50 protein-coding genes, 4 tRNA genes and 2 pseudogenes (1 of these 56 only partly in view) are annotated in these 57,189 nt (G+C 65.8%); 38 read left to right on the top strand and 18 right to left on the bottom strand.

All coding sequences use genetic code 11. The features are described 5' to 3' along the window. The 3 genes in view from folE to B2747_RS18020 are tightly spaced (at most 17 nt apart) and all read left to right on the top strand, a layout consistent with a single transcriptional unit that may run on beyond the window. Positions 1-132: the 3' end of a GTP cyclohydrolase I FolE gene (gene folE, locus B2747_RS18030; RefSeq protein WP_291164241.1), read on the top strand. Its footprint begins 534 nt before the window's first position; 132 of the gene's 666 nt are visible here — the last part of the coding sequence; the start codon falls outside the window, past its left edge; the stop codon is at positions 130-132. Positions 133-149: 17 nt separating this feature from the next. After that, positions 150-887, top strand: a complete 738-nt coding sequence (locus tag B2747_RS18025; protein ID WP_291164239.1) for an SDR family oxidoreductase — start codon at positions 150-152, stop codon at positions 885-887. 6 nt (positions 888-893) lie between these two features. Further along, positions 894-1,556: a hypothetical protein gene (locus B2747_RS18020; RefSeq protein WP_291164236.1), complete on the top strand. Its 663-nt coding sequence runs from the start codon at positions 894-896 to the stop codon at positions 1,554-1,556. On the opposite strand, the gene B2747_RS18015 is transcribed toward B2747_RS18020, so the two are convergent. The 4 genes from B2747_RS18015 to B2747_RS18000 form a co-directional block, all read right to left on the bottom strand. Further along, the gene (locus B2747_RS18015; protein ID WP_291164299.1) at positions 1,532-3,418 is read right to left on the bottom strand and encodes a long-chain fatty acid--CoA ligase; all 1,887 of its coding nucleotides are present in this window, start codon (positions 3,416-3,418) and stop codon (positions 1,532-1,534) included. The two genes, B2747_RS18020 and B2747_RS18015, sit on opposite strands and share 25 nt — an antisense overlap. A 155-nt stretch (positions 3,419-3,573) precedes the next feature. After that, positions 3,574-4,413, bottom strand: a complete 840-nt coding sequence (locus tag B2747_RS18010) for a hypothetical protein (protein ID WP_291164234.1) — start codon at positions 4,411-4,413, stop codon at positions 3,574-3,576. After that, positions 4,413-5,180 carry a ParA family protein gene (locus B2747_RS18005; RefSeq protein ID WP_291164231.1) on the bottom strand — a complete coding sequence of 256 codons (768 nt, stop codon included), beginning with the start codon at positions 5,178-5,180 and terminating at the stop codon, positions 4,413-4,415. Before B2747_RS18005 ends, B2747_RS18010 begins: the two co-directional genes overlap by 1 nt. A 1-nt stretch (position 5,181) precedes the next feature. Beyond that, positions 5,182-5,754, bottom strand: coding sequence for a tetratricopeptide repeat protein (locus tag B2747_RS18000; protein WP_291164228.1), 573 nt, complete (start codon positions 5,752-5,754; stop codon positions 5,182-5,184). 130 nt (positions 5,755-5,884) lie between these two features. On the opposite strand from B2747_RS18000, the gene B2747_RS17995 reads away from it, so the two are divergent. Next, a complete protein-coding gene (locus B2747_RS17995) occupies positions 5,885-6,418 on the top strand; it encodes a phosphoribosyltransferase (protein ID WP_291164225.1) in 534 nt (177 codons plus the stop codon). A gap of 3 nt (positions 6,419-6,421) precedes the next feature. On the opposite strand, the gene B2747_RS17990 is transcribed toward B2747_RS17995, so the two are convergent. Together B2747_RS17990 and ligA are read right to left on the bottom strand one after the other, a co-directional pair. Further along, positions 6,422-6,982, bottom strand: a complete 561-nt coding sequence (locus B2747_RS17990; RefSeq protein ID WP_291164222.1) for a hypothetical protein — start codon at positions 6,980-6,982, stop codon at positions 6,422-6,424. Positions 6,983-7,070: 88 nt separating this feature from the next. Beyond that, positions 7,071-9,095 (bottom strand): NAD-dependent DNA ligase LigA, encoded by a 2,025-nt coding sequence (gene ligA, locus B2747_RS17985; protein ID WP_291164219.1) that lies wholly within the window; start codon positions 9,093-9,095, stop codon positions 7,071-7,073. 104 nt (positions 9,096-9,199) lie between these two features. On the opposite strand from ligA, the gene B2747_RS17980 reads away from it, so the two are divergent. Further along, complete coding sequence (locus tag B2747_RS17980; RefSeq protein ID WP_291164216.1) at positions 9,200-9,541, top strand: YtxH domain-containing protein; 342 nt, start codon at positions 9,200-9,202, stop codon at positions 9,539-9,541. 18 nt (positions 9,542-9,559) lie between these two features. On the opposite strand, the gene B2747_RS17975 is transcribed toward B2747_RS17980, so the two are convergent. Next, positions 9,560-10,414 carry a hypothetical protein gene (locus B2747_RS17975; RefSeq protein ID WP_291164213.1) on the bottom strand — a complete coding sequence of 285 codons (855 nt, stop codon included), beginning with the start codon at positions 10,412-10,414 and terminating at the stop codon, positions 9,560-9,562. 5 nt (positions 10,415-10,419) lie between these two features. Here B2747_RS17975 and B2747_RS17970 point away from each other — a divergent pair, with 5 nt between their 5' ends. The 3 genes from B2747_RS17970 (at position 10,420) to B2747_RS17960 (ending at position 14,282) form a co-directional block, all read left to right on the top strand. Then, a complete protein-coding gene (locus tag B2747_RS17970) occupies positions 10,420-11,754 on the top strand; it encodes a thymidine phosphorylase (protein ID WP_291164210.1) in 1,335 nt (444 codons plus the stop codon). Between the two features lie 109 nt (positions 11,755-11,863). Beyond that, positions 11,864-12,109: a hypothetical protein gene (locus B2747_RS17965; RefSeq protein WP_291164207.1), complete on the top strand. Its 246-nt coding sequence runs from the start codon at positions 11,864-11,866 to the stop codon at positions 12,107-12,109. Between the two features lie 88 nt (positions 12,110-12,197). Next, on the top strand, positions 12,198-14,282 hold the full coding sequence (locus B2747_RS17960) for a cation:proton antiporter (protein WP_291164204.1): 2,085 nt from the start codon (positions 12,198-12,200) through the stop codon (positions 14,280-14,282). 207 nt (positions 14,283-14,489) lie between these two features. On the opposite strand, the gene gyrB is transcribed toward B2747_RS17960, so the two are convergent. The 4 genes from gyrB to B2747_RS17940 all read right to left on the bottom strand — a co-directional run bounded on the left by gyrB (position 14,490) and on the right by B2747_RS17940 (position 19,026). Then, positions 14,490-16,454, bottom strand: coding sequence for a DNA topoisomerase (ATP-hydrolyzing) subunit B (gene gyrB / locus B2747_RS17955; protein ID WP_291164201.1), 1,965 nt, complete (start codon positions 16,452-16,454; stop codon positions 14,490-14,492). 152 nt (positions 16,455-16,606) lie between these two features. Next, positions 16,607-16,918, bottom strand: coding sequence for a DUF721 domain-containing protein (locus B2747_RS17950; protein ID WP_291164198.1), 312 nt, complete (start codon positions 16,916-16,918; stop codon positions 16,607-16,609). 137 nt (positions 16,919-17,055) lie between these two features. Beyond that, on the bottom strand, positions 17,056-18,180 hold the full coding sequence (gene recF, locus B2747_RS17945; protein WP_291164195.1) for a DNA replication/repair protein RecF: 1,125 nt from the start codon (positions 18,178-18,180) through the stop codon (positions 17,056-17,058). A gap of 66 nt (positions 18,181-18,246) precedes the next feature. Then, a complete protein-coding gene (locus tag B2747_RS17940; RefSeq protein ID WP_291164192.1) occupies positions 18,247-19,026 on the bottom strand; it encodes an enoyl-CoA hydratase-related protein in 780 nt (259 codons plus the stop codon). Between the two features lie 107 nt (positions 19,027-19,133). Here B2747_RS17940 and mtnA point away from each other — a divergent pair, with 107 nt between their 5' ends. The 6 genes from mtnA (at position 19,134) to B2747_RS17910 (ending at position 25,558) form a co-directional block, all read left to right on the top strand. Continuing rightward, positions 19,134-20,147, top strand: a complete 1,014-nt coding sequence (mtnA, locus tag B2747_RS17935) for an S-methyl-5-thioribose-1-phosphate isomerase (protein WP_291164190.1) — start codon at positions 19,134-19,136, stop codon at positions 20,145-20,147. A gap of 63 nt (positions 20,148-20,210) precedes the next feature. Next, positions 20,211-21,692 carry a glycerol kinase GlpK gene (gene glpK, locus B2747_RS17930; protein ID WP_291164187.1) on the top strand — a complete coding sequence of 494 codons (1,482 nt, stop codon included), beginning with the start codon at positions 20,211-20,213 and terminating at the stop codon, positions 21,690-21,692. Between the two features lie 91 nt (positions 21,693-21,783). Continuing rightward, positions 21,784-22,239 (top strand): cytochrome c maturation protein CcmE, encoded by a 456-nt coding sequence (locus tag B2747_RS17925; protein ID WP_291164184.1) that lies wholly within the window; start codon positions 21,784-21,786, stop codon positions 22,237-22,239. A gap of 42 nt (positions 22,240-22,281) precedes the next feature. Next, entirely contained in the window at positions 22,282-24,318 is a 2,037-nt protein-coding gene (locus B2747_RS17920) for a heme lyase CcmF/NrfE family subunit (RefSeq protein WP_291164181.1), read from the top strand. Then, entirely contained in the window at positions 24,315-24,998 is a 684-nt protein-coding gene (locus tag B2747_RS17915; protein WP_291164178.1) for a cytochrome c-type biogenesis protein, read from the top strand. Before B2747_RS17920 ends, B2747_RS17915 begins: the two co-directional genes overlap by 4 nt. Then, on the top strand, positions 24,998-25,558 hold the full coding sequence (locus B2747_RS17910) for a zinc ribbon domain-containing protein (RefSeq protein ID WP_291164175.1): 561 nt from the start codon (positions 24,998-25,000) through the stop codon (positions 25,556-25,558). The genes B2747_RS17915 and B2747_RS17910 overlap by 1 nt, the downstream gene beginning before the upstream one ends. On the opposite strand, the gene B2747_RS17905 is transcribed toward B2747_RS17910, so the two are convergent. From B2747_RS17905 to cutA, 4 genes are all read right to left on the bottom strand, one after another. Then, complete coding sequence (locus B2747_RS17905; RefSeq protein WP_291164172.1) at positions 25,538-26,311, bottom strand: hypothetical protein; 774 nt, start codon at positions 26,309-26,311, stop codon at positions 25,538-25,540. The two genes, B2747_RS17910 and B2747_RS17905, sit on opposite strands and share 21 nt — an antisense overlap. A 32-nt stretch (positions 26,312-26,343) precedes the next feature. Further along, positions 26,344-28,038 (bottom strand): putative ABC transporter permease subunit, encoded by a 1,695-nt coding sequence (locus B2747_RS17900; protein WP_291164169.1) that lies wholly within the window; start codon positions 28,036-28,038, stop codon positions 26,344-26,346. After that, positions 28,031-28,786 carry an ABC transporter ATP-binding protein gene (locus B2747_RS17895; RefSeq protein WP_291164166.1) on the bottom strand — a complete coding sequence of 252 codons (756 nt, stop codon included), beginning with the start codon at positions 28,784-28,786 and terminating at the stop codon, positions 28,031-28,033. Before B2747_RS17895 ends, B2747_RS17900 begins: the two co-directional genes overlap by 8 nt. Positions 28,787-28,883: 97 nt before the next feature. Next, a complete protein-coding gene (gene cutA / locus B2747_RS17890; RefSeq protein WP_291164163.1) occupies positions 28,884-29,219 on the bottom strand; it encodes a divalent-cation tolerance protein CutA in 336 nt (111 codons plus the stop codon). A 79-nt stretch (positions 29,220-29,298) separates the two neighbouring features. On the opposite strand from cutA, the gene uvrA reads away from it, so the two are divergent. The 14 genes from uvrA (at position 29,299) to B2747_RS17820 (ending at position 41,415) form a co-directional block, all read left to right on the top strand. Next, positions 29,299-32,253: an excinuclease ABC subunit UvrA gene (gene uvrA, locus B2747_RS17885; protein ID WP_291164160.1), complete on the top strand. Its 2,955-nt coding sequence runs from the start codon at positions 29,299-29,301 to the stop codon at positions 32,251-32,253. 54 nt (positions 32,254-32,307) lie between these two features. Further along, entirely contained in the window at positions 32,308-32,976 is a 669-nt protein-coding gene (sdaAB, locus tag B2747_RS17880; RefSeq protein ID WP_291164157.1) for an L-serine ammonia-lyase, iron-sulfur-dependent subunit beta, read from the top strand. Further along, on the top strand, positions 32,976-33,860 hold the full coding sequence (gene sdaAA, locus B2747_RS17875) for an L-serine ammonia-lyase, iron-sulfur-dependent, subunit alpha (protein ID WP_291164154.1): 885 nt from the start codon (positions 32,976-32,978) through the stop codon (positions 33,858-33,860). Before sdaAB ends, sdaAA begins: the two co-directional genes overlap by 1 nt. A 62-nt stretch (positions 33,861-33,922) precedes the next feature. Then, positions 33,923-34,843 carry a hypothetical protein gene (locus B2747_RS17870; RefSeq protein WP_291164151.1) on the top strand — a complete coding sequence of 307 codons (921 nt, stop codon included), beginning with the start codon at positions 33,923-33,925 and terminating at the stop codon, positions 34,841-34,843. Between the two features lie 83 nt (positions 34,844-34,926). After that, a complete protein-coding gene (locus tag B2747_RS17865; protein WP_291164149.1) occupies positions 34,927-35,331 on the top strand; it encodes a YbjN domain-containing protein in 405 nt (134 codons plus the stop codon). A gap of 3 nt (positions 35,332-35,334) precedes the next feature. Further along, positions 35,335-36,195, top strand: a complete 861-nt coding sequence (locus B2747_RS17860; protein WP_291164147.1) for a PspA/IM30 family protein — start codon at positions 35,335-35,337, stop codon at positions 36,193-36,195. Between the two features lie 58 nt (positions 36,196-36,253). After that, positions 36,254-36,988, top strand: a complete 735-nt coding sequence (locus B2747_RS17855; RefSeq protein ID WP_291164145.1) for a hypothetical protein — start codon at positions 36,254-36,256, stop codon at positions 36,986-36,988. A 12-nt stretch (positions 36,989-37,000) separates the two neighbouring features. Continuing rightward, complete coding sequence (gene cysS, locus B2747_RS17850; RefSeq protein WP_291164143.1) at positions 37,001-38,446, top strand: cysteine--tRNA ligase; 1,446 nt, start codon at positions 37,001-37,003, stop codon at positions 38,444-38,446. Between the two features lie 91 nt (positions 38,447-38,537). Continuing rightward, positions 38,538-38,610: transfer RNA gene (locus B2747_RS17845), tRNA-Thr, on the top strand. A 69-nt stretch (positions 38,611-38,679) separates the two neighbouring features. Then, positions 38,680-38,762 (top strand) — tRNA-Tyr (locus B2747_RS17840). A 41-nt stretch (positions 38,763-38,803) separates the two neighbouring features. Beyond that, positions 38,804-38,876: transfer RNA gene (locus B2747_RS17835), tRNA-Gly, on the top strand. Positions 38,877-39,015: 139 nt separating this feature from the next. Next, positions 39,016-40,107: a GGDEF domain-containing protein gene (locus B2747_RS17830; protein ID WP_291164141.1), complete on the top strand. Its 1,092-nt coding sequence runs from the start codon at positions 39,016-39,018 to the stop codon at positions 40,105-40,107. Positions 40,108-40,166: 59 nt separating this feature from the next. Beyond that, positions 40,167-40,239 (top strand) — tRNA-Thr (locus tag B2747_RS17825). Between the two features lie 81 nt (positions 40,240-40,320). Then, on the top strand, positions 40,321-41,415 hold the full coding sequence (locus B2747_RS17820) for an NAD(P)-binding domain-containing protein (RefSeq protein ID WP_291164137.1): 1,095 nt from the start codon (positions 40,321-40,323) through the stop codon (positions 41,413-41,415). On the opposite strand, the gene B2747_RS17815 is transcribed toward B2747_RS17820, so the two are convergent. Beyond that, positions 41,412-42,536: an LLM class flavin-dependent oxidoreductase gene (locus B2747_RS17815; protein WP_291164134.1), complete on the bottom strand. Its 1,125-nt coding sequence runs from the start codon at positions 42,534-42,536 to the stop codon at positions 41,412-41,414. The genes B2747_RS17820 and B2747_RS17815 overlap by 4 nt on opposite strands. A 41-nt stretch (positions 42,537-42,577) precedes the next feature. Further along, positions 42,578-43,897 carry a chloride channel protein gene (locus tag B2747_RS17810; protein WP_291164132.1) on the bottom strand — a complete coding sequence of 440 codons (1,320 nt, stop codon included), beginning with the start codon at positions 43,895-43,897 and terminating at the stop codon, positions 42,578-42,580. A 336-nt stretch (positions 43,898-44,233) separates the two neighbouring features. On the opposite strand from B2747_RS17810, the gene rpmG reads away from it, so the two are divergent. The 10 genes and pseudogenes from rpmG (at position 44,234) to rpoC (ending at position 56,462) form a co-directional block, all read left to right on the top strand. Further along, a complete protein-coding gene (rpmG, locus tag B2747_RS17805) occupies positions 44,234-44,386 on the top strand; it encodes a 50S ribosomal protein L33 (RefSeq protein ID WP_291164129.1) in 153 nt (50 codons plus the stop codon). A 3-nt stretch (positions 44,387-44,389) separates the two neighbouring features. After that, positions 44,390-44,620 (top strand): preprotein translocase subunit SecE, encoded by a 231-nt coding sequence (gene secE / locus B2747_RS17800; RefSeq protein WP_291164127.1) that lies wholly within the window; start codon positions 44,390-44,392, stop codon positions 44,618-44,620. Between the two features lie 7 nt (positions 44,621-44,627). Continuing rightward, positions 44,628-45,185, top strand: coding sequence for a transcription termination/antitermination protein NusG (nusG, locus tag B2747_RS17795; RefSeq protein WP_291164124.1), 558 nt, complete (start codon positions 44,628-44,630; stop codon positions 45,183-45,185). A 94-nt stretch (positions 45,186-45,279) separates the two neighbouring features. After that, complete coding sequence (gene rplK, locus B2747_RS17790) at positions 45,280-45,702, top strand: 50S ribosomal protein L11 (protein WP_291164121.1); 423 nt, start codon at positions 45,280-45,282, stop codon at positions 45,700-45,702. A 5-nt stretch (positions 45,703-45,707) separates the two neighbouring features. Continuing rightward, on the top strand, positions 45,708-46,397 hold the full coding sequence (gene rplA / locus B2747_RS17785) for a 50S ribosomal protein L1 (protein WP_291164118.1): 690 nt from the start codon (positions 45,708-45,710) through the stop codon (positions 46,395-46,397). A 15-nt stretch (positions 46,398-46,412) separates the two neighbouring features. Next, on the top strand, positions 46,413-46,916 hold the full coding sequence (rplJ, locus tag B2747_RS17780) for a 50S ribosomal protein L10 (RefSeq protein WP_291164116.1): 504 nt from the start codon (positions 46,413-46,415) through the stop codon (positions 46,914-46,916). Positions 46,917-46,995: 79 nt separating this feature from the next. Then, positions 46,996-47,379, top strand: coding sequence for a 50S ribosomal protein L7/L12 (gene rplL / locus B2747_RS17775; RefSeq protein WP_291164114.1), 384 nt, complete (start codon positions 46,996-46,998; stop codon positions 47,377-47,379). 143 nt (positions 47,380-47,522) lie between these two features. Next, positions 47,523-51,170 (top strand): annotated as a pseudogene (gene rpoB, locus B2747_RS17770) (DNA-directed RNA polymerase subunit beta); the annotation flags it as partial. Between the two features lie 513 nt (positions 51,171-51,683). Next, positions 51,684-52,145 (top strand): annotated as a pseudogene (locus B2747_RS20290) (hypothetical protein); the annotation flags it as partial. Between the two features lie 3 nt (positions 52,146-52,148). Then, a complete protein-coding gene (gene rpoC, locus B2747_RS17765; protein ID WP_291164108.1) occupies positions 52,149-56,462 on the top strand; it encodes a DNA-directed RNA polymerase subunit beta' in 4,314 nt (1,437 codons plus the stop codon). Positions 56,463-56,646: 184 nt separating this feature from the next. On the opposite strand, the gene B2747_RS17760 is transcribed toward rpoC, so the two are convergent. Beyond that, positions 56,647-57,087, bottom strand: coding sequence for a four helix bundle protein (locus B2747_RS17760; protein WP_291164105.1), 441 nt, complete (start codon positions 57,085-57,087; stop codon positions 56,647-56,649). Between the last annotated feature and the right edge of the window lie 102 nt (positions 57,088-57,189).

The following is a 57,189-nucleotide window of genomic DNA, read 5'->3' as shown; positions in this document are numbered from 1 at the left end:
TGCATGATGATGCGTGGTGTCGAAAAGCAGAACTCGCGCACCATCACCTCGTCGCTGCGCGGTCTCTTCCGCGACGATCCCAAGACACGCAGTGAGTTCCTGCGCCTTGCGCATTCACCCACGTCTGTCTGACACGTAGTGCCGAGCGCATGAATCCGCTGTCAGGCACTCAGGCCCTGGTCACCGGCGCGTCCCGAGGCATCGGGCGCGCCGTGGCGCGTGCGCTCGCCGTGGCCGGGGCTGAGGTGTATGCCGTGGCGCGCGGGTTGGCCGGGCTCGAAAGCCTGGTGGCCGAGGTGCAGGCCCTTGCCCCGGGCGCGGAGGCCCGGGTGCATGCACTGGCGTGTGACCTCCGGCAGGCGCAGGACGTGCAGCGACTTCTCGTGCCGGTTCTCGAGACCGTGGCGCAGCGGCCCACGCTGCTCATCAACAATGCCGGCGTGTTTCCGCTCGCGCCCATCGTCGATACCACGCCCGAGGTGTTCGCCGACACAATAGACAGCAACCTCGTGGCGCCGTTCCGGGTGCTGCACACGCTGCTGCGGCCCATGCGTGAGTCGGGACGCGGCCACGTAGTCACGATCGGCTCGGTGGCCGATCGCCGCACATTCGGTGGCAACTCCGCGTACGCGGCCAGCAAGTTTGGCGCACGGGCCCTGCACGAGGTGCTGCGCGAGGAGCTCGTGGGGACCGGGGTGCGGGCCACACTCGTCGCGCCCTCGGCCACCGACACACCCATCTGGGATCCCATCGACCCGGACAACACACCGGGCCTGCCGCCACGCGCGGCCATGCTCCGGCCCGATGACGTGGCGGACGCCGTGCTCTGGGCGGTTACGCGACCGGCGCACCTGAACATCGACGAGGTGCGGCTGAGCCGCGCCTGACGGGTCATGCATCGCGACCTGCTCGACGCGCTGCGCTGCCCGATGGATCACGAGGAGTCCTGGCTCGTGGCCATGGTGCACCGCGCCAGTGGTGCGCAGCTGCTCGACGTCGACCTGGCCTGCCCGGTGTGCCAGCGGGAGTTTGCCGTGCGAGAGGGGGTGGCCGACTTTCGGCTCGGCGCTCCGTACGATTCGCGCGCCACGGCCGCTACAGCGCCGGACCCGCTGCGTCTTGCCGCACTGCTCGGTCTGTCACCCGATGCGGGGCCGATGTCTCGCCCGGTGTTGCTCGCGGGTGCGCACGCCGCAGCCTCAGGCGCCTTGCAGATGCTGGTCGAGTTTCCGCAGGTGCTGGCGAACCCGGAAGTGACATCCGCTGACGACGTGCGGGTGCCGTTGTCCGTGTTGCGTGTCGGCAATCGCCTGCCGCTTGGTGTGGCCACGCTGCACGCGGCGGCGCTCGACGCCGCACACGGGCAGCCGGAATTCGTGACCAGTGTGGTGCGTGCCGTTCGGGCCGGCGGGCGACTGCTTGCCCCGCCCAGCCTCCAGGTGCCGGATGGCGTGCGTGAAATCGCGCGCGACGAGCACGAGTGGGTTGGCGAGGTCGTGGCCCAGGGCCACGGCCTCGTGGAACTGCGTCGTCAGTCGGCGCCCTCGTACAACTGATCGATGACGGCCTTGTAGGACTTCTCCACCACGCGGCGCTTGACGCTCATCTTGGGCGTCAGTTCACCACGTTCGATGGAGAAGTCGTGCTCCAGCAGCCCGACCTTCTTCGGCGTTTCGAAGCTGGCCAGCCCCTTGAGCGTTTCCTTGATTTCCTTCTCCATCTTCGACTGGATGGTGGGCATCGCCAGCAGATCGGCACGTGCGGTCCAGACGATTTGCTGACGTGCCGCCCATTTCTCGAGCTGGTCCCAGTTGGGGACGATGAGCACAATGGGGAACTTGCGCTTGTCGCCCAGCATCACGGCCTGTGAGACGTACTTGTTGGTCTTGAGCAGATTCTCGATGGGCTGCGGCGCGATGTTCTTGCCGCCCGCCGTGACGATGATGTCCTTCTTGCGATCGGTGATGCGAAGGAATCCGTCCTCCAGACTGCCGATGTCGCCCGTGTGGAACCAGCCGTCGGCATCGATGGTCTCGCGAGTCGCGTCCGGATTGTTGTAGTAGCCCTGCATGATGTGCGGGCCGCGCGAAAGAATCTCGCCGTCGGGCGCGATGCGCACCTCCACACCGGCTATGGGGCGCCCCACGGTACCCAGTCGATAGGCATCGAGCGTGTTGGCGCAAATGACCGGTGACGTTTCCGTGAGGCCGTAGCCCTCGAGGATGACGAGACCTGCCGAATAGAAGAACTTGGCGATTTCGGGCGAGAGCGGTGCGCCGCCCGAAATGAAGAAGCGCACGTTGCCGCCGGTGCGTTCGCGCAACTTGGAGAACACCAGCTTCTGCGCGAGCCCATACTGCAGTCCCAGCAGACCGCCGCCATCGCGTCCGGCAAGCCGCTCGTCGGCCCAACGCTCTCCCACGGCCTTGGCCCAGAAAAAGATGCGCTTCTTGAGCCCGCCCGAACTCACGGCGTTCTCCAGCACACGCGCATAGATCTTTTCGTACAGACGCGGTACCGACAGCATGAGTGTGGGCTTGATCTCACTCATGTTGACCGGCACCGTGTCCACCGACTCCGCGTACGCGATGCGCACGCCGCTCGCGAACAGGAAGTACGCGCCCGTTCGCTCGAAGATGTGGCTGAGTGGCAGGAAGCTCAGCGCCGTGTCGGTGACCGACGACTGAAACACCTGCTGACAGGCGATCACGTTCGAGTGCACGTTGTCCTGCGTCAGCATCACACCCTTGGGATTCCCCGTGGTGCCCGAGGTGTAGATGAGCGTGAGCAGGGCGTCGGGTGTGACCTGCAGGGCGCGCTCCTTGAACGCCGTGGCCCGCTCGGCACTGTCGAGTGCCGCCCCGCGCGCCATGACCTCGGCCAGGGTCATGTCACAACCGTCAGTCGTGCTGGCGGCCATGCCGATGATCCACTGCAATCCCGGTGTTTGTGCGCGCACACTGCTCAGCTTTCGCGCCTGCTCCGGCGTGGATACCACGATGGCCCGCGCCCCGGAGTCGTTGATCAGATAGGGGATCTGCTCGGCGGGCAACGTGGCGTAGATGGGCACGTTGGCAATGCCGCTGCACATGCAGGCGTAGTCGGTGAGCAACCACTCGGGACGATTCTCCGAAAGGATGCCCACACGGTCCTGCGCCGTGATGCCGAGATCCTCGAGTCCGAACGCGAGGTGGCGTACCTGCTCGAGGATGCGCCGATGACTCGTGGGCTGCCAGACACCATTCACCTTGTACAACAGGGCGTCCGGCCGGTCGTAGCGCTCGACGGCATCGAAGAAGAGACGACACAGCGTCCCGGGCGCCGGACGTGGTCCACCGGCGGCTGCGACGCTCGGCGAGGGAATGCCAGACAGGGTGTTGTGCAGCGAGGGTACGGCAGAGGCCGCCAGTGATGTCATCACGCGCGCTCCAGCGAAAGGCCGAAGGAGGGAGTCGGCCGGAGAATTCAGGGGGACCCGGAAATTGGCGACGGGTGCGCCCGGGCGCCACAGTCCTGGCGGCGGCGCCAGGACTCGTGCGGGTGTGCTACGTCAGGCGGTCAGCGCCGACCGTGTCAGCGCCGGACCGTGTCGGCGACGATGGCCCGCAGGCGCAGGGGCGCGCCCTTCAGCGGACGACCGCGATAGAAAGCCTGCATCTCGACCACGACACTGTCCACCGTGCCGGCTGCTGGAAACGCTCCGGCGCGAACTCGCACAAAGCGATCCACTTCACCCTGAGAGCCTGTCGTGTCCACCGTGGTCGGCCGGCTCTGCTCGTTCACCAGCCAGGCCGCCTGCGTGGTGTCGTTGTTCGGATTGGCCGGTGACACCAGGCGATATCGCACCACCCAGGCATTTACCGGCCGCTTCGTGGTCGTTTCCGTGTTCTGCAGCACCGCGCGAAACGCCGCCGTGCGATTGGCGGTGGTGTCGAAGGGCAGCATGTTCAGCGTCTGCGTAGGCGACGTGCCCTCCATGGTGTCCGGCCGAATCGTCACCACGAGAGAGCGGATCACCTGAAGCGTGGATCCCACTCGTGCCGCGAGACGTGGCTCGCCGTTTGGCGTCTTGGCCGCCACCACGATGCCCGACGCGGAGTCGACCAGCAGCGCCGAGTCGCGATTGAAGTCGGCGTAGAGATAGCGAACCGGTGCATCGGCAATGACGTCGCCCGACACATTCCGCACAATTGCACGCATGGGCGATACCACGCCCTCGAACGTGCGCAGCGTGTCGCCGGCAACGATGGACGGTGACGGGAACGGTTCGAGTTCGATGGCCGCTGGGCGATCGGGACCGGTGCCAATTTCGGCGCAGGCCGCCGCAAGGCCGACCACGGCGAGTGGAACGAGCACCAGAGTCCCGAGCACACGACGTGCCCGGTTGAACACCTGGTTGAACGGGACGTGCATTACGCGAAACGCTCCGCGAGGCGCGTGGCGATGTTGATATAGGCCTGACTGGCCGGATCGGCCGGCGCACGCAACACGACGGGCTGCCCGGCCGAGAAGGCATCGGCCGTAGCCGGCGTCCGCGGGATGGGCGTGTCGAACACGAGGTGCTGCGGCAGGTGCTCTCGCACGTAGCGTACCACGCGCTCGGTGGCGGGGTTCCCTTCCTCGAACATCGTCAGCAGGATGCCTTCAAGCGTCAACTCGTCGTTTTCGCTGATGACGTCCTGAATGGCGCGCAGAATTTGCGGCGTGGTCTGCAGTGCCAGCGGCTCGCATTGCAGTGGTACCACCACATGCTGACTGGCTGCGAGCACGCGCCGCGTGATGGCGCCAAGGCCCGGCGGGGTGTCCACCACCACGACGTGACAGCGCTCACGCGCCATGGCGAGCAATTCCCCGAGCACGGTCGTCTCGCCAACTGACCGCTGGAACGCCGTGTGGTCGGCGGAGTCGGACACGGTGCCGGCGAGAATCACGCGCAACCAGGGCAGCGCGGTGGGAAGAATGACTTCACGCAGACTGCGCTCGCCGCGGAGGTAGTCATCGAAGCCCACCGTGGGGTGACCACGCCGGAGGCCCACGCCGTACCGCACGGCACCCTGCGGATCCGCGTCCACGAGCAGGGTCTTGAGTCCGCGGCGTGCAAACGCCACCGCCAGATTCACGGCCGTGGTGGTCTTGCCCACTCCGCCCTTCTGACTGACAATCGAGAGTACGCGTCCCACGTCAGCCCTCACGCGCGCGGTCGTCCGTCCAGCCATCGGCGACGGACTCATCACCAGGCGCCTCGTGCATGCCGTCCTCTGACGTCGCGTCGGCCTGTTCGGAGAATCCGTTGCCCTGGAGCTGCGTCAGGGTGCGCTCCGCATGCGCGCGAAACTTCGCCGACCCGGCGTCGTCGGCGCGCGTCACACGCAGGAAGGCCTCGAGATGCATGCCCGCATGCGCCGTGTCGCCACGCTTGAGCAGCAGGAAGGCCAGGCCGTAGTGCGCGCCAGGCAGGTCGGCGTCGAGTTGCAGTGCGCGCCGATAGGTGCGGATGGCCTCCTCCGGTTGACCGGTCTTGGAGAAGGCGATGGCGATGTTCTGCAGCACGCGCAGATCGTCCGGATGCTCGCGCAGCGCGAGCCGGTACGATGTGAGGGCGTTCGCGTAATCGCCGCGCGATTCGAGATCGAGCGCTTCAGAGAGGAAATCCGGTTGGCGCGGATCGCGCCCGGACGAGCCGCCCACGAGACGGCGCCACCAGGTCATGGGCTCGCGGAGTGTCGTGAGGGAAAAGAAGAAGAGACTCGGCACGCCGAATCGTGCTGAGCTAACCTATCGGCGCGTCCGCGTGGCTACAAGCTCACAGCGAGCCACCTGTCACGCTGCGTTGCCGGTGACCCCATCCGGGGCTAGACTCCCCCATCCCCCTCCGGAGCTGACGATGTCAGGACCCATGCCGTACGCCCCCGATCCCAACAAAGGGGTTCTCATCGTCGACTGGCCGCTGTTCGGTGAGCTCTCGCGCGCCCTGGCCCTGCGCGTGGCGCGCGAATGGATGCCCGATCTGGTCGTGGGCGTCGCCACTGCGGGGGTCGTGCCCGGTGCGGCCGTCGCCGCCATACTCGACCTGCCGTTTCACTCCATCCTGATTTCGCGGCGTTACAGCGCAGCGCAGGTGCGGGAAACGCCCGCTGTGTTTGGGGCCGCGCCAGCCGACGTGCGCAACAAGCGCGTGCTGCTCGTGGACGAGACCTGCGACTCGGGGCAGACGCTGCGACTGGCAGTGGGTGCCATCGTCAATGCCGGTGCACGCGAAGTCCGCACCGCAGTCAGCTTTCGCACTGGCAGCTACGCCCCTGACTATCATGCGCTTGCCACGCAGGCCATGATCGTCCTGCCCTGGGACCGCGAAGTGCTCGTGGACGGGGAGCTGCGCCCCAATCCCAAGTATGCCGGGGTCCTGACGGACCCCTGAGCGTCAGGCGCTGGCGGCGGCCCGGTCGTAGGGAATGCCGCGCTGCATGGCTTCCCACACGTAGTCCATCACGTCCACGGAGCCGAGCAGGAATCGGCCACGGCCGGCTTCGCCCTCCGGGCTGACTTCGAGCACGGCAATGGGCGCTTCGGCCAGTCGGCCAAAGAATCCGGCAAACACCCCGACGCTCACGGGGCAGCCGCCGCCCGACTCGCCAGCCTCGCTCCACTCACTGGCCTCGAGCGACATGACGGCCTCGCTGAGTGGCACCAGTTCGACGCGGCCCCAGCCCAGGTCGTGAAAGAAGGCCTGCAGCAACCAGGGAAAGCGGTCGTCCGCGAGGTGGGCGGGCGCGGTCTCACCCTGCTCGTCCAGCCAGGCGGCAAACTGGTCGTACAGCGCCTGGCCGGTCACGAAGCCGGCGTCGCGTATGGCGTCGGGCACGGAGGCAGCCGCGAGACGCAGCCCGTCGAAGAGTTCGGCGGGCACGCTCACGCGGCGCAGGGCGGTCGGAGGCAGGGCAGGGCTCATGTCAGCGTGACGCTCGCCAATGGAGGCGGTCACGTCAAGCGTCCGGGGCTGTGACGAGCCGTGCCGTTGCTGTTCGGCCAGTCGGCCCGAGCAGCGGCTGGACGCGCCCACGCGGGCGAACTCACGCCGAGGCCCGCCGCCGCAGCTCGGCCTCGTCGATCACCTCGACACCAAGCTCCCTGGCCTTGTCCAGCTTGCTGCCCGCCTCTTCGCCAGCCACTACGAAGGTGGTCTTACGGGACACGCTGCTCGTCACCCGGCCGCCCGCCTGCTCCACGAGCGCCGTGGCCTCACCGCGCGACAGGGTGGGCAGGGTGCCGGTAATGACCACGGTGGCGCCGGTGAGCGGCCCATCGGCCTGTACCGCGTTGGGCTCGTCGAAGCGCAGTCCACGGGCCCGCATACGCTCCACCAGATCCCGCACACTGGGATTGGCGAAGTACTCGCCGACTGATTGGGCGATGATATCCCCGATGCCACGCACCGCCGCCAGTTGCTCGGGCGTCGCGGACATGAGCGCGTCCATGCTGCCGAACTGCCGCGCCAGCAATTGCGCCGCCTGTGCGCCCACGTGGCGAATGCCGAGCGCGAAGAGCAGACGCGAAAGGGGCTGCTGCTTGGCGGTCTGCATGGCCTGCACCAGATTCTCAGCGCTCTTCTGGCCGAAGCGCTCGAGGGTCACGAGCTGCGCCACGGTCACGTCGAACAGATCGGCACAATCGTGTACGAGATCGGCATCAAGCAGCTGTTGCAGACGTGCATAGGACAGGCCGTCGATGTCCATGGCGTCCTTGCTCGCAAAGTGCACGAGCCCTTCAAGCTGCCGCCCTGGACACGCCACGTTGGGGCAGTAGGTGGCCACGTCCTCGCCTTCGCGCACAACGGCCGTCTGACAGCGCGGGCAGTGTGTGGGCATCTGCCAGGGCTGTTCACTGCCTGTGCGGCGCTCCGGCACCGGCCCCAGCACGTAGGGAATCACGTCGCCGGCCCGCACCACCTGCACCATGTCGCCTTCGCGCAGATCCTTGGCCGCGATCTGATCCGCGTTGTGCAGCGAGGCAAACGTGACCGTGGCACCGCCCACTTCCACCGGATCGAGCACGGCAAAGGGTGTCAGCACACCCGTGCGGCCCACATTCACATCGATCCGCTCGAGACGTGTGACGGCCATGTCCGGAGCGAACTTGCGCGCGACGGCCCAGCGCGGCGTGCGATCGTTGCGCACACCCAACTCATCCTGCAGCGCCACGTCATTGAGCTTCACCACGCCACCGTCGATGGCAAATCCCAACTGCGCGCGCGTTTCGTGTTCCACCGTGTGCGCCCACGCTGCGACTTCGGCCATGGTGTCGCAGCGCGCGCGGTGCGGTGCCACCGGAATGCCCCAGGCACTCAACTGCTCGAGCAGATCCCATTGCGTGCGCGCGGGAACGCGCCCATCGGGCAACACGGCCGCGTAGCCGAAGAATCGCAGCGGGCGCTGCGCCGTGATGGAGGGATCGAGCTGACGCAGTGATCCGGCGGCCGCGTTGCGCGGGTTCACGTACACCGGTTCGCCCGCCGCCACGCGCGCGTCGTTCATGCGCTCGAAGCCGGCGAATGGCAGATAGATCTCGCCACGAATCTCCATCAGTGGTGGATGCCCGTCGCCCAGCAGACGCAGCGGCACACCGCCGATGGTGCGCACGTTCGCCGTCACATCTTCGCCTTCGGTTCCGTCGCCGCGTGTCGCAGCCGTCACCAACACGCCGTCGCGATACGTGAGGGCCACCGCCGCGCCGTCGATTTTGAGTTCGACGGTGTATCCGGATTTGTGCACGGCATCACCAACGACCCGCTCGATCGATTTCTCGAAGTCGCGCAACTCGTCGTCGTTGAACGCATTGTCGAGCGACATCATGCGCACGAGGTGGCGATGCGTGGCCAGTGACGCCTGCACCGGCGCACCGACTCGCTGGGTCGGTGAATCTTCTGTACGCAGTGTGGGGTATTGGTGCTCCAGGTCCTGCAGTTCGCGGAACAAACGGTCGTATTCCGCATCTGAGAGGACGGGGGCGTCGAGCACGTAGTACTCGTACTGCGCACGGCTGAGTTGCAGTCGCAGTGATTCGGCGCGCTGGGCGATGGACGGGGGCACGGCAGTCATGCCGGGAATCTACCGCCGCCGTGCGATTCGTCACCCTGATGGTCCGTCGCTTCGCGGGCCATATTTCCATTCCACATCATCGCGCAGCACGCGCAGGAGGCAGCATGTTCGGACGCGACACACACGACGAGCACGATTCGGAACACGAGCAGGGTGGCCGGCTCGACCCGAGAGCCCTTGGCGTGGGCGTACTGATCGGGTTGGCCCTGGGCGCAGGTGCGGCGCTCCTGCTCGCGCCGGCCAGCGGCGCGGACACACGGCGCCAACTGCGGCGCGGCGCGCGTCGCCTCTACGATCGCAGCACCGATGCCGTGGAGGAGCTGCGGGACGAAACCACCCGCTCGGCGCGACGTCTGGCGCGGCGCGGCATGAAGCGCGGTCGTGCATTGGTGGACGGCGCCCGCGAAACCGTGCGCGACACGGTCCGAAACGGCGGGCGCTGGTAGCACCCGCGAGACGGGGACCTACCGCGGCAGGCGCCGGAGCTCGGCTTCGGCGCTCTGCCGGTAGTACTCGTCGTTGGCGTCAATGAGCGGCGACCGCAGAGCCGCTTCATACGAGGCACGTGCATCGGCCCGGCGGCCCATGTCGCGGTATATGCGCGCCAGGTCAAGTCGGTGTACCAGCCGTGTGGGCTCGATGCGCACGGATTCTTCCAGGTGACGCACGGCTTCGGCCCAACTGGCCGATTCAAACACCTTGCCGCCCAGAAACGTGCGCGCCATGGCGCGCGTGAAGCCATTGAGCCGCATCACTTCGGCGTGCCACACCCCCAGCACGTGCAGCGCACCGGCATGGCGCGCGTCCAGTCGCAAGGCTTCGAGTGCATGATCGCGCACTTCGGTGGCGAACTTCACGCGGTCCCGTGGACCGAGTGTCAGGGCAGTACGCCCGACCGCGCGCGCCAGCTGAAACCGGGCCTCCGCCTCGGTGGGCGCGACCTCCACCGCCCGGCGCGCATGCGTCACCGCGCGGGCGTACAGCGCGCTGCGCTTTTGTGTGTCGCCCTCGACCTCGCCAAGGTCCACCGCCTCACGTGCCGCGCGCCAGAGCGCCGGCGCATGACGCCCGTCGACCGCCACCGCGCGTTCAAACAAGGCCAGGGCCGCCGCAGAGCGACGCGCGGCGCTCTCACGGTCGCCCTGCGCCACAAGGGCCTCCACCCCGGCGCCGCCAAGGGTGGATGACGCTGCACCCGCTCCGCTCGGTGCCACTGCACTCCCCTGGGCCCTGACCAGGCCCGGCCACAGTGTGGCCGACCCCAGCAGCAGCAGCCCGGTGCAGAGTGCACGCGGCGAAATGTAGGTGTAGCTTGGCATGACGTATGGAAGCGCGTGCACTGATCGAACGGAAGCGTGATGGCGGACGCATTGCGCCCGCCGAGTGGCGGCTGCTCATGCAGCAGTACGCTGCGGGAGCGGTGCCTGACTACCAGATGGCGGCCCTCGCCATGGCCATATTCTTCGTTGGTCTCGACCGCGAAGAACTTGGGGGCCTGACCGACGCCATGCTGCAAAGCGGTGCCACGCTCGACCTCGACCACCTGCGTGGCGGCCGCGTGGACAAGCACTCCACCGGTGGTGTGGGGGACAAAGTATCCCTCGTCCTGGCCCCCCTCGTGGCCGCCTGTGGTGTGAACGTGCCCATGATGTCCGGGCGCGGGCTCGGTCACACAGGAGGTACCCTCGACAAGCTCGAGTCGATCCCCGGTTTTCGCACCGACCTGACGCTGGCGGCCGCCACCCGTCAGCTCGAGACCCTCGGCTGCGCTCTGATTGGACAAACGCGCGAGATCGCACCGGCCGACCGCAAGCTCTATGCGCTGCGCGACGCCACCAGCACCGTCGAGAGCATTCCCCTCATTGCCGCCAGCATCATGTCCAAGAAGCTGGCCGAGGGCCTGACCGGCCTGGTGCTCGACGTGAAGCGCGGCTCGGGTGCCTTTCTTCCGGAGCTTGATCGCGGACTCGAGCTCGCGCAGACCATGGTCTCGCTTGGGGCCGATCACGGCTGCCCGGTGGTGGCGCTCCTCACGGCCATGGACCGCCCGTTGGGCCGCGCCTGTGGCAATGCGCTCGAGGTGGAGGAGTCCATCATGGCGCTGCGCGGAGAAGGCCCGCCGGATCTGATGGCGGTGACCTATGCCCTGGGCGCTGAAATGCTGCTGCTGGGTGGCGCCGCCGCCGATCGTGATGAGGCCCGTCGCCGCATGGAGGTGGCCATTTCCAGCGGCAAGGCCGCTGAGCGCTTTCAGCAGATCATCGAGGCACAGGGTGGCAACCCGGCCGTGGTGGACGACCCGTCCATTCTGCCGCAGGCGGCCGAAGTGGAGCTGTTCGTGGCCACCCGTGCCGGTGTGGTGGCACAGGTCGAACCGCGCGCGGTGGGGCGGGGCATCACCGCCTTGGGCGGCGGCCGGACGCGGGTGGAAGACCAGGTCGACGCTTCCGTGGGCTTTGTCATCACGGCCCGGCCAGGGGACGTGGTGCGGGCGGGCGAGCCACTGGCCACGATCTTTGCGGCCGACGCGACAGGCATCCAGCGGGGGCGCGAGGCGCTTGCCGGCGCCATTCGGGTGGCCGACGACGCGGAGCCGCCTCTGCCGCTCATTTCCCACCGCGTCACTGAGGCCGGCGTGCAGCTCTGGGAACTGGACTAGCTACCGGCAGCCGGCCTCACCCCTTACCTTTGGCAGGTCAGCGATTGCCAGCAGTCCGGCACGTCGCGAGTTCTTCACTGGCGCTCTCAGCGCCCATGCCTGTCGCGCGATGCTCTCTCCGTCCACGAATCGCCTGCTCAGCCTGGTGGCGGCCGCTGCCGTGCTGCCGTTGCTCGGTCTGTACGGTCTGGTCATGTACATCGCCACGCCGAGCCCCACGGGCGGCATGGAGCCCACGGTCACCACGGTGTGCTACATCGCCTTCACGGTGCTGTTTGCCGCGCTCATCACGGTCGCGCTCAATTTCTCGCGCCAGCTGAGTCGCCAGGCCAAGGGTGAGTATCAGACGCCCTGAGTGTCGCGGCGGTGGGTGATTGATCCTGACCCGGTCGTCGTGCTGACGACCGGGTCTTTGTTTTTCTTGACGGACTTCCCGAGGGGCCATGCCCGACGCGCACGCGTTTCTCACCAACCTCGCGCTCATTCTGTGCGTGGCGGCGGTTACCACGTTCGTGTTCCAGCGCATCCGGCAGCCGGTCGTCTTCGGCTACCTCCTGGCTGGCATGATTGTCGGACCGCATCTGCCCATCCCCTTGAACGTGGATGTGCAAATGGTGAGCGCGCTGTCCGAACTGGGCGTCATCCTGCTCATGTTCGGTCTCGGGCTCGAATTCAGTCTGCGCCGACTCGCCCAGGTAGGGGCCACGTCTGGGTTTGTCGCCCTCATCGACTGCAGTGCCATGGCGCTGTTCGGTTTTGGTGCGGCACAACTCCTCGGCTGGACTCTGCTTGAAAGCATCTATGCCGGCGCCATCGTGGCCATTTCGTCCACGACCATCATTGTGAAGGCTTTTGCCGAGCAGGGTGTAAAGGGGCGGTTTGTCGATCTCGTCTTCGGCATTCTCATCTTTGAAGACCTCATTTGCATTCTGCTGATTGCCGCGCTCACCACGATGTCGGCCAGTGGCGGCGTGAGTGCGGGGTCGCTGTTGGTCACCGCCGGGAGGCTTGGCGCGTTCCTGGTGGGCCTGGTGGGTGTTGGTCTGCTGGTGGTGCCGAGACTGGTGCGACATGTCATCAAGCTTGATCGCGCGGAAACGACGCTGGTGGTGAGCCTGGGCATCTGCTTTGCCGCCGCGTTGTTGGCTCTCAACTTCGGCTACTCGGTGGCGCTGGGCGCGTTCATCGCGGGCTCGCTGGTTGCCGAGTCGGGTGAATCGCACAAGGTGGAGCATGCGATCGCCGGTGTGCGTGACATGTTCGCGGCGGTGTTCTTCGTGTCGGTGGGCATGATGATCGATCCGCGTCTCATCGCGGAGAACTGGGTGGCCGTGGTGCTGTTCACGGTGGTGGTCATGAGCGGCAAGCTGCTGGCCGTGACCGTAGGGGCATTTCTCAGCGGCAATGATGCGCGCACGGCCACCAAGGCCGGCATGAGCCTCACACAGATCGGCGAGTTTTCGTTCATCATCGCCGGTGTGGGGTTGGCCAACGGCGCGACGCGGGATTTTGTGTATCCGGTTGCGGTGGCCGTGTCGGCGATCACCACGCTCACCACGCCGCTGTTCATTCGCGCGGCTGACCCCGTGTCGGCGTGGGTGGACCGGCACCTGCCGCGTCCGCTGCAGACGTTCGTGAGCCTCTATGGTACCTGGATCGAGCGGCTTCGTCGCACGCCGGTCGAGCGCAATACGCAGTTGCTCGTCAAGCGCAAAGTGCGCTGGCTCGTACTCGATGCGGCGCTGCTGGCTGGTGTGATCATCGGTACCGCTGTGGAGCGGGAGGTGCTGTCTGTCCGCCTGGTCAGCGGAGTAGGTCTTACGCCAACCGCTGCTGATGTGGTGGTCCTGGCGGGTGCCGCACTGGTGGCGGTGCCGTTGTTTGTGGGCATCGTGCGCATGGCGCGCACGCTCGGCATGCTGTTGGCCGCGCGCGCCCTCCCGCGCGAAGACGAAAAGCGACTCGACTACGCAGCCGCGCCGCGGCGTGCATTGGTCGCGACCCTGCAATTGGCCATCGTCTCGCTGGTGGGTGTGCCGTTGCTGGCCGTCACGGCACCGTTCGTGCCCTTTGGTCGAGCACCGCTGCTGCTGGGCCTCGTGCTGACCTGGTTCATTGTGGCCTTCTGGCGCAGCACCACCGAACTGCAGGGACACACGCAGGCGGGTGCGCAAATCATTCTGGCGGCACTGGGTCGGCAGATGGCGCCGGATACGACTCCCGCCGTGGAATCCCCACCACCACTCGACCGTCTGTACAAAGTGGTGCCCGGCCTTGGCGATCCAGTGCCCGTACGGGTTCCAATGGACAGCCCCGCGGCCGGTCGCTCACTCGCGGACTTGCAGTTGCGTTCGTCCACTGGCGCGGTGGTGCTCGCCATCACCCGCGGTGGCGACCAGGTGCTGCTCCCTGTTGGCCGTGACGTGCTGCAGGTCGGGGATATTCTGGCGCTGGCGGGGACCAGTGAGGCCATCGCGGAGGCGAGGCGTTTGCTGCAGGTGGGGGAAGAGTCTCGCCCACTGTCCTAGATCACAGAGCCAGGACGTTCACGCCGCGCTTGAATCAGCGCATGCGACCCACGCGGTCTTTCCGCGCGATGCGCGATTCAGCGATCCGTTTCGCTGAGTGTGACATCCGGGGGGCATGAGACAAAGCGGCCCCGGTGCATTCACCGGGGCCGCTTTGTCTTGCCATGTCACGCCACACGGCATTCGCGCCGTGAGGCGTGGCCTCTCTCAGATGTCGAGATTGCTCACGAAGCGCGCGTTGGTTTCGATGAACAGACGACGCGGCTCGACGTCGTCACCCATCAGGGTCTGGAAGGTCTGGTCGGCAACCACCGCGTCGTCCATCGTGACGCGGAACATGGTGCGGGTTTCCGGATCCATGGTGGTCTTCCAGAGCTGCTCGGGGTTCATTTCACCGAGACCCTTGTAGCGCTGCACCATGATGTTGCCGCGCCCTTCCGGTCCGCCAAGCCGCTCGGCATAGGCGTCGCGCTCCTTTTCGGAGTAGGCGTAGAACTCTTCCTTGCCCTTGGCCACGCGATAGAGCGGCGGCTGGGCGATGTACATGAAGCCCGCATCGATGAGCTCGGGCATCTGACGGAAGAAGAACGTGAGCAGCAGCGTGCGGATGTGCGCGCCGTCCACGTCGGCGTCCGTCATGATGATGATCTTGTGGTACCGGGCCTTGGAGAGATCGAACTCCTCCTTGATGCCGGTGCCGATGGCCGTGATGATGGTGCGGATTTCCTCGTTGGAGAGCACCTTGTCAAAGCGCGCCTTCTCCACATTGATGATCTTGCCGCGCAGCGGCAGAATGGCCTGGAAATCACGCTTGCGGCCCTGCTTGGCGGAACCACCGGCGGAGTCACCCTCAACCAGATAGATCTCGCACAGCGTGGGGTCCGAGAGAGAGCAGTCGGCCAACTTGCCGGGCAACGCCGCCACATCGAGCGCGCTCTTCTTGCGTGTGAGATCGCGCGCCTTGCGCGCAGCCTCGCGGGCCCGCGCCGCCGAGATGGCCTTGTCGATGATGGCGTTGGCCGTCTTCGGGTGCTCCTCGAGGTACTGCGAGAGCAGCTCGTTGATGACGCTGCGCACCGCGCCTTCGGCCTCGGAGTTGCCCAGCTTGGTCTTGGTCTGCCCTTCGAACTGCGGCTCGCGCACCTTCACCGAGAGTACGGCGGTGAGGCCTTCGCGCACGTCATCGCCGGACAGGCGGATTTCCTTGTCCTTCTTGTTGAGGTTGCTCGACTTCTCGATGTACTTGTTGATGACCGAGGTGAGCGCGCTCTTGAAGCCCGTGAGGTGCGTGCCGCCCTCATGGGTGTTGATGTTGTTGACGAAGGAAAAGACGTTGTCGGCGTAGGAGTCGTTGTACTGCATGGCCATCTCGATGCCGATGCCGTCGCGGCTTGTATCGAGATACACCACATCCTGATGCAGCGGCTTCTTGCTGCCGATGAGGAAGGTGACCATCTCCTTGAGGCCGCCGCGCGCGTAGAACACTTCCTCGCGCGGCTGCCCGTCGCGGAATTCTTCCGGGCGCTCATCGCGGAGCGTGATCTGAATGCCCTTGTTGAGATACGACAATTCACGCAGGCGGCTGGCCAGTGTGGCCCATTCGTAGCGCGTCGTCTCCTGGAAGATCGTCGCGTCGGGCTTGAACCACACCTTGGTGCCGGTTTCCTTGGCCGGCACGTTGCGCAGCACCTTGAGCTTCGTGGTGGTGGTGCCACGGGCAAAGTCCATGTAGTGCTCCTTGCCCTGCTGCTTCACCCACACCTTGAGGCTGTCGGAGAGCGCATTCACCACCGACACGCCGACGCCGTGCAGACCACCGGACACCGCGTAGGCGTCTTTCTCGAACTTGCCGCCGGCGTGCAGCACGGTGAGCGCGATCTCCACACCGGGCAACTTCTCCACTGGATGCACATCCACGGGAATGCCACGGCCGTCATCCTCGACGGAAATGGAATTGTCCTCATGGATGGTGACGTGCACGCGCGTGGCGTGTCCCGCCATGGCTTCGTCGATGGAGTTGTCCACCACCTCGTAGACGAGGTGGTGCAGACCGCGCGCCGACGTGGAGCCGATGTACATGCCCGGGCGCTTGCGGACCGCTTCGAGTCCCTTGAGTACGGTGATACTACCTGCGCTGTATTCCTTCTCGGACTCGCTGCTGCTGTTGGCCATTGCTGGTTGCTGCCGGAGGGGAGATCGTCCGGGCGAAAACTGGCCCGGAAACACAACCCCGAAATATACCCGATCGGGAGGGCGGAAGCAACCGCGCGCAATTCGCGCAAGTTGTTGTTTTTCAATAGCTTGCGCTGGCGGCCCGAAGCGGGTCAGCGGCGCAGCATCCAGCGCAGCCGGGTAATTGGCGGCCGTGCCGGATCGCCGTTCAGCGACCCCAGCAACTCGGGCTCCAGCAGGGTCAGTTCCTGCATCCACGCATGGGTGCGCACCGCCACGCACAGCGTGCCATCCTGCTGCAGCAACAGCGGCTCGGTGACCTCGGCAATCTGCGGTCCCACCAGCCGCGGCCATTCGGGAATGACCGCCGCCTGCGCCACACGACCCGACAGCCCCGCGTGCTCGAGCACGGAGGCCACGACGTCACCGAGTTTGGCGGGGGAGCGTTTGCGGGGATCTGACATTGCTGAAGCGTACCGACTCGCAACACAAAACTTCAACTCAGAGCTCAAAGCTCACCGAACTACGCAGCGTCGGCGAGTTCGGTCAGCTGTGAGGTTTGAGTCAAAGTGTTGAGTTCAGGGTTGCCGCCCACCGCCTGCTACCCCAGCACCCCACCCCGCATCACGCGCCGCTCGAGCCGCGTGTAGGCCGGCGGGATATCCTCCTCGCGCGGCACGGCCAAGAGCACCTGCGCGGCGCCAGCGGCTTCGAGCAGGTCCAGCACCCGCGCCGCGCGACCCAGATCCAGTTCCGCAAAGGGGTCATCGAGCAGCAGCAAGGGCGCGTGACCCAAGGCCCGCGTCAAGACCGCCAGTTCGAGCAATCGAAGGGCAATGGCTGCGCTGCGCTGCTGACCGGCTGAACCAAAGGTGCGCAGATCGCGCCCTCCGAGTTGCAGGACCAGATCATCGCGATGTGGACCCACCAGCGTGGTGCCGCGACGCAACTCGTTGCCACGCTGCGCCGCCATCGCGGCCAGGAGTGCCTGCTGCTGTGCGGCATGGTCGCCTGGCGCGCCGGCATCACTGCTCACGCTCTGGTAGCGCAGGTGGGCGAGGTCCCGCTCACCGATTTGCGCGCACAACGCCGCATACCCCTCGGCGTGCTCCGCAACAAAGCGTTGCCGGGCCGCGATCACCACGCCACCCGACTCCGCCAGCGCGGGCTCCCATACACTCACCCGCTCGTCAGCCGGCGCATGGCGCGTGCCCGAGAGCTGCAAGGCACGCAAGGTGGCGTTGCGGCGCAGCAGCGCGGCGCGGTACTGCTGCAGCGCCTGCAGGTACGCCGGTGACGACAGCGCCAGCATGACATCGAGGTAGTGCCGCCGTTCACCCGGACCGCCCGCGACGAGAGAAACGTCAGCCGGCGAAAACTCCACGGAGGGCAGAGCGCCAAGCGCCTGGGTGAGGCGTGTCTGTTCCACGCCATCGAGTGTGGCGCGCTTGCGCTTGCTGGCCCGCTCAAAGCCCACACCCACCGTATGACAGCGGGCAGGCGCCGAGAGCGTTGCGCGCACATGGAAGGCCGGCGCGCCAAAGCGCACGACGTCGACATCGCGCGCGCCGCGAAACGAACGCAGCAGCGCGAGGTAGGCGACGGCCTCGAGCAGGTTGGTCTTGCCCTGGCCGTTCTCGCCCACCACCACGAGCCCGGCGGCCGGAACCGTCAGGTCAAGCGAGGCAAGATTGCGATAGTCGCGAAGCGCGAGATGTGCGAGCATGTAGCCGCAGCACGCCGATAGCTGCGGAGCCGGCACGACACACACCGGCCCCGCAGCAACCGACGATCAGGCGCCCGTGAAGTTGGGTGCGCGCTTCTCGAGAAACGCGCGCATGCCCTCGCGCATGTCAGCCGTGGCAGACAGCAGGCCGAAGAAATCACTTTCGATGGTGCAGCCCTGCACCAGATCCGTGTCCTGCCCGCGGTTCACGGCTTCAATGCATCCGGCCAGAGCCAACGGCGCGTTGGCCACCATGCTGCCCATGACGGCACGGGCCGTGTCCATGAGCGCCTCGGGAGCGACCACCTGATCGACCAGGCCAAGACGGTGCGCTTCGGCCGCGTCAATCATGTCGCCGGTGAGCAGCAGCTTGAGGGCCGCGCCGCGACCCACGAGCCGCGGCAGGCGCTGCGTGCCACCGTACCCGGGCACGATACCCAACTTGACCTCGGGCTGACCCAGCTTGGCCTTTTCGCTCGCCAGGCGCACATGACAGGCCATGGCCAGCTCACACCCACCGCCCAGCGCAAAGCCATTGATCACGGCCATGGTGGGCTTGGGGCTGGTTTCGAAGCGGCGGAAAATGGCCTGGCCCACCCGGGCCCGACGCTGACCATCGAGCGGCGACTGGCTTTCCAGCTCGGAAATGTCAGCGCCGGCAATGAAGGCCCGGCCGGCGCCGGTCAGGAGCACGCCGGCCACGTCGTCTCGCTGAATGGCCTCGTCGATGGCCGCTCCCAACTCCGCAATCGTCGCGTCGTTGAGCGCGTTGAGCTTGTCAGGGCGATTGACCGTGATGGTGGCGATGCGGTCGGCCACGTCGAACTGCAGAAACTGGTAGGACATATCCGGGGCGGTTGGAGGTCGGGCCGGAAATCTAAACGGGGGGCCAGAGGCAGGCGTGATCATACTGTTACGTCGGGTTTGCACGGGTGCCGTTGTAGTTTGCTTTCGTGCAACCACCACGCGCCGTCGGCTGGTCTCCGGACCGCCAAGCTCTTCGCATCATCGACCAGCGTTTGCTGCCCGGCATCGAGCAGCAGTGCGATCTCGTCTCGCTGGATGAGGTCATTGACGCCATTCGCACGCTCGCGGTGCGAGGCGCACCGGCCATCGGCGTGGCCGCTGCCATCGGGCTCAGCGTCGCGCTGCGCAACGCGAGTGGCGGTGATGGCGCACGGGCCCGGCATCTCCTGACCGAATATGCGCCGCGACTCGCCTCGGCCCGGCCCACGGCGGTCAATCTGGCCTGGGCCGTTGAGCGCATGCAGCGGGTCACCGAGGCGGTGCGCAACGACGAGCTGCTTGCCGTGCTCGCAGACGAAGCCGAAGCCATCCGGGCAGAAGACGCGGCGATGTGCGAACGCATCGGCATGCATGGCCTGTCCATCATTCCGGATGGTGCCCGCGTGCTCACCCACTGCAATGCGGGGGCGTTGGCCACGGCCGGCATTGGTACGGCGCTGGCACCGCTGTACACCGCGCATGCCCGCGGTCGCGCGCTCACCGTGTATGCCGACGAAACCCGACCGCTCAGGCAAGGCGCCCGACTCACGGCCTGGGAACTCGCACGCGCCGGCATCAACGTCAGTGTGCTGCCCGATGGCGCCGCGGCCTCGCTCATTGCGCAGGGCCTCGTGGACCTCGTGATCGTGGGCGCCGACCGCATCACGGCCAACGGCGATGTGGCCAACAAGATCGGCACCTATGGCGTGGCGCTGGCGGCGCAGGCGCACGGCGTGCCTTTTTATGTGGCCGCGCCGTGGAGTACCATCGATGGGGCCACGCCCACCGGCACGCATATCGTCATCGAACATCGGCAGGCCGACGAACTCGGCGACTTGCCGGCGTCGGTGCCGGCGTGGAACCCGGCCTTCGATGTTACCCCCCGTGCGTTCGTCACTGCCTACCTCACCGATCGCGGGTTCGTGGAGCCGCCCTTCGCCGTCGACGACGAGTCGCCCTGATCGTCGCCAGGCCGCGGTGTCTGCCGCAACGCGAAACCGTTCGCCGTCTTCCGGAGACACTGCATGACCTGTGTGCTGGCCATCGACCAGGGGACTACTGGGACCACCTGTCTCATGATTGCGCACGACGGGCAGGTGCGCGCTCGCGCCTACCGGGAAATCACGCAGCACTTTCCGGCGCCCGGTTGGGTGGAGCACGACCCGCACGAGATTCTCGAGAAGACACTGAGCGCGGCGCGCGAGGCCATCGCGGCGGCTGGTGAGACGCCGGCGGCGGTGGGCATCACCAATCAGCGCGAGACCATCGTCCTGTGGGAGCGTGCCACCGGACGGGCGGTGCATCGCGCGATCGTGTGGCAGGACAGACGAACCGCGGAGCGCTGTGCCGCCCTCGCGCCGCAGGCCAGCATGATTGCCGAGCGGACGGGGCTCGTCACCGATCCGTACTTCAGTGCCACCAAGCTCGAGTGGTTGCTCGCGCAGCATGATCACGCGGCGCGCGCTGCACGTGGCGAGTTGGCGGCGGGCACCATCGACAGTTGGCTGGTGTGGCACCTCACGGGTGGGGCGGCGCATGTCACCGACCACACGAATGCCTCGCGGACCATGCTGTACGATCTGGGCACGCGCACATGGTCGCCGGAGTTGTGCGCGCTGTTTGGCGTGCCCATGGAGGTGCTACCACGCATCGTGCCGTCGAGTGGTGAAGTGGGGCACAGCACCATGGCCACGCTGGGGGCGGTGGTGCCCATTGCAGGCATTGCCGGTGATCAGCAATCGGCCCTGTTTGGTCAGGGGGGGTGGGCACCCGGCGACGGCAAGAACACCTATGGCACGGGCGCCTTCCTGCTGCTCAACACCGGGGCGCACCGGCCGGCACCCGGCTCCGGTTTGCTCACGACCATTGCCTGCGACGCCACGGGTCAACCGGTCTTTGCGCTCGAGGCCAGCATCTTCGTGGCTGGCGCGGCGGTGCAGTGGCTGCGAGATGGCCTCGGCGTGATTGCTTCCAGCAAGGACACCGAGGCCATGGCGCGGTCGCTGCCATCCAATGAGGGGGTGTACTTCGTGCCGGCCCTGGTGGGGCTGGGCGCGCCGGACTGGGAGCCCAACGCGCGCGGCACGATCGTGGGACTGACGCGGGGCACGACGGCGGCGCATTTCGCGCGGGCCGCGCTCGAGGCCATGGCCTATGCCACGCGTGACGTGCTGGGCGACATGCGCACGCAGGGGCAGGTGCCCTTCGACCGGCTGCGTGTGGACGGTGGCGCCACGGGCAACGATTGGCTCATGCAGTTCCAGGCCGACGTGCTGCATGTGCCGGTGGAGCGGCCGGATCTGGTGGAGACCACGGCGTTGGGTGCGGCCGGGCTCGCGGGTCTGGCGACCGGTGTCTGGCGGGATGCGAGCGAGTTTCTGGCCGGTCGGCGCTTCGATCGCTTTGAGCCGTCGGCCGAAGGGGCTGAGGCGGCGTCCACTGCCTACGCCGGCTGGAGACGCGCGGTCCGGACCACACTGGCCTGGGCACGTGACCGGGAGCAATAGCGCCCCAGAATCCGTTCAGCACTGACGGGAAGGGGACCTTCGGGGCTATCTTGCAGGTATCCTCACCGGACCCTCACAGGGCGGCGGCATCATGAAAGCTCGCAACAAGTTCCTGCTCGGCGGCGTGCTGGTCCTCGGCACCGCCAGCTACCTGATGGCCAGCTCGATCGACGAGACGGCCACCTATTACCTCACGCCCACTGAACTGGCGGCCAAGGTGGCCGACAGCCCGCGCTTCCAGAAGAATGGCGTGAAGGTGGGCGCACGGGTGGAAGCCGGGTCGATTGACCGCGATCCGAGCGGTCGGGAACTCACGTTCCGCATGACCGACGGCACGCAGACCTACAAGGTGCACTATCGCGGCGTCGCTCCTGACACGTTCACCGATGGCGTGGACGTGGTGGTCGAGGGTCGGCTGGATGCCAGTGGCACCTTCCAGGCCACAACGCTGTTGGCCAAGTGCGCGTCCCGTTATGAGAATGCCCCGGGCCAGCCCGGCCAGTATCCGGCCGGCGCCCAGCATCCCGCCTCGGTCCCCAAGGCGTAACTCCATCGTCGACCGCGCCACATCCGTGGCACGAGGCCTCAGATGATTCTCGTTGGTGAACTGTCACTCTGGGTGGCCCTGCTCATGGCCGCCTGGACGACTACCGTGTCGTTCTCTGGCGGGCTTCAGGGCCGCGCCGACCTGGTGAAGAGCGGTGAGCGTGCCATGTACGCCACCTTCTTCTTCACTCTCCTCGCCTCGATCGGCCTCTGGGTGGCGTTGTTCACCCACGATTTCTCGATCAAGTTCGTCGCCTCGTATACCAGCGCGAATCTGCCGAAGGTTTACACCTTCACGGCGTTCTGGGCCGGTCAGGCCGGGTCGATGCTGTTCTGGGTGCTCATCCTCACCCTGTACTCGGCTATCGCGGTGTTTGCCAACCGGCAGAGCAACCGCGGCATGATGCCGTATGTGACAGGGACGCTGGGTGTGGTGTCGTTGTTCTTCCTCATGACGACGGCATTCGGCGCCAATCCCTACGAGCGTCTCGACTGGGTGCCCATCGACGGCCGCGGCATGAACCCGCAGCTGCAGAATCCGGGCATGGCCGCGCATCCGCCCATGCTGTACCTCGGCTACATCGCCACGTCGGTGCCGTTTGCCTTTGCCGTGGGCGCGCTCATTACGCGCCAGCTTGATGCGCAGTGGTTGGGTGCCGTGCGTCGCTGGGCACTGGTGAGCTGGTTCTTCCTGACCATCGGTATTGTGCTGGGCATGTGGTGGGCCTATGTGGAATTGGGCTGGTCGGGCTACTGGGCCTGGGATGCCGTGGAGAACTCCTCCTTCCTGCCGTGGCTCACGGTGACGGCTTTCCTGCACAGCATCATGATCCAGGAAAAGCGCGGCATGCTGCGCAAGTGGAACGTGACGCTGGTGGTGCTGTCCTTCCTGCTCACCATCCTTGGCACCTTCATCACGCGCTCGGGCATCATCGAGAGCGTGCATGCCTTCGCGCAGTCCAACGTGGGCAACTGGTTCCTGGGCTTCCTCATTGCGGCCACGGCGCTCACGGCCTGGCTGGTGAGCACGCGGCTCAACGACCTGCAGGCCAAGGCCGAACTGGAAAGCATGGTGAGCCGCGAGGCCGCCTTCCTGTACAACAATCTGGTGCTCATCGGCATCTGCTTCGCCACGCTCTGGGGCACCATCTTCCCCATTCTCAGCGAGTGGGTGAAGGGCGACAAGATCACGGTGGGTCCGCCGTTCTTCAATTCGGTGAACGCGCCCCTCGGGTTGCTGCTGCTGGCGCTCACCGGTATCGGACCGCTGATCGCGTGGCGCAAGGCGTCGGTCAGCAATCTGCAGCGGCAGTTCACCTGGCCGGTGATCGCCGGCGTGGCCACATTGGTGGCGCTGCTCGCGCTCGGCATGCGCGACCCCTACGCGCTGGTGTCCTATCTGCTGGCCGGTTTTGTCATCGGCACCATTGTGCAGGAGTTCGCCAAGGGCATCGGCGCCCGCCGCCGCATGTATGACGAAGGGCTTGCCGTGGCGTCGGTGCGTCTGGTGGCGCGCAATCGCCGTCGCTACGGCGGTTACATCGTGCACTTCGGTGTGGTGCTGCTGTTCTGCGCCTTTGCGGGTCTCATGTTCAAGACCGACGTAACGGCCCTGCTCAAGACCGGCGAGACGGTCACGGCCAAGGACCCGTACGGCCACGAGTGGACGTTCACCAGCCAGGGCCTCTCGAGCTTCGAACAGCTCAATCGCCGCGTGCTGTCGGTTACCTTCGACGTCACCAAGGACGGCAAGCCCATGGGCCTGCTTTCCAGTGAAAAGCGCCAGCATGTGAATACGCAGGGTGAGCCCACGTTCGAGCCGTCGACCGAAGTGGGTATCCTCGAGTCCATGCAACAGGATGTGTATCTCGTGTTCACGGGCGCGGCCGATCGCGAAACGGCGGCGGTGCACATCCACTTCAACCCGCTGGTGTGGTGGGTGTGGTTCGGCGGCATCATCATGGCCTTTGGTGGCCTCATCGTGATGTGGCCGCAGGCGCAGCGTGCCGAACGTGAGAGCGGCTACGTGGCGCAAATCCCGATGGGGCGTGACACCGAAGTGGCGGGAGCGGGCGCGTGAGGCGTTTGTCGTCTTTTCGCAGCACGCGCCGGGATTTCCTGTTTCGCACCGGCGTGACCGTGGTTGGCGTGGCGGGCATGGCCTGGCCCGCTACGGCGCAGGACGCGGCGGCACCGGCGCAGCCTGAGGCGAGCACCGGCACCGTGACCATGTCGGCCGACTCGTACAAGCCGGTGTCGCGTCCGCCCAAGCCGGGCGCCAAGCCCACCATGGACGCCAGGCAGGTTGAGGCCTTCGAGCGCAACCTGGCCTGCCCCTGTCCCTGCACGCTCGACATCTACACCTGCCGCACCACGGACTTTCAGTGTGGTATCTCGCCTGCCGTGCATGGTGACATCCAGCGTCTCGTGGACGGTGGATACACGGCAGACGAGATCATGGAAGCCCTCATCGGTACCTACGGGGACTTCATTCTGAATTCACCGCGCAAGCAGGGCTTCAATCTGCTGGCGTGGTTTGCGCCCTTTGCCGGACTGGCGCTCGGCGCCGTCGGGATTGGCGTGTTGCTGCGCAGCTGGCGCCTCAACGCCCGCCGCGCGGCAGAGGCGCGGGCGGCACGCGACCTGGTATCAGCCTCGGCAACCGCGTCTTCGTCCTCCGCGAACGACGCGCTGTCAGACCTCGATGCCACACCCGATGAACTCGCCCGCTTGCAGGCCGCACTCAAGGACGACCGCTGATGGCCATTCCTGAAGGCGCGATGCCGCTCGTCGTGGGGACCCTGCTCGCACTCGGCGCCTTGACCGTGGTGTTGGCTCCCCTCCTTGCCGGCACCATCATTACGCCGGCTCGAGACGGCAAGTCTGCGCTCGATGACGATGATCGTCCGTCCACGGCCGTCGATGCGCTGCGCGAGATCGAGTTTGATCGTGAGACAGGCAAGCTCAGCGACGGTGACTACGCCGATCTGAAGGCGCGCTATACCAAGGCCGCGCTCGAGGAGCTGCGGGCTGCTGATCGCGGATCAGCGGCCACGCTGGTCATGTCGTCCGCTGCCGCAGATGCTGCCGCAGATGCGGCCGCAGACGAAGCCGCGGATCCCGTGGAAGCCGCCATTGCGAAGGCGCGGGGGCGCCAGCAATCCTGCGCCAGTTGCGGACCGCGTCCTGAACCGGACGCGTTGTACTGCTCTGGTTGCGGTGGGTATCTGCCTGGAGCCTGTGGGACCTGCGGCACGAGCATCAACGTCGCCGGCTCCCGCTTCTGCAGCGGCTGCGGTTCACAGCTGGCTGCGGCCTGACGTTTTCGGTTTGCGCGGCACACGGCCCACCTTGGTGGGCCGTTTTGCTTTCTGCAGCAATTCGCTGCTCGCGCAACCTCGGCGCACCGGGCACACCGGACACTGCGGCGCGCGCGCGCTGCACACGAGGGCGCCCAACTCCATCAGGGCCTGGTTGTGCGTCCAGGTGAGCGCACCCGTTCGCGGCAGCAACTGTTGTGCAATGCTCCAGAGTCGACGAAGGCCCGCACCAGACTTGAGCGGAAGCTCCGGCGCGAAGTAGCGCTGCAGCACACGGGCCACGTTCGTGTCCACCAGCGCCGCGCGCTTTTCGTAGGCAAATGACGCCACGGCGCCCGCCGTGTAGGCGCCAATGCCCGGTAGTGCACGCAGGGCCTCGGGTTCGGAAGGAATTACGCCGTCACGATTGCCGTGCACTTCGCGGGCCAGCGCGTGCAGGTTGCGCGCACGGGCGTAGTAGCCCAGTCCCGACCACGCGTCCAATACACGTTGAGGACGGGCCGCGGCCAGTGCATCCAGTGTCGGAAAACGATCGAGGAATCGCGCATAGAAGTCGAGCACACGCGAGACCTGCGTCTGCTGCAGCATCAGTTCGGAAATCAGGATCCGATAGGGATCCCGCGTCCGGCGCCAGGGCAGATCACGCGCATTGGCGCGATACCAGCGATGCAGACGCCGTCGAAAGCTGGAGGCGGCGGCCGAGTCCACCACGGGCTCGGGCAGGGCTTTGGCGGAAGAAGCACGACGGGCCATGGCGCCAAACGTAGTGGAGCCGCCGCGCCGCGTCAGGCCCGCTCGAGTTGCTCCAGACGCTGCCGAGCCAGACTCAGTGGCAGCACGGTGAGTGTCACGCAGATGGTGAGCGCCACCGCAAAGGGCCAGAGGAGATCGAGGGCAGACTTGTCCCAGCCGTAGTGCGAGGCCACCACCCAGCGGGCCGCCGGACGTCCCGCGAGGTAGGCCACGAGGCCAATGACACCCACCGACGAGAGCATGAACAGCAGGCCGCCAAAGGACGTCGGAATCTGCGCCGCGTTCTCACTGTCGAAGCGCGGATAGAAGGTGCCAAAGCCAAGCGCCATGGCGGTGAGCGGAAACACCAGGGCGGCAATGGCCAGCAGGGACACCATGTGCACAAACGGCATGACGCCGAGCAGCATGTTGGTGGCACCCACCAGGACCAGCGCGAGTGTGAACAACGGCACGGCGCCCACCCAGAACTTGGCCCAGAGCAGATCGCGCATGGGCAGTGGACTCGAACGCAGCAGCCACAGCGCTCGCCCTTCGAGACTCACGCTGGGAAACACGAAGCGCGCGGCAATGCTGGCCAATACGAAGCCCGCCAGCGCGAGATTGAGAAATGGCACGATGTTGCGCAGCAGGGTGGACACACCCGGTCCGTTGAGCGGCAAATAGCGGACGTTGGCCACGTACACCACCAGCAACACGGCCAATAGCACCAGCTGCGACCACTGGGTGCTGTCGCGTGAGAACACACGCAGTTCCTTGAGCACCAGTTCACGGCGCACTGGTCCAAGCAGCAGCAGGGCGCGATCAAACCAACCGCGCGCCGGCTTCTGATGGCGCTGCCGGTTGGCGCCTTCCTGCGCCATGCTGTACGCCCGGCGCCAGCCTCGCGAATAGGCCAGGTGACCAGCCGCGACCAACGCCAGCGCCACGCCCCACAGCTGCAGCAATGGCTGCCAGGCCGCCTTGCCATTCAGGAACCGCACAATGCCCGTGGCCGCCCACTCGCTCGGCATCCACGGCGATGACGGTGTGTCGAGCGCGGCGACGAACTGCATGAAATTGGCAAAGCCTTCGGGGCGCGCGAGCTGCTCGGGCCGCGCGGCGCGGAAAACGAGAACCAGCCCCGCCACGGCCAGCGCCGTGATGACGCTGAGCAGGTCGCGGGTGCGTCGCGCCGGAAACACGTTCACCAGCAGCAGGGTGAACGCTGACCCAAGTGCAGCCGGAATGAGCAGGTAGGGCAGCATGACGGCCAGGGCAAACGGCACGAAGCCCACACCGCCGCCATACGCGACGCCATACGCGGAAATGACAGGCACCAGCAGAAGCACGACCATCCAGCTCGAGTGCAGCGCGGTTTCGGCCAGTCTCGCGCGGTAGAGCGCACCCGGTGTGACGGGCGAAGCCGCCAGTTGATCCAGATCGCGAGCCAGAAAGAAGCTCGACAGGGCGCCAATGGTGTTGGACAGCAGCAGAATGGAAACGAACGACAGCAGAATGAGCGCCAGCAACTTCGCGGCCAGCAGGGTGCCGATGTCTTCGGCGCTGCGGAAATAGCGGAGCAGGCGCAGCGACACGAAGAAGGCCACGCTCCAGAAGCCGAGGCCGAGGGCGCCCACCACCAGTGTACGCCGGATGTCACCCTGTTCGTGCGTGCGCAAGCGATGCCGCGCCATCTGCCACTTGGGGCGCAGCAGATCCAGCGCGCCCACGCCAACCGGCTCAGGCATCGAGCACCTCGACCAGCTCGCGTGCCACGCGGTCGCCCGTAAGGCGGAGGAAGATGTCCTCGAGGGCATCGTCGCGTCCGGAAGTCGCGCGCAGCTCGTCCATCGTGCCGCAGGCCACCAGTTCGCCGCGCTGCATGATGCCGATGCGATCGCACATGCCTTCGGCCACTTCGAGCGTGTGCGTGCTCATCATCACCGTGTGCCCACGGCGGGTGTATTCGCGAAAGAGATCCTTGAGGATGCGCGACGACTTGGGATCGAGCCCCACCATCGGTTCGTCCACAACGATCACCTGCGGCCGATGCACAAAGGCGCTCGCAATGATGAGCTTCTGCCGCATGCCATGGCTGTAGCTCTCCACCAGCTCATCACGCCACGGCTCAAGGTCGAACAGGGCCAGCAATTCCTGGCCACGCTTGTCCACCTCGGGGCCCGTTTCCCCATAGAGCCCGGCGCTGAAGCGCAGGAACTCGAGGCCCGTGAGTTTCTCGTAGATGAACGGGCGATCGGGAATGAAGCCCAGCGCACGCTTGGCCTTCAGCGGGTCGCGCAGCAGATCGTGGCCGGCTATGCGTATCTGCCCGGCCGTCGGCTGCAGAATGCCCGCGATCATGCGCATGGAGGTGGTCTTGCCGGCCCCATTGGGACCGAGGAAGCCGAACAGTTCGCCGGCCGGGACCACGAGGTCGAGGGAGCGCACGGCGGTGAAGGTGCCGTAGCGCTTGGAGAGCGACTGGATCTCGATCATACCCGCGGGACGACCCAACCCGCAGCTCCGCCACCACGCGTCCCGGCACTGAAACGGACCGGGACAGGACCGTGATGCCTATGGCAAAGGCCCGTGTTCAGTCGGGCCGGGTCCCGTCGACGATCCACTGCCCGTAGGCGCTGGAGGCCTGCTCCACAGAAAGCACCAGCCACTCCGGCACCTGATACGGGTGTTGGGCGCGCACGGCGGTCTCCAACGCCTCCAGGCGGTCCCGTGTGGTCTTGAGTGTCACCGGCAGCTCCTCTGCGCGTTCAACCTGCCCCTCCCAGCGATAAACGGAGCGAACCGCCTGCCCCACGGTCCCGCAGGCAATGAGGCGCTCGGCGAGCAGAGACGTCAGGAACGCCTCGGCATCGTGGGTGGTTGGCAGAGTGGTGAGGACCACCACGGGCTGGTGGGACAACTGAGACATACCCGACCTCCGAAAGAACGCTGGAATGTGACCGCGCGGGGTTGTCTGGTCCGCCCGGACGCCGCAGCTTCCTATGCTTATGGCCAAACCGAAGATATCCCGAGAGTCGGCGAGCGCCGCCCGCCGGCCGGCCCCCGCATCACCCGTCGCGTCATCCGACCAGCACGCCGCTGATGCCGATACGCTGCGGGTTCGTGGCGCCCGCGAACACAATCTGCGCAACATCAGCGTCACCATTCCGCGCGACAAGCTCACGGTGGTGACGGGGCTCTCGGGTTCGGGCAAGTCCTCGCTGGCCTTCGACACGATTTACGCCGAAGGGCAGCGTCGCTATGTGGAGTCGCTGTCGGCGTACGCGCGGCAATTTCTCGGGCTCATGGAGAAGCCCGATGTCGACTCCATCGAGGGACTCTCGCCGGCCATCTCCATCGAGCAGAAAACCGCAGGCCACAATCCGCGCTCCACGGTGGGCACGGTCACCGAGATCTACGACTATCTGCGTCTGCTGTATGCGCGCGCCGGCACGCCGCATTGCCCCAATTGCGGGCGCGCGGTGCAGCGGCAGAGCCCCGCGCAGATTGCCGAGCAGGTGCTGGCCTGGCCCGACGGCACCCGCCTCGAGATTCGCGCGCCGCTGGTGCAGGAGCGCAAGGGCGAATTCCGCGAGCTTTTCGAGAACGCACGCAAGCAGGGCTTCGTGCGCGCCGTGGTGGATGGCGAGCTCATTGAACTCGCGGATCCGCCCAAGCTGAACAAGCGACTCAATCACTCCATCTCGGTGGTGGTCGATCGTCTGGTCGTGCGCACGGAAGACCGTGGACGCATCACCGACTCGGTGGAAACGGCGCTGCGTTTGGCCGAAGGCCTGGTGGAAGTGCTGCGCTACGATGGTGCCACGCCCACGACCGAAATGTTCTCGGAGCGATATGGCTGCCCCAACTGCGGCATCTCCATGCCGGAGCTCGAGCCACGACACTTCTCGTTCAATTCGCCGTTTGGCGCCTGCGAGACCTGCAGTGGTCTGGGCACCACGCGCAGCGTGAGTGAAGACCTCGTGCTCGGTGATCCGTCCATCTCCATCCTCGAGGGCGTGGTACTGCCCTGGGGTGAGCCGGACGGCTATCTGCGCAAAGTCATTCTGCCTGGCCTCGCCAAGCAGATCGGGTTCGATCTCAACAGCCCCTGGGGCAAACTCACCGCCAGCGTGCGGCAGCAGCTGCTGCATGGCGTAGTCGGCGTGGCCCCGGGCGCGCGTCGCGGCGTACGCAAGGCGGTCAAGACCGCGTCCAAGAGCGCCAAGTCCACGGAAGGCACCTGGGAAGGCATCGTTACGCATGTGCAGCGGCGCTACGACGAAACCAGTTCGGATGCCGTGAGGCTCGAACTCGAACAGTACATGGTGGCCGCACCGTGCCCGTCCTGCGAAGGCCGGCGACTGCGTCCCGAGTCGCTCGCCGTCACCGTGCACGGCGAAAACCTTGGCGCCGTGGTGGAACGCAGCGTGGGTGAGGCGCTCACGTTCTTCGACAGCGTGCCGGTGCGTCGCCCGGGACATCCGGGACTCGATCCCGGCATTGCCGGTCCCATTCTGAAGGAAGTGCGCGAGCGTCTGCGCTTTCTCGTGGACGTGGGGCTCGACTACCTCACGCTCAATCGCAGCGCGGAGTCGCTGTCGGGGGGCGAAGCCCAGCGCATTCGCCTGGCCACGCAGATCGGTTCGCGGCTCGTGGGCGTGCTGTACATCCTCGACGAGCCCAGCATCGGGCTGCATCAGCGCGACAACGGCCGACTGCTCACCACGCTCAAGCAACTGCGCGATCTGGGCAACACGGTCATCGTGGTGGAGCACGACGAAGAAACCATTCGCGAGGCGGACCACGTCATCGACCTCGGGCCCGGAGCCGGCAAGCATGGCGGGGCCGTCATTGCCGAGGGCACCATCGAGGACATCCTCGCCAACCCCGCGTCCATCACGGGTGGCTACCTGAGCGGGGCACGGCGCATTGAGGTGCCGGCCAAGCGTCGCGCACGCAATGCGGACCGCGTGCTCACGGTGCACGGCGCGCGCGAACACAATCTCAAGGACGTCACGGCCGAGTTCCCGCTCGGGCTCTTTGTGGCCGTCACCGGTGTGTCGGGGAGCGGCAAGTCCACGCTCATCACCGACATTCTGCAGAAGTCACTGTCACGACATTTCTTCCGCGCGCGCGTCATTCCGGGTGCGCATTCGCGCATCACCGGACTCGATCATCTCGACAAGATCATCGATATCGACCAGAGTCCCATTGGGCGCACGCCGCGCTCCAATCCCGCCACCTATACGGGCATCTTCACGCCGGTGCGCGAGTTGTTTGCCGAACTGCCCGAAGCCAAAATCCGCGGCTACGGACCGGGGCGCTTCTCGTTCAACGTGAAGGGCGGACGCTGCGAAGCCTGTCAGGGCGACGGGCTCGTGAAGATCGAGATGCACTTCCTGCCCGACGTGTTTGTGCCCTGCGATGTATGCAAGGGCAAGCGGTTCAATCGCGAAACGCTCGAAGTGCGCTTCCGTGGTTTGAGCATCGCCGAGGTGCTCGATCTCACGGTGGAGGACGCCTGCGGGGTGTTCGAGAATCAGCCGCGCATCGTGCAGAAGCTCGAAACCCTGCGCGACGTGGGCCTCGGCTACATCCACCTCGGCCAGAGTGCCACCACGCTGTCGGGGGGTGAGGCGCAGCGCGTCAAGCTCGCCACCGAGTTGTCCAAGCGCGACACGGGGCGCACGCTGTACATCCTCGATGAGCCCACCACCGGTCTGCACTTCGAGGACGTGCGCGTCTTGCTCGACGTCCTGCACAAACTCGTCGATCGAGGCAACACCGTTCTTGTCATCGAGCACAACCTCGATGTCATCAAGACGGCGGACTGGATCGTGGACATGGGTCCCGAGGGCGGTGTGCGTGGCGGCACCATTGTCGCGCAGGGCACGCCGGAGCAGGTGGTGAAAGTGCGGGAAAGCCACACGGGACAGTACCTCAAGCCATTGCTCCGCTGAGCCCCGCGGGGGTAGGCTTCAGGGACCACCCTGTACCCCTCACCCCCGCGCTCTGTGGTCTCCCTCCTCGACATCATTGGCCCCGTCATGGTGGGGCCGAGTTCCAGTCACACGGCCGGGGCCTGCCGCCTCGGCCTGCTGGCGCGCTGCCTCGTTGGCGGCACCCCCGAACGTGCGCGTATCGAGTTGCATGGCAGCTTCGCGCGCACGGGTGAGGGGCATGGAACCGACAAGGCAATCGTCGGTGGACTCATGGGTTTTCGTCCCGATGACGAGCGCCTGCGCACCGCACTCGAAATCATGGATCGCGAAGGACTCGACTATCAGTTCGAGAAGACCTCGCTGGGCGACGACGCACATCCCAACACCGTACGCATCACGCTCGAACGCGGCGGCCGCAAGTCACAGATGACGGGTGCCTCGCTCGGCGCCGGCCGCGTGCTGGTCACCGACATTGACGGCTACCCCGTGGAAGTGTCGGGCAACCTGCACACCATCGTGCTCGTGGCCAACGACGTGAAGGGCTCGGTGGCACGCATTGCGGGCCTGCTGGCCGACGCGAACTGCAACATTGCCACACTCAAGTTGTCACGAAAGGCACGCGGCGGTGATGCCTTCATGGTCATCGAGGTGGATGATCAGCCCGATGAATCCGTGCGCGATGCCATTCGCGCGCTGCCCTGGGTGACCTGGGCCTTCCGTCTCGACAAGGTGAGTGCCTGATGTACAAGAGTCTGGCAGAAGCCATTCGCGACGCCGAGGCACAGGGGACGACCATCTCGGCGGTGGCACTCGCCGCAGAGGCGCAGGACCAGGGTCGCCCCGTGTCGGAGATTCGCGATGCCTTGCGGCGCGCGCTCGTGGTCATGCGTGAAGCCGTGGATCGCGGACTGGTCGGCGATCTGCGTTCAGCATCGGAGCTGGTGGGCGGTGATGCGGCCAAGCTGCGCACGGGTCCCGCCGGCCCATTGGCCGGTACGCCATTCCGCGATGTGCTCGCGCGCGCGCTGGCAGTGCAGGAGGTCAATGCGGCCATGGGTGTGATCGTGGCCGCACCGACCGCTGGAGGTGCGGGTGTACTGCCGGCCGTACTCACGGGACTCGCGGCGGCACGTGGCATCGACGACGAGCGTGTCATCGATGCGCTGGCCACGGCGGGACTCATCGGCGCCGTGGTGGCCGAGCGCGCGTCGTTGTCGGGTGCTGAGGGTGGATGTCAGGCTGAGACGGGCGCGGCGGCCGGCATGGCAGCTGGTGCGGCGGTGGAAATGCTTGGTGGGACGCCGCGTCAGGTGGGACACGCCACCGCCTTGGCGCAGCAGGGCACCCTGGGACTCGTGTGCGATCCGTTGGGTGGCCTGGTGGAGTTGCCCTGCGTGTTCCGCAATGCCACCGGCGCGGCCATTGCGCTGGCGGCCATCGAGATGGCCATGGCTGGTATCGAGTTTGCCATTCCGGCCGACGAAGTCATCGACACCATGGGCGAAATCGGCGCCAGCATGGATGTGCGGTATCGCGAGACGGCAGGTGGTGGACTGGCGGCGACCCCCACGGGACGTCGTCTCGCCCGTGAGCGTCTGTACGAACTCAAGCGATCGGGTGGATGACCGGTCACCACCATCGTCTGCACTCGGGAGCGGGCCGGGCATGCCGCGCGATGTTGGCGGGTTTGGCCCTGTGGTCCGTCCCGCTGCTCACCGCGTGCCGCGCGCGCGCGGACGACAAGCGCGAAACCGTGCGCGACGGCGACGAGTCGGTCTGGCTGCGTGAGGTGACGCGCATGGGGCGCTTCGATGATGTCGAGGTAAAGGAGTCCAGTGGCATGGCACCCGTCTCGGGGGACAGCGCGCTGTTCTGGACGCACAACGACAGTGGCAACGAAGCGCGACTGTACGCTGTGGACAGCACCGGTCGGGTACTGGGCCGAGTACGTGTGCGGGGCGCCACCAACACCGACTGGGAGGCCATTGCCGCGGGGCCCTGTCTCGAAGGCCGTTGCCTGTACATTGCGGATGTAGGCGACAATGGTGCGAAGCGGTCTGTGGTGACGCTCTGGCGGGTCGCTGAGCCCCGTGTCCGCGATGTGAACAGCGCCACCGCCACACGGCTCGTCTTTCGTCTGGCCGATGGCCCGCAGGACATCGAGGCCATCTACGTCGCAGCGGACACCTCGGTGTGGCTCATCTCCAAGCGGCCGGCGCGCGGTGCCGCCGGTATGGCGCGACCCGCGCGTGTACATCGTCTGCCCGCTTCCGTGTGGGCGGGCAATACCACGGGCCCCACCGTTGCGGAACTGGTGGATTCGCTGCCCATCGTGCCGCAGAAGGGTGACTCGCGGGATTGGATTACCGACGCCGCCGTGTCACCACTGCGGGCAGACGGCAGCCGTCGCCTGGCCGTCCTGACCTACGGCGCCATCCAGGTCTTCGGTATCCACCCGCAGACCGGGCGTCCGGGGCTGCGCTACGCCCGCTGCGCCCTTCCGGTCCGTGAGCGCAACGCCGAGGCCATTGGCTGGCTGCCCGACGGTCGCCTGCTGTTCACCAATGAGGGCAAGGGCGCCCCGCTGTATTCCGGTCGCTGCCCCTGAGGCTACATTCCACGCGGTGTGTCGAAACGATCCACCGCTGCCTCCCGTAGGGCTCCGCATCCGCAACCCACAGGGAACCGTACATGGTCACGCGCGAAGACATTGAAGCCTTTCTCGACCGCCTGAACGCCGATGGCGCCACCCACGAAGAAGTGGAGCCCGGTTTATGGGTGGTCAAACCCGGCGGTGCACTCGATTTTGATGTAGTGGTCACGCACAATCCGCCGGTGGTGCTGCTGCGCGTGAAGGTCATGCCGCTGCCCACCGATGCGTCTGAAGCGGCCGCGCTCAGCAAGCGCCTGCTCGAGCTCAACGCCACCGATCTGCTCCACGGTGCCTACGGTCTCGACGGCGAAGCTGTCGTGCTCACCGAGGCCCTCGAACTTGCGCATCTGGACTTCGAAGAGTTCCTCGCGTCGTTCGAAAGCATGACCCTGTCGCTCACGACACACCTGCGTGAGCTTGCCGCCTTCCGCGAGGCCCGCTGATCCATGGGAATCTTCGACCGTCTCTCGACGCTCATCAAGTCGAACCTGAATGACCTCATCTCCTCGGCAGAAAACCCCGAGAAGATGCTCAATCAGATCATCGTCGACATGCGCAACCAGCTGGCCAAGGCCAAACAGCAGGTGGCCGCCGCCATTGCCGACGAGAAGCGACTCAAGGACCAGGCCGACGCCGAGTTCAAGCTCGCCGACGACTGGGAGAAGCGCGCCATGCTGGCCGTGCAGGAAGGCCGCGACGACCTCGCCAAGCAGGCGCTCATGCGCGGGCAGGAGCATCTCGAGCACGGACAGGCGCTGGCCACCACGTGGGAAGCGCACAAGATCGAAACCGAGAAGCTCAAGCAGTCGCTGCGTGACCTCAACGACAAGATCGAAGAGGCCAAGCGCAAGAAGAACCTGCTGCTCGCGCGGCAGCGTCGCGCGGAGGCGCAGGCGCGCATTTCGCAGACCATGTCGGGCCTCTCGGAGAATTCGGCCTTCGAGGCCTTTGCCCGCATGGAAGAGAAGATCACCACCAACGAGCGGCAGTTGCAGGCGGCGCAGGAAATCGACGAGGAGTTCAGCGGCGATCGTCTGGCCAGCGAGTTCAAGCAGCTCGAGCGTGCCGGTGGTGGGGCCAGTGCGGACATGCAGCTCATGGCGCTCAAGCAGCGCATGGGTGTGCTGTCGGCGGGTGCGCCAGCCGCATCTCGGCAACTCGCGGCCGGTGCCGCGCCCGCCGAGACGCCGGCCCCGGCGGCCGAAGCGCCGGCGCAGTTGCCCGCCAGCACCGAGCAGCAGAAGACGAGTGAGGCAGATCTCATCGCCGAAATCGAACAGCTGGGCCAGATCAACCCGCGTTCGTAAAGCACAACGCGCAAGCAAATGGTGCAACACGTCGGGAGCGCATGTCCTAGCATCGGACATGTGCTCCCGACTTCGTTTCCAGCCCCTGCTGGCGCTGCAGGACGTCACGGCCGAATGGCAGGCCGGCCTCGCGCCCGCCGTGCATCCGTCCTGTCATGTGATGGTGCGGCTGCTCGACCGCGTGGATCTCCGCGTGAGCCCGGGCAACTGCGTGTTCGTGTATCACTCCGATCCGGCGGGGGCTCGGGTGCTGCTGGCGGCACTCGAGGGCGAACCGCGATTGACGCAAACCCGCTGGTGGCGCGGGGTGCGGCACGCGGCGCCCGGCGTTCGCCTCAGGCGGACCAGCATTCGCGCGGTACTGGCCGACGAAATCCGTGCCGGTTGGCTCCAGGCACCTGCCCCGTTGGATTCAGCGGGGGGCCGGGCCACCGTGGCACACACAGCAACGCCTACGGTGACCCCTACGGTGCACCTGCTGCGTGCCTCGCGAAGCGGTGCGGCGTCGTCCAGCGAACGACGGGCCTGGCGCCAATGGGCCGAGTCCACACGACAGGACGGCGGAGCGGTGGTGGTCCTTGCACCGGCCAATGGAGGCGGAGTGCCCTTGTGTGCCCCGCCAACGGACGGTGACGCGAGCATGGAACCAGCACGGGTCGCGCGCATACGCGAGCCGGCGCCCGACATGATCCCGCAGAATCGGGACAGCGGATTGCGAGCGCTGCGGCTTCACCATGGCCGGGTGGACACCTTACACTTCACCATGCCTCCGGCGTCGTACCCGATGCCCTGAGCCGGAGGGTCGGTGCGTCGCGCCGTCGTTCCCCTTGTCCGCCTGCATCCCATGCCCGAGTTCCGCCTGTACAACACGCTCACGCGCCGCGTTGAGCCGTTCGCGCCCGCCGATGGTCATACGGTGCGCATGTACACGTGTGGACCCACCGTCTACAACCCGGCGCACCTGGGCAACTTTCGCACCTTCCTCTTCGAGGATCTGCTGCGGCGCACGTTCCGCCTCGCCGGTTGGCAGGTGGAGCAGGTCATGAACCTCACCGACGTGGATGACAAGATCATCCGCAAGGCGGCGGCTGAGGGGCAGCACATCCTCGAAGTCACGGAGCCGTTCACGGCGCTGTTTCATCAGGATCGTCGCTACCTGCGCATTGAAGACGCCGAGCGCTATCCGAAGGCCACCGAGCACATCCCCGAGATGATTGCGCTGGTCGAGCGTCTGGTGGCCAACGATGTGGCGTACATCGCCGAAGACGGTTCGGTGTATTTCGCCATCGATCGCTTCCCCGACTACGGCAAGCTCTCGCAGCTCGAGAAGCGCGAGCTCAAGAGCGGGGCGCGTGTGGCGCAGGATGACTACGCCAAGGAAAACGCGCAGGACTTCGCGCTGTGGAAGGCTGCCAAGCCCGAGGACGAGGCCACGGGCGCCGCCTGGGATTCACCCTGGGGCCGCGGGCGACCCGGCTGGCACCTCGAGTGCTCGGCCATGGCCATGAAGTATCTAGGCGAGACCTTCGACCTGCATGCAGGCGGTATCGATCTGATCTTTCCGCATCACGAAGACGAAATCGCGCAGAGCGAAGCCGCAACCGGGCAGCAGTTTGCTCGCTGCTGGTGCCACGGTGAGTTCCTGCTGACCGACGGCGCCAAGATGGCCAAACGTGTGGGCAACGTCACCAACGTGGTCGGCATGCGCGAGCAGGGCATCAGTGGCACGGCCTATCGTCACTTCGTGTTCAGCGCGCACTACCGCAAGCAGCTCAACCTGGGTGAAGAGTCGCTCGAACAGTCGCGCGCGGCCGTCAATCGTGTGGGCGCCTTCGCGCGTCGTCTTGCCGAGGCAACAGGTGGCACGCCGGCGCTGGCCGATGCCGCTACCCGTGCGGAGCAGGCGTTTCTCGAGGCCCTGTTCGACGATCTGAACGCGCCTGAGGCCATGGCCGCGCTTTTCACCTTCATCACCGAGGCCAATCGCGAGCTCGATGCCGGCGGCGATGATGTGGCGGCACTCGAGCGGGCCCGCGCGGCCTTCCGGCTCATGGACGGCGTGCTTGACCTCGTGCCCGAACAGGAGACGGACGCGGAACTGGCGGCCTGGGTGGATGAGCGGCTGGCGGCGCGGCGTGCGGCGCGTGAGCGGCGGGACTTTGCTGCCGCCGACGCGGTCCGGGTGGAGCTGACGGCGCGCGGCATTCTCATCGAGGATGGCCCGGGCGGCACACGATGGCGGAAGGGCTGAACGGCGGATGAGGAAGGGCTGCTTCGGGTGACTACCGCGGAGCCCACCGAGCCGTTATGCTTGGTGACTCCGGCGGGTTCGGGTCCTTTCTGCTGACGTAGCTCAGTTGGTAGAGCAGCTGATTTGTAATCAGCAGGTCAGGGGTTCGAGCCCCCTCGTCAGCTTTCGCCAGGCAGGCCGTTGTTCGGCACGCCGCGGCTCGGCAGGCCGAGGCGCGATGCCGGCGCAGCAACGGTGGGGTACTCAAGTGGCCAACGAGATCAGACTGTAAATCTGACGGCGCAAGCCTTCGAAGGTTCGAATCCTTCCCCCACCACTTGCAGGTGCAGGACCGGTCCCCGTGACCGGGTAGGGTACGCGGGAGTAGCTCAGCTGGTAGAGCGCAAGCCTTCCAAGCTTGATGTCGCGGGTTCGAGCCCCGTCTCCCGCTCTGAATGACATCGTCAGGCAGCGACCACGGCCACCTCCGTCACGGGGGTGGCCGTGTGTGTTTCAGGGCCTGCCCTTTGCGGTGTACGAACAATGGACGCGCGTTCCACTCGCACCTCCTGGTGCCGATACTTCCCGGTGTGATCACTACTTTCTCCACCGGACCCTTTCCGGGCATGGATCCCGACGAGCTGCAGCAGCGCCTGGCCAGCCCAGCGCGGCTTGCCGCATTGCGGGCCTCTGGTCTGCTCGACCCGGGCACACAGAATGAGGTGTTGGACCGCCTCGCCCGGCTGACGGCGCGCGTGCTGGGGGTGCCCACCGCGCTCGTGACCCTCGTGGACACCGATGCGCAGCGATTCCCCGGCATGTATGGCATGGACAACTGGGCGGCGGCGCAGCGCAGCACGCCGCTCAGCTACTCTTTCTGTCAGTATGTGGCCGGGCAGAATGCGCCGCTCATCGTGGATGACGTGTCCGTCGAGCCACATCTGCGGGCAAACCGTGGCCATACGGAGTTGGACGTTGCGGCCTACGCCGGCGTACCGTTGCGCACGAGTACCGGAGAGTGTCTGGGCGCCGTATGCGCGGTGAACTCGGTCCCGGTGCACTGGTCGCCCGAGGTGGTGGAGATCCTCGAGGATCTCGCGCGCGCCGCGACGGCGGAAATCGAGCTGCGGAGCGTGGTTCGTGAGCTGGCCGAAGCACAGGAGCAGTTGCAGCGCCTCGCGCTGCACGACCCGCTCACCAATCTGCTGAATCGCCGTGGCTTTGCCGAAGCTTGTCGCCAGCATCTCGCGCTGGCGCAGCGGAGCTTCAGCGCGTTCACACTGCTCGTTCTCGATCTCGATGCCTTCAAGGTCATCAACGACACCTTGGGGCACGAGACCGGCGACGCGGCCCTCACCGAGATGGCCGAGGTGTTGCGCGATCTGGCGCGGGATTCCGATCTCGTTGGCCGGCTGGGTGGCGACGAGTTTGCCGTGCTGCTCACCGGCACGGGCGAACGCAACGTGGCCGCGTTTCGCGCGCGTCTCGAGGCCGCGCTGGCTCAGCGCAACGCCGCGCCCGACCGCGCCTACGCGCTGGTGGCCAGTGTGGGATCTGCCACCTGGTTGCCGGAGTACCCGGCGTCCATGGCCACCCTGCATCGCCTGGCCGACGAAGCCATGTACGCGGACAAGCGCGCCCGGCAGCAGGATGCCGATGGCACGGCGGCGCTTCCGCCTTGAATGGGTCGGCCTGATCGATTATCCTCTCCGTCTGGCCCTTTTGGGGTCCGGTGCAGGTCGCTCACGTAGCTCAGTCGGCAGAGCACATCCTTGGTAAGGATGAGGTCACCGGTTCGATCCCGGTCGTGAGCTCTCTTCAGGGCAGCCCCTCTCCACACATCGTGGCGGAGGGGTTTGTCGTTTCCACGGTCTGCCTCATCGCGCTCGCCCCGCATGGCCATCGGCCCCCGCCTCCGTACGGACATCGTGGTCATCGGCGCCGGGCAGGCCGGGCTGTCCGTGGCCTGGCATCTGGCGCAGCGGGGGCTCGCGCCGGTGCGCCAGTACCTTGTGTTCGACCAGGAAGCCGCGGCCGGCGGGGCCTGGCAGCATCGCTGGCCTTCGCTGACCCTGAGCACCATCAATCGCTTGCACGACTTGCCCGGCCTGGCGTTTCAGGACGCCCTCGGGTTGCGGTCCGACACCGAGCAGGTGCGCGCCCGCGATGCGGTGCCGCGGTACTTTGCGGAATACGAACGCCGCTTTGCCCTGCCGGTATATCGGCCCCTGGTCGTGTCGCGCGTGGAGCGCCACGACACCGGCTTCTTGCTCACCACCGATCGTGGTGAGGTGTCCACGCGCGGCGTGGTGAACGCGACCGGGACGTGGACGCGGCCGCACATTCCGGTCATTCCCGGCGCTGCGGATTTTGCCGGCCTTACGCTGCACACACGCGACTACGAGACGGCGGAGGCGTTTCGCCATCAGCATGTCATCATTGTTGGCGCCGGCATTTCGGCGCTGCAGCTCCTCGACGAAATCTCCCAGGTGACGCGCACCACCTGGATCACGCGGCGTGAGCCGGAGTTTCGCGAGGGACCCTTTGACGATGTGGCCGGCAGCAAAGCCGTGAAGCTGGTGGACGAACGGGTGCGCGCCGGATTGCCGCCACGTTCGGTGGTGTCGGTGACGGGATTGCCAGTCACACCGGCGGTTGAGCGCATGCGCGCGCAGGGTGTACTGGCACGGCGCCCCATGTTCACACGCATCACGCCAACGGGCGTGGCGTGGGACGACGGCCAAACACTCGACGCCGACGTGATTCTCTGGTGCACCGGCTTTCGCTCGGCGCTCGATCACCTGGATGCGCTGGATATCCGCGAACCCGGTGGCGGCATTGTCATGGGTGGGCGATTGGCCACACGTGTTGAGCGGGACCATCGCATTCATCTGGTTGGCTACGGCCCGTCGGCCAGCACGATCGGCGCCAACCGTGCTGGCCGGGCTGCAGTCGAAGAATTGCTGGCGACGCTGTCCGCGTCCCGTTAGCCAACGAGCGGCAAGGCCACGCCGCCATTCGCCGCGCGCGGGGCCACGTGTGGCAAGCCGGCATCCTCGACCTGCTGCGCTGCCGCGAGGTGTGCACGCACCCGAGGGATGACCTCGGTGCCATACAGCGCAATGCTGCGCCGCATGTGCGCATGCGAGAGAGGGCCGGCGCTGTATTTCATGTCGAAGCGCTGCACACCCATGGCCAGCAAGGTGTCGGCAATGCGACGTGCGACGGTGTCGGGCGCGCCAACATACAGTGAGCCCGCTTCGATCTCGTGCTGGAACTCCCGCTCACTGGTTGGCGGCCAGCCACGCTCGCGGCCAATGCGATCGCGCATCTCGCGCCACGCCGGCCAGAGCGCGTCCTGCGCTTCGCGATCGGTTTCCGCGATGCAGCCATGCGAGTGAATGCCGATGGGCAATGTGGCCTTGCCGAGTTGGGCGAGGGTTTGCCGATACAGACGCACGAACGGCGCAAAGCGCCGCGGATCACCGCCAATGATGGCCAGCATCAGCGGAAAGCCGTAGGTGGCGGCGCGTACCACCGACTGCGGACTGCCGCCCACACCAATCCAGGTGGTGAGTGAACCGGTTTCCGTGCTGGGAAACACGCGCTGCCTGTCGACGGGTGCCCGCGTGCTGCCCTGCCAGCTCACGGGCATCATGCTGCGATCACTCTCGAGAATGGCGGCGTACAACTCGAGCCGCTCCTCGAACAGCGTTTCGTACTGATCGAGCGGAAATCCGAAGAGCGGGAAGGACTCGGTGAACGAACCGCGTCCGAGCACGACTTCCGCGCGCCCGTTCGAGGTGGCATTGAGCGTGGAGAAACGCTGGAACACGCGCACCGGATCATCGGAGCTGAGCACGGTGACGGCGGAGCCGAGCGTGATGCGCGACGTGCGTCCGGCGATGGTGGCCAGCACCATCTCAGGACTGCTGACGGCAAAATCGGCGCGATGATGTTCGCCGATGCCGAAATGATCCACGCCGGATTCTTCCGCGAGGACCGCTTCTTCGACGACGTCACGAATGACGCGCGCATGGGGCAGGGACTGTCCCGCGGAATCGCGGGTCACGTCCCCGAAGGTTTCAAGGCCGAACGTATGTGTGCTCATGGATGCAGCGGACAAGGGAGTGTCAGTGGTGGCGAACCACGCTACTCCGAACAAGTCTCCTGTCCCGCCTGTCGTTCACCATGATGCGCGTAGATGCTGAGCCGTCCTGACACGGCACGCGACGCGAAGCAGGCGACCGCGAGATACAGTGCCATCTCGCCGCCAAACAGTTCGAGCCCCATGACCGTGCAGGCGAGTGGGGTCTTGGTGGCCGCGGCAAAGACCGCCACGAAACCCAGTGCGGCAAACAGTGCGACGGGCGCACCCAGCGCGCTGCCCAGTGTGTGTCCCAGTGTGGAGCCGACAAAAAACAGCGGCGTCACTTCACCCCCCTTGAATCCGCTGCCCACCGTGACGGCGGTGAAACCGACTTTGGCCAATGCCGCCCAGGCAGGCATGTCGGTGTTCGCATCGAAGCTGGTGACGATGCTGGCCTGTCCGCCTGGCGGTGGAAGGACCCCGAGTCCCAGGTAGTCGCGGGTGTCCAGGAGCAGCACGGCCGCCACCACCGCCGCGCTCCCCAGCACGGGATGCAGCCAGCGGCGGCTCACGTGGGCACTGAGCTGCCGCGCGACAGCGTGAGCGGCCGCGCCGAACAGCACGCCGGCTACCGCAAAGACCAGGGCGGCGAGCAGCACCTTGCCAAGAAGCCGTATGTCAGTTCCGCCGACCCCGAGTGCCGCGCGGGTGAGTTCAGGATACGACGTGTGCGCAATGCCCCAGGCCAGCGTGACTGCATCGGCAGCCAGCGCTGTCGCCAGACAAACGAGCACAGTCGTCAGGACCGATCTCACCCCAACGCGGGGCGCGGTCAGGACTTCGAGGGCAAAGACGGCGCCTGCGAATGGTGTCCCGAACACGGCACCAAAGCCGGCGGCCACACCACAGCGCAACATGAGTCGCTGCTCATCGGGGCTGGGGTGCCAGTGCCCGGGGGCCAAACGCCGAGCCAGCCGGTCGAGGCTGGAAGCCAGACTGCCGCCGATCTGCAGCGCCGTGCCTTCTCGGCCGGCCGACCCACCGCCCAGGTGCGTGAGCAGTGTGCCCAGCAGCACGAGGGGCGCCATGCGCAGGGGCAGGCCCTCCCCGGGGCGGAGCATCTCGCGGAACAGGAGGGTGTTGCCCTGGCTGGCTTGTCCGCCGGCCCGCTCGTCGAGCGCATGGCTGAGCACGCCCAGCAGGGGCAGCAGGAAGAGCAGGGCCGGGACCTGCCACTGCCAGCGGGTGACCAGGTCCAGCAGCCAGAGAAAGAGGGCCACGGCTGAGCCGACCGTCAGCACGAGACCCGCCAAAATGACCAGCCATACGAGCAACTTGGCAACCGGAGGTCTGGGGGACCCGCTGGCGGGACCCCCGCTCATGCCCCCGAGGGTTGCGGGAAAATTCGGGTGCGTTTCGGTGCGCCTGTCATTTCGGTAAGTTGGCGCAGCGCGGGCACTTGCGGAATGGCGGCCGGCCGTGTGGACAAGACGGGCCCGTGACTTGCGGGTAGATCCGGGGCCTGCTACGTTGCAAGGCTCACCCCGTTCCGCCAAAGCCGGCAGTGGCTTGTTGTGCAAGCTGCTGCGGCGCCGGTTGGTGCGGGGGACGCAGACACTGACAAGCAGCATCTACGCAACATCGGCACGGCGTCGCGGGAATTTCTCTGCGCACCATGCCCTTACTGGCAACACCGCCGAGCAGCACGGAGCCGCCACATGCCGCGCGAGAAGATCATCCTCGGGTGCACCGAGTGCAAGAACCGGAATTACTTCACGATGAAGAACAAGCGTCTTCATCCTGAGCGCGTGGAGTGGAAGAAGTACTGCCCGCGCTGCAACAAGCATCAGCTGCACAAGGAAACCAAGTAAATCATGACCGCTCCCGTCGAGGTGACGCGCGCAGGGCTCGGGTCGCGGATGGTCACGTTCTACCATGACGTGGTCGCCGAGATGAAGAAGGTGACGTGGCCGGACCGGGCGCAGCTGCAGTCGGCGACGGTGCAGATCATCGTCTTCGTGCTGCTGTTGGGCGCGGTGATCGGTCTCGTGGATGTGGCGCTCCAGTTCCTGCTGGTGCGCCTGCCCGCCATGCTGGTCGGTTGAGCCACTCATGACCGTGTCGATGCTCGAGCACCGGTGGTATGCCATCCAGACCACGTCTGGGCATGAGAACAAGGTGCAGCGCCTGATCCAGCGAAAGATCGACACGGATCCGGCAACGCCCGAGGATCGCCTGATCCGTCAGGCGCTCGTGCCGACGCAGGAAGTGGTGGAGATCAAGAACGGCAAGAAGGTCACCGTGGAGCGCAAGATTTTCCCGGGCTACGTGCTCGTGGAGATGGTCGCGTCGCAGGATACGCTGCACGAGATCAATGCGATCCAGGGGGTCATCAAGTTCGTGGGCAAGGACCGGGATCCGATGCCGCTGCGCGACGACGAAGTGCGTCGCCTGCTCGGCCAGGCGGATCCCGCCGATGAAGCGCCGGTGCGTGAGGAGATTCCCTTCCTCGTGGGGCAGGCGGTGGCAATCACCGAAGGCCCGTTCGCCGACTTCAACGGCACGGTCGAGGAAATCCTGCCCGACAAGGGCAAGGTGCGCGTGTCGGTGAGCCTGTTCGGGCGGCCGACGAGCGTGGAGTTGGATTACCTCCAGCTTCGCGGCTACTAAGGAGCAGGACGTCGTCACCACCCGACGCAAAACAATGTGGTAGCCAGACCGGTGTGGGATGGTCCCACGTCGGAACTCGCGATGAGGATGTAGCATGGCCAAGAAGGTCACTGGATTCGTCAAACTGCAGATCCCTGCAGGCAAGGCGAACCCGGCGCCCCCGGTAGGTACGGCCCTCGGTCCCCAGGGTATCAACATCATGGGGTTCTGCAAGGAGTTCAACGCTCGCACGCAGGGCGGGGATATGATCATTCCCGTCGAGGTCACGATCTACGCAGACAAGTCGTTCACCTTCATTCTGAAGACTCCGCCGGCGGCGGAACTCATCAAGAAGGAGATCGGCGTGGAGAAGGGCTCGGGTCAGCCGAACAAGAACAAGGTGGGGACCATCACGCGGGCGCAGCTCGAGAAGATTGCGACCACGAAGATGCCGGACCTCAACTGTGACAGCATGGAATCCGCGGTGGCGATGATCGCCGGCGCGGCGCGTTCCATGGGCATCACGGTCAAGGACTGAGCCTCATGAAGACGCATGGCAAGAAGTTCCGCGCCGCGAGTGAGCGGCGCGACCAAGCGAAGGCTTATGAGGTCAAGGAAGCCATTTCGCTGGTGAAGGGCATGGCGTTCGCGAAGTTCGACGAGACGGTCGAACTGGCGGTGCGCCTCGGCGTCGATCCGCGTCACGCCGATCAGGTGGTGCGCGGGACGGTGGTGCTGCCGGCTGGTACGGGCAAGACGATGCGCGTGCTGGTCATCTGCGCCGGTGTCAAGATCCAGGAAGCGCAGGAAGCCGGTGCCGACTTTGTGGGCACGGAATTCCTGGCCAAGATCAAGGACGGCTGGCTCGATTTCGACGTCATGATCGCCACGCCGGACCAGATGGGGCAGATCGGCCAGCTTGGCCGAGTGCTCGGTCCGCGCGGTCTCATGCCGAACCCGAAGGCGGGCACGGTTACGTTCGACGTGGGCAAGGCGGTGCGCGAGTCGAAGGGCGGCAAGATCGAATTCCGCGTTGACAAGGGCGGCAACGTGCATGCCCCGGTCGGCAAGGTGTCGTTCACGCCCGAGCAGCTCGAGAGCAACGTCTCGGCCTTGATGGACACCATCGTGCGCTCCAAGCCGTCTGCGGCGAAGGGCGTGTACATCCGGAACGTCGCGATCTCCAGCTCCATGGGGCCGGGCGTCACCATCGACACCACGCCGTACCGGTAAGAGGGAGACGCACCCATGAAAGCCAAGACGAAGGCCAAGAAGCCTCAGAAGCAGCTCCTGGTCGATGGGCTGGTGGCAAAGCTCAACGGCGCGCAGGCGCTGTACTACACCGACTTCACGGGTTTGAACGTGAAGCGCATGACGGATCTGCGTCGCCGCCTGAAGAAGGCCGGCGTGGAGTACGTCGTGATCAAGAACACGCTGGCGCTCCGCGCGGTGAACGAAGCGGGCCTGGCGGGCACGCGTCTCAGCGGCCCCACTGGGGTCGTCGTGGCGCAGGATGCCATCACGGCGGCGAAGGTCCTCTCCGACTTTGCAAAGGAGAACGATTCCAAGCCGGCAGTGAAGGGCGGCATTTACGAAGGCAACGCGGTGGACGAGGCAATGGTCAAGAAGTTGGCCACGCTGCCCACGCGCGAGGAAGCCTTGTCGATGTTCGCCGGCTACCTCAACAGCATCCCGATGATGTTCGCCCTCGCCCTCGACGCCCGCAAAGCGCAGCTCGAAGGCTCCAACTGAGATCCCCAGGCGTTCGCCGCAAGGCTACCCTGACTACACGCCCCAGGCATCCTGGGGGAGACATACGGAGAGTACCATCATGGCCAACACGACTCTGAGCAAGGACGAAATTCTCGACGCGATCGGCGCCATGAGCGTCATCGAGCTGTCCGAGCTGATCGAGGCGTTCAAGGAGAAGTTCAACGTCACCATCGCCGCGGTGGCGGCGGGCGGCGGCGGCGCGGCGGCCCCGGCGGCTGCGGTCGAAGAGCAGACCGAGTTCACCGTCATCCTCAAGGATGCCGGCGCCAAGAAGATCCAGGTCATCAAGGTGGTGCGCGAGCTCACCGGCCTGGGCCTCAAGGAAGCCAAGGACCTGGTCGACGGCGCGCCCAAGACCATCAAGGAAAACGTGACGAAGGACGAGTCGGCAGCGATCAAGGCCAAGCTCGAGGCCGAAGGCGCCGTCGTCGAAGTCAAGTAATCCCGCGGCACCCGCCGAAGGTATTACGTCGACGTTCCTGCAGTTCTGCATTGGAACGCTCCGCCCCGGGGACGCCGGTCAGTTTTTGCTGACCGGCGTCGTCGGGGACGGAGCGCTTTGCGCCCCCGGGCTTTCCGTTCCGGATGCTCCGGGTTCCGCGCACCCCGTACGAGGGTGAGCCCCTTAAGGATATGATGAACCAGATCTCGTTCGCGAAGCTCGAGACGGGCATGGACATGCCCCACCTGCTGGACATCCAGACGCGCGCCTTTGAGTCGCTGCTGCAACTGGATGCGGCCCAGCAGGAGCGCGAGGACGTCGGCCTCGAGCGCGTCTTCAAGGACCTGTTCCCGATCACGGATGTCCACGAGAACTTCTCGCTGGAATTCGTCCGGTACAGCTTGGGCGAACCCAAGTACACAGTCGCCGAATGCATCGAGCGCGACATGACGTACTCGGCCCCGCTCAAGGCCACCCTGCAACTCGTCATTTTCGAGGATACCGGCGACGGCAAGCGTCCCCGGAACATCATCGAGAAGGAAGTCTATCTTGGCGAACTGCCGCTGCTCACCGAGCTCGGCACCTTCGTCATCAACGGCGCGGAGCGCGTGATTGTCTCGCAGCTCCACCGCTCGCCCGGCGTCGTGTTCGAAGAGAGCACGCACCCCAACGGCCAGCGGCTGTTGTCGTCGCGGATCATTCCCTTCCGCGGCTCCTGGGTGGAGTTCACCGTGGACATCCACGATGTGATCTACGTCCACATCGACAAGAAGAAGAAGTTCCCGGCCACCGCGCTGCTGCGCGCCTTTGGCTACGGCGAGAACCGCGACATCCTGCGGCTCTTCTTCGCCGAACGGGATCTCGACCTGGTCAAGAAGCGCGAAACGCGCAATGACCAGCGCGAAGTGCTGGGCGCCATCATTGCCGAAGACCTCTCCCTCGAGGGCGAAGTCACCGCGGCCGATGCGCCGAAGCCCAAGACCAAGAAGGCCAAGGCCGAGCGCGAGCGCTCGGAGGCCGAGCTGCTCGTGCGTGAGGGTGACGAGCTGACGGAAGAGGTGCTCAACCGCCTCGTGCGTCAGGGCGTCAAGACCATCAAGGTCTTCGCCTCGTACACGCAGATCGACCTGCGCGACGAACAGGACGCGATCGACCGCGGCGAGCGCGAAGTGCGCCGCACGCTGGCGCGCGACGTCGTCGATCAGGACACGGGTGAAGTGATCGCCGAAAAGGATTCGACGCTGACCGACGCGGTCATCAAGCGCATCCGCAAGGCGGACATCGTGAAAGTGTTCGTGTTCGTCGCCTCCGGCCGCGCCGAGTCGACGCTCATCAAGAACACGCTGGCCAAGGACCCGACCAAGCACGAGGAGGAGGCGCTCAAGCAGATCTATGCGCTCCTTCGTCCGGGCGACGCGCCCAACCGCGAGACGGCCAAGCAGGCGCTGGAGCGCCTGTTCTTCTCGCCCAAGCGCTACGACCTCGGTCGTGTCGGTCGTTACAAGATCAATCAGCGCCTGCGCCTCAACACGCCCATGAGCACCACGGTCCTCACGAAGGAAGACTTCGTGGAGATCATGCGCCAGCTCGTGGAACTGCACGAAGGCCGCGGCGATGTGGACGACATCGATCAGCTGGGCAATCGTCGCATCCGCTCCGTGGGTGAGCTGATCGCGAATCAGTTCTCCGTTGGCCTCTCGCGCATGGCGCGTCTGGTCAAGGAGCGCATGTCCATCAACACCGATCCGGAAAAGATCAGCCTCGACGACCTCGTCAACGCCCGCACGGTGTCGGCGGTCATCCAGGCCTTCTTCGGTTCGTCGCAGCTCTCGCAGTTCATGGACCAGACCAACCCGCTGGCCGAACTGACGCACAAGCGGCGTCTGTCGGCCCTCGGCCCGGGCGGTCTGACGCGCGAGCGCGCCGGCTTCGAAGTGCGCGACGTGCACTACTCGCAGTACGGCCGCATGTGCCCCATCGAGACGCCGGAAGGTCCGAACATCGGCCTCATCACGTCGCTCGCCTGCTTCGCCCGCGTGAACGATCTCGGCTTCATCGAGACTCCGTACCGCATCGTGAAGGACAGCCGGGTGACGGGCGAAATCGTGTGGCTCGACGCGAACCGCGAAGAGGACGCGATCATCGCGCAGGCCAACTCGAAGCTCAACCCGGACGGCACGTTCGTCGATTCGCTGGTGCTCTCACGCAAGCGCGGTGACCTGCCGCTCGAGCCGCCCGAGAACATCGATTACATGGACGTGGCGCCGGAGCAGCTGGTCTCCATCGCCGCCGCGCTCATTCCGTTCCTCGAGCACGACGACGCCAATCGCGCCCTCATGGGCTCGAACATGCAGCGTCAGGCCGTACCGCTGCTCAACCCGGCCACGCCGCTGGTGGGTACGGGCCTTGAAGCCACGGTCGCCGTGGACTCGGGCGCCGTCATCATCGCGCGCCGCGCGGGCACGGTCACGAGCGTGACGGCCGACGAGATCATCGTCGATGCCGGCCTCGACATGGTGCCGCTCGAGGGCGACCGCCCGTTGGCGCGCCTTGGCCAGCTCGATCGCTATCGCCTCAAGAAGTACTGGCGCACCAACCAGGACACGGCCATCAACCAGCGGCCACTCGTGCAGCTGGGTCAGAAGGTCGCGAAGGGTGAAGTGCTGGCCGACGGCGCCGCCACCGAAATGGGGCAGCTGGCGCTGGGCCGCAACGTCACGGTGGCCTTCATGCCGTGGTACGGCCACAACTTCGAAGACGCCATCGTGCTCTCCGAGCGCCTGGTGAAGTTCGACGTGTTCTCGTCGATTCACATCCAGGAGCTCGAACTGCACGTGCGCGACACGAAGCGCGGGCAGGAAGAAATCACGCGCGAAATTCCGAACGTCGCCGAGGAATCGCTGGTCGATCTCGACGAGCGTGGCATCGTGCGCATCGGCGCCTCGGTCAAGCCCGGCGACATCCTCGTCGGCAAGATCACGCCGAAGGGTGAGACGGAACTCTCACCGGAAGAGAAGCTCCTCACGGCCATCTTCGGTGAGAAGGCCAAGGACGTGAAGGACAGCTCGCTCAAGGTGCCGCCCGGCATGGAAGGCACGGTCATCGACGTGAAGATCTTCTCGCGCGTCGAAGATCAGGTGGTCGAAAAGGATCGCGGTGAGCGCATCGGTGAAGTGCGTCGTCTCGAGGGCGAGGAGAAGATCCGCGTCAACGAGGTGCGTGACGCCGAACTGGCCGCGCTGCTCGAGGGCGAAGTGGTGGCCCTGGCGCTCAAGGCGGGCACGGTGGAAGAGGCCATTGCGGCCGGCACCACGCTCACCAAGGAGCTGCTGGCGGGTCTGCGCTTCGCGACGCTCGATCTCAAGACCTTCCGTGTCGAGAACAAGAAGGCCAACGAGCGCGTGCGCGAGATCATCGACGCCGCGAACGAAGAGAAGAGCCGCATCGAAGAGCGGGCGGAAGAGCGCATCGACCGCATTCTGCAGCCCGACGAGTTGCCGCCGGGCGTGATTCAGCTCGTGAAGGTGTATCTGGCCGAGAAGCGCAAGATCTCGGTCGGTGACAAGATGGCCGGTCGTCACGGCAACAAGGGTATCGTGGCGCGTATCGTGCCCGAGGAAGACATGCCCTTCCTGCCGAACGGTCGTCCGGTGGACATCGTGCTCAACCCGCTGGGCGTGCCGTCGCGCATGAACGTGGGTCAGATCCTCGAGACGCACCTCGGCTGGGCCGCGAAGTTGCTCAACTTCTACGCCAAGACGCCGGTGTTCGAGGGCGCGAACGAGCGCGAAATCGGCCTGCTCATGAAGCTGGCCGGCGTGCGCTGGGCGCGCGAAACGCTCATGCTGGGTGACAGCAGCACGGACGCGACGCCGGCGGAGATCAAGGTGTTGCTGGCCGACATCAAGCCCGATCGTCGTCTGCCGGACAAGGTCACGCTGCTGCGCGACGCCAATCTCAACGACCTCGGGTCGAAGGAGATGTCGGCGGAGACGAAGGCGCTGTACAACCGCATCAAGGACTTCACGATCAAGTCGGCGCGTGTGCTGGCTGAGCGTGAGATCGACGCGGTGAAGGCGGCCATTGCCATTCACCGTCAGGATGTCGAGGAACTGCCGGGTGACGCGGCGGCGGCCATCAGTCTGCTCGAGGAGCAGGCGGCCCTGTCGCACGCCGATACGCTGCTGCGCATCGGTCAGCCGGCGCTCGCCGGGATGGTGTCGGGCGGCAAGGATGCGGATGTCGATGCGGCGGCCACCGAACTCATTCGCCTTGCCGGGCTCACGCCCACTGGCAAGGTGAACCTGCGTGACGGCCGCACGGGCGAAACGTTCCATGCGCCGGTCACGGTCGGTGAGATCTACATGCTGAAGCTGTCGCACCTCGTGGACGACAAGATTCACGCGCGTTCCATCGGACCGTACTCGCTGGTCACGCAGCAGCCGCTCGCCGGCAAGGCGCAGTTCGGCGGCCAGCGCTTCGGTGAAATGGAAGTGTGGGCCCTCGAGGCCTACGGCGCGGCGCACACGCTGCAGGAAATCCTCACCGTCAAGTCTGACGACGTGAACGGCCGCAGCCGTGTGTACGAGGCCATCGTGAAGGGCCAGAACCTGCCGGAACCCGGCATCCCGGAGTCGTTCAACGTGCTCGTGAAGGAACTGCAGGCGCTTGGCATCAAGGTCACGCTGGGGTCCACCGACGGTGGCCCCGGTGTGGAGCTCATCGATGCGGGCGGCAACAACGGTGGCCTCGGCGGGGAGGAATAACGCATGATCGATTTCCGCAGCACGCGCGAAGCCCGCGCGTCGGCGTTCGACTACATGTCGGTCCGCATCGCCTCGCCCGAGGAGATTCGCGGCCCGAAGGACCCCAAGGAGCGCGAGCGGCTGGAGATGGCCGGTCTGCGCACCTGGTGGTCGTGGGGCGAAGTCACCAAGCCCGAAACCATCAACTACCGCTCCTTCAAGCCTGAGAAGGACGGTCTGTTCTGCGAGCGCATTTTCGGTCCGGTCAAGGACTGGGAATGCCATTGCGGCAAGTACAAGCGCATCCGTTATCGCGGCGTGATCTGCGATCGCTGCGGCGTGGAAGTCACGCTCAGCAAGGTGCGTCGTGAGCGCATGGGTCACATTGAACTGGCGGTGCCGGTCGCGCACATCTGGTTCTTCAAGACCCTGCCGTCGCCCATGGGCAACCTGCTCGACGTCACGCTGCGTGACCTCGAGAAGGTGATCTACTACAGCAACTACATCGTCATCGATCCGGGCAGCCAGGAAGTGCGTGTGCGCCAGCTGCTCGACGAAGACGAGTATCTGACGCTGCGCCAGAAGGCCAAGGCCGAAGGCGACACGGCGTTCCAGTGTGACATCGGCGCGCCCGCCGTGCGTGAGCTGCTCAAGCGCCTCGACGTCGACAAGACGGCCGAGGAGCTGCGCACGAACGTGGTGGGTGAGACCTCGCAGCATCGCAAGAAGCAGATGCTGAAGCGTCTGAAGATCGTCGACGCGTTCCGCACGTCGGGTGAGGGCGGGGAAATCCGCAATCGGCCGGAGTGGATGATCCTGGACGTGATTCCGGTGATCCCGCCCGACCTGCGTCCGCTCGTGCCGCTCGATGGCGGCCGGTTCGCGACGTCCGACCTGAACGACCTGTATCGCCGCGTCATCAACCGCAACAACCGTCTCCAGAAGCTCATCTCGCATCGCGCGCCGGAAGTCATCCTGCGCAACGAGAAGCGCATGCTGCAGGAGGCGGTGGACGCGCTGTTCGACAACGGGCGTCGCTCCAAGGCCATTCGTGGCCGCGGCAAGCGTCCGCTCAAGTCGCTGTCCGACATGCTCAAGGGCAAGCAGGGCCGGTTCCGTCAGAACCTGCTCGGCAAGCGCGTGGACTACTCGGGCCGTTCGGTCATCGTCGTGGGTCCGGAGCTCAAGCTGCACCAGTGCGGCTTGCCGAAGGCCATGGCGCTCGAGCTCTTCAAGCCGTTCATCATCCACAAGCTGGTGGAGAGCGGCGAAGCGGAGACCGTGAAGCGCGCCAAGAAGATCGTGGAGCGCGAAAACGCGATGGTGTACGAGGTGCTGGAAGGCATCATCCGCGACCATCCGGTGCTGCTCAACCGCGCGCCCACGCTGCATCGCCTAGGCATTCAGGCTTTCGAGCCGGTGCTGGTGGAAGGCAAGGCCATTCGTATTCACCCGCTCGTGTGCGCGGCGTTCAACGCCGACTTCGACGGTGACCAGATGGCCGTGCACGTGCCGCTGTCGTTCGAGGCGCAGATCGAAGCGCGCGTGCTGATGCTGTCGTCGAACAACATCCTCAAGCCGTCGGACGGTCGTCCGGTGGCCGAGCCGTCGCAGGACATCGTGCTCGGTTGCTACGTGGCCACGAAGGCGCCGACGGACTTCGACAAGCTCGTGAAGGATGCCGCGTGGGTGGCCAAGCTGCCGGCCTACACGTCGACGGCAGAAGTGGAACTGGCCATCGCCAACGGGCGCGCGACCACGCAGACGCCCTGCCGCTGGCTGGATCGTCGTGGCGACACGCCGACCTGGATCACGACGACCACGGGCCGTGTGCTGTTCGACACGATCGTGCCGGCTGGTCTGGCGTTCAAGAACTTCGACATGAAGAAGAAGGCGCTCGGCCAGCTGGTCTTCGAGAGCTACCGCCAGGCGGGACTCGCGGAGACGGTGCAGCTGCTCGATCGCCTCAAGGAATTCGGTTTCCGCAACGCCACGCGCGGCGGCGTGTCCATCGGTATCGAGGACCTGCACATCCCGCGTGAGAAGGAGTCGCTGCTCAAGGAAGCGTCGGAGCGCGTGGAGCGCTTCCAGCGTGCCTACGCGACCGGCAACATCACGAACGGCGAACGCTACAACAAGGTCATCGACACCTGGACGCACGCCAACACCGACATTGCGGACGCCATGGTCAAGACCATGCGCGAATCGCAGGGTGGCTTCAATCCGGTGTTCATGATGTTCGACTCCGGATCCCGTGGTAGCCGCGACCAGATCCGCCAGCTGGCGGGTATGCGCGGTCTCATGGCGAAGCCGCAGAAGAAGCTCACGGGTGGTATCGGCGAAATCATCGAAAACCCGATCAAGTCGAACTTCCGTGAAGGACTGTCGGTGCTCGAGTACTTCTCGTCCACGCACGGCGCCCGCAAGGGTCTGGCGGACACGGCGCTCAAGACGGCCGACGCCGGCTACCTGACGCGTCGTCTGGTGGACGTGGCGCAGGACATGACGATCACCGAAGAGGATTGCGGCACGATCCTCGGTATCGACACGGCCGCGCTGAAGGAAGGCGAGGATGTCATCGAGCCGCTCGCCGAGCGTCTCGTGGGCAACGTGGCGGCCGAGGATGTCTACGACCCCATGGAGCGCGACGAGGCCGGACGGGCGAAGCTGCTGGTGGAAGCCGGCAAGCTGATCTCGGAAGAAATGGCGCAGGCCATCGAGGACTCGGGCATCGAAACGGTGAAGATCCGTTCCGTGCTCACCTGCGAAGCCAAGCGGGGTCTCTGCCGCATGTGCTACGGCCGCAACCTGGCCACCATGCAGATGGTGGACTTGGGCGAGGCGGTGGGCATCATTGCCGCGCAGTCCATCGGCGAGCCCGGCACGCAGCTCACGCTGCGTACGTTCCACGTCGGTGGTACGGCGGCGCGTATCGCCGAGCAGACGGCGCGCAAGACGAAGAAGGCCGGTGTCATCGAGTTCGGCGACCGTCTCGTGACGGTGCTCAACCCGGAAGGCCAGAAGGTCGTGACGTCGTACGAAGGTGAGCTGATCATCAAGGCCTCGGCGGAGAAGAATGCCGCCATCGAAGCGCGCCTGCAGGTGCCGCTCGGTGCCTACCTCATGGTCGAGGATGGTCAGTTCGTGAAGAAGGAAGACACGGTGTTCACGTGGGACCCGTACTCGAATCCGATCATCGCGGATATCGAAGGTACGGTGCGCTTCGTGGATCTCGTGGAAGACGAATCGCTGTCGGAAGAGCTCGACGAACTGACCGGTCTGCGTCAGCGCGTGGTGATCGAAGACCGCGAGAAGAAGCTGCATCCGCACATCGAGATCTGGCAGAACAAGGGCGGCAAGGAGAAGCGCGTGCGCGACTTCATTCTGCCCGTGGGCGCCGTCATCACGATCGAGGATGGCCAGGAGATCCCGGCCGGTACGATCCTCGCCAAGATCAGCCGCGAAGCCTACAAGACGCGCGACATCACCGGTGGTCTGCCGCGCGTGGCCGAGCTGTTCGAAGCGCGTCGTCCGAAGGATCCGGCGACGATCTCCGAGATCGACGGGTTCGTGCGCTTCGGCGAGATCAAGCGCGGCAAGCGCGAGGTCTTCGTCCGTCCGGCCACGGTGGACAAGGGTGTCTGGCAGGTGGACGAGTCGCAGCCTGAGCAGGTGTACGAGGTGCCGTCAGGCAAGCACCTGCGTGTGCACGAGGGCGACCGCGTGCGCGCCGGTGACCGCATCAGCGAAGGTCCGGTCAACCCGCACGACATTCTGCGCATCAAGGGCCCGCGTGCCGTGCAGGAGTACCTGCTGAACGAAGTGCAGGAGGTGTACCGCCTGCAGGGCGTGAAGATCAACGACAAGCACATCGGCGTGATCGTCAAGCAGATGCTCCAGAAGGTACGCATCGCGGATTCGGGCGATACCGAACTCCTCGAGGGCGAGCATGTCGATCGCTCGCAGTTCCGCGAAGTGAACGAGGACGCCAAGAAGCGGAAGATCCGTCAGGCGACGGAAGAGCCGCTGCTGCTCGGCATCACCAAGGCCTCGCTCACCACGCAGTCGTTTGTGTCGGCGGCCTCCTTCCAGGAGACCACGCGCGTTCTCACCGACGCGGCCATCCGTGGCTCACGCGACGATCTGCTGGGTCTCAAGGAGAACATCATCATCGGCCACCTCATCCCGGCCGGTACGGGTATGTACCGCTACCAGGAAGTGGATGTGGAGTCGGACTCGCTGCCGGAGCCGGAGCCGGTGCCCGAGGCGCTGGAGCCGAACTTCGAGGCGCTGCTGCCTTCGTTTGAGCCCACAGCCTTCACCATGCCCGACGACTAACCTCGTTGAGATGTGGGATGGTGAGAGAAACGGCCGGGAGACTTTGTCTCCCGGCCGTTTCTTGTTGGGATGTGGGAGATGGGACAGAAATAGAGGATGAGATGTGAGCAACCAATGAGATGGGAGATGGGATCGGGGTTTCCCGGGTCTGGGGTCTGGGGTCTGGAGTCTGGGGTCGGAGGTCTCAGGTCTCAGTCTGGGTCTGGGTCTGGGTCTGGGTCGGGGTCGGGGTCTGGGGCTCCACGGCTCCTGCATTCGATTCCCGACGCTGCAAGTACTTTCGCCAGCCAAAGATCATCTTGCGAACCACGATCGTTTCGTCGATCCAGTCATTCGCGATGTCCGGAAATGCGCACAGGGCCACGGCCAATCGGAGCTGCAGCTCGAGCTCATTGCATGATCCGATGGCAACCCGCAGAAAGGACTCGCAGCGCTTCGGCGAATCGAACGCCGCCGCTTCGGTAAGGTTGCTGGCAACCGAGTCAGCGGCGCGCAGCATCTGGGACCTGAGGCCCGGTCCTCGCGCCGAGAGCCCGTCGGCGTGTTGCTCGGCCAGCCGGTGAACTTCCACGGTCAGCGCAAAGGCGCGATCGATGACTTTGAGTCTCGCGGGATTGTGTGGCATGGGCCACGCTAACGCCAACAGCCTCGCGAAGTCTCATCAATTCGTCGCCTGTTGTGCTCGGGCAACGCACCCCAACCGCAACCCCAACCCCAACCCCAACCC

It is taken from the genome of Gemmatimonas sp. UBA7669 (genome assembly GCF_002483225.1).
GTDB lineage: Bacteria > Gemmatimonadota > Gemmatimonadetes > Gemmatimonadales > Gemmatimonadaceae > Gemmatimonas.
This window is presented reverse-complemented; position numbering and strand designations above follow the sequence as displayed.

Coding starts and splice junctions, on each gene's coding strand:
- B2747_RS18025 (WP_291164239.1), top strand. CDS start 150: ATGAATCCGCTGTCAGGCACTCAGGCCCTGGTCACCGGCGCGTCCCGA.
- B2747_RS18020 (WP_291164236.1), top strand. CDS start 894: ATGCATCGCGACCTGCTCGACGCGCTGCGCTGCCCGATGGATCACGAG.
- B2747_RS18015 (WP_291164299.1), bottom strand. CDS start 3,418: ATGACATCACTGGCGGCCTCTGCCGTACCCTCGCTGCACAACACCCTG.
- B2747_RS18010 (WP_291164234.1), bottom strand. CDS start 4,413: ATGCACGTCCCGTTCAACCAGGTGTTCAACCGGGCACGTCGTGTGCTC.
- B2747_RS17995 (WP_291164225.1), top strand. CDS start 5,885: ATGTCAGGACCCATGCCGTACGCCCCCGATCCCAACAAAGGGGTTCTC.
- ligA (WP_291164219.1), bottom strand. CDS start 9,095: ATGACTGCCGTGCCCCCGTCCATCGCCCAGCGCGCCGAATCACTGCGA.
- B2747_RS17980 (WP_291164216.1), top strand. CDS start 9,200: ATGTTCGGACGCGACACACACGACGAGCACGATTCGGAACACGAGCAG.
- B2747_RS17975 (WP_291164213.1), bottom strand. CDS start 10,414: ATGCCAAGCTACACCTACATTTCGCCGCGTGCACTCTGCACCGGGCTG.
- B2747_RS17970 (WP_291164210.1), top strand. CDS start 10,420: ATGGAAGCGCGTGCACTGATCGAACGGAAGCGTGATGGCGGACGCATT.
- B2747_RS17965 (WP_291164207.1), top strand. CDS start 11,864: ATGCTCTCTCCGTCCACGAATCGCCTGCTCAGCCTGGTGGCGGCCGCT.
- B2747_RS17960 (WP_291164204.1), top strand. CDS start 12,198: ATGCCCGACGCGCACGCGTTTCTCACCAACCTCGCGCTCATTCTGTGC.
- gyrB (WP_291164201.1), bottom strand. CDS start 16,454: ATGGCCAACAGCAGCAGCGAGTCCGAGAAGGAATACAGCGCAGGTAGT.
- B2747_RS17950 (WP_291164198.1), bottom strand. CDS start 16,918: ATGTCAGATCCCCGCAAACGCTCCCCCGCCAAACTCGGTGACGTCGTG.
- recF (WP_291164195.1), bottom strand. CDS start 18,180: ATGCTCGCACATCTCGCGCTTCGCGACTATCGCAATCTTGCCTCGCTT.
- B2747_RS17940 (WP_291164192.1), bottom strand. CDS start 19,026: ATGTCCTACCAGTTTCTGCAGTTCGACGTGGCCGACCGCATCGCCACC.
- glpK (WP_291164187.1), top strand. CDS start 20,211: ATGACCTGTGTGCTGGCCATCGACCAGGGGACTACTGGGACCACCTGT.
- B2747_RS17925 (WP_291164184.1), top strand. CDS start 21,784: ATGAAAGCTCGCAACAAGTTCCTGCTCGGCGGCGTGCTGGTCCTCGGC.
- B2747_RS17920 (WP_291164181.1), top strand. CDS start 22,282: ATGATTCTCGTTGGTGAACTGTCACTCTGGGTGGCCCTGCTCATGGCC.
- B2747_RS17910 (WP_291164175.1), top strand. CDS start 24,998: ATGGCCATTCCTGAAGGCGCGATGCCGCTCGTCGTGGGGACCCTGCTC.
- B2747_RS17905 (WP_291164172.1), bottom strand. CDS start 26,311: ATGGCCCGTCGTGCTTCTTCCGCCAAAGCCCTGCCCGAGCCCGTGGTG.
- B2747_RS17900 (WP_291164169.1), bottom strand. CDS start 28,038: ATGCCTGAGCCGGTTGGCGTGGGCGCGCTGGATCTGCTGCGCCCCAAG.
- B2747_RS17895 (WP_291164166.1), bottom strand. CDS start 28,786: ATGATCGAGATCCAGTCGCTCTCCAAGCGCTACGGCACCTTCACCGCC.
- cutA (WP_291164163.1), bottom strand. CDS start 29,219: ATGTCTCAGTTGTCCCACCAGCCCGTGGTGGTCCTCACCACTCTGCCA.
- uvrA (WP_291164160.1), top strand. CDS start 29,299: ATGGCCAAACCGAAGATATCCCGAGAGTCGGCGAGCGCCGCCCGCCGG.
- sdaAA (WP_291164154.1), top strand. CDS start 32,976: ATGTACAAGAGTCTGGCAGAAGCCATTCGCGACGCCGAGGCACAGGGG.
- B2747_RS17865 (WP_291164149.1), top strand. CDS start 34,927: ATGGTCACGCGCGAAGACATTGAAGCCTTTCTCGACCGCCTGAACGCC.
- B2747_RS17860 (WP_291164147.1), top strand. CDS start 35,335: ATGGGAATCTTCGACCGTCTCTCGACGCTCATCAAGTCGAACCTGAAT.
- B2747_RS17855 (WP_291164145.1), top strand. CDS start 36,254: ATGTGCTCCCGACTTCGTTTCCAGCCCCTGCTGGCGCTGCAGGACGTC.
- B2747_RS17820 (WP_291164137.1), top strand. CDS start 40,321: ATGGCCATCGGCCCCCGCCTCCGTACGGACATCGTGGTCATCGGCGCC.
- B2747_RS17815 (WP_291164134.1), bottom strand. CDS start 42,536: ATGAGCACACATACGTTCGGCCTTGAAACCTTCGGGGACGTGACCCGC.
- B2747_RS17810 (WP_291164132.1), bottom strand. CDS start 43,897: ATGAGCGGGGGTCCCGCCAGCGGGTCCCCCAGACCTCCGGTTGCCAAG.
- rpmG (WP_291164129.1), top strand. CDS start 44,234: ATGCCGCGCGAGAAGATCATCCTCGGGTGCACCGAGTGCAAGAACCGG.
- secE (WP_291164127.1), top strand. CDS start 44,390: ATGACCGCTCCCGTCGAGGTGACGCGCGCAGGGCTCGGGTCGCGGATG.
- nusG (WP_291164124.1), top strand. CDS start 44,628: ATGACCGTGTCGATGCTCGAGCACCGGTGGTATGCCATCCAGACCACG.
- rplK (WP_291164121.1), top strand. CDS start 45,280: ATGGCCAAGAAGGTCACTGGATTCGTCAAACTGCAGATCCCTGCAGGC.
- rplA (WP_291164118.1), top strand. CDS start 45,708: ATGAAGACGCATGGCAAGAAGTTCCGCGCCGCGAGTGAGCGGCGCGAC.
- rplJ (WP_291164116.1), top strand. CDS start 46,413: ATGAAAGCCAAGACGAAGGCCAAGAAGCCTCAGAAGCAGCTCCTGGTC.
- rplL (WP_291164114.1), top strand. CDS start 46,996: ATGGCCAACACGACTCTGAGCAAGGACGAAATTCTCGACGCGATCGGC.
- rpoC (WP_291164108.1), top strand. CDS start 52,149: ATGATCGATTTCCGCAGCACGCGCGAAGCCCGCGCGTCGGCGTTCGAC.
- B2747_RS17760 (WP_291164105.1), bottom strand. CDS start 57,087: ATGCCACACAATCCCGCGAGACTCAAAGTCATCGATCGCGCCTTTGCG.